At 64.5% G+C, this 57,671-nt stretch carries 51 protein-coding genes and 2 pseudogenes (1 of these 53 cut by a window edge); 16 read left to right on the plus strand and 37 right to left on the minus strand.

The window, feature by feature from the left end:
- Window positions 1–191: 191 nt before the first annotated feature.
- Window positions 192–941, plus strand: a complete 750-nt coding sequence (locus tag QM841_RS31870; protein WP_283335053.1) for an IclR family transcriptional regulator — start codon at window positions 192–194, stop codon at window positions 939–941.
- 420 nt (window positions 942–1,361) lie between these two features.
- On the opposite strand, the gene QM841_RS31875 is transcribed toward QM841_RS31870, so the two are convergent.
- Complete coding sequence (locus tag QM841_RS31875; protein WP_283335054.1) at window positions 1,362–1,796, minus strand: FAD-dependent oxidoreductase; 435 nt, start codon at window positions 1,794–1,796, stop codon at window positions 1,362–1,364.
- Complete coding sequence (locus QM841_RS31880; RefSeq protein WP_283335055.1) at window positions 1,796–2,122, minus strand: 2Fe-2S iron-sulfur cluster-binding protein; 327 nt, start codon at window positions 2,120–2,122, stop codon at window positions 1,796–1,798. Before QM841_RS31880 ends, QM841_RS31875 begins: the two co-directional genes overlap by 1 nt.
- Before the next feature lie 782 nt (window positions 2,123–2,904).
- Between QM841_RS31880 and QM841_RS31885 the strand changes: the two genes are divergently transcribed.
- Both QM841_RS31885 and QM841_RS31890 read left to right on the plus strand, forming a co-directional pair.
- Window positions 2,905–3,219, plus strand: coding sequence for a hypothetical protein (locus tag QM841_RS31885; RefSeq protein WP_283335056.1), 315 nt, complete (start codon window positions 2,905–2,907; stop codon window positions 3,217–3,219).
- Window positions 3,220–3,765: 546 nt separating this feature from the next.
- Complete coding sequence (locus QM841_RS31890) at window positions 3,766–4,533, plus strand: SDR family NAD(P)-dependent oxidoreductase (protein ID WP_283335057.1); 768 nt, start codon at window positions 3,766–3,768, stop codon at window positions 4,531–4,533.
- Window positions 4,534–5,809: 1,276 nt separating this feature from the next.
- Here the strand turns inward: QM841_RS31890 and QM841_RS31895 are convergent.
- From QM841_RS31895 to QM841_RS31940, 10 genes are all read right to left on the minus strand, one after another.
- On the minus strand, window positions 5,810–6,829 hold the full coding sequence (locus QM841_RS31895) for a dihydrodipicolinate synthase family protein (protein ID WP_283335058.1): 1,020 nt from the start codon (window positions 6,827–6,829) through the stop codon (window positions 5,810–5,812).
- 69 nt (window positions 6,830–6,898) lie between these two features.
- Entirely contained in the window at window positions 6,899–8,383 is a 1,485-nt protein-coding gene (locus tag QM841_RS31900) for an NAD-dependent succinate-semialdehyde dehydrogenase (RefSeq protein ID WP_283335059.1), read from the minus strand.
- 10 nt (window positions 8,384–8,393) lie between these two features.
- A complete protein-coding gene (locus QM841_RS31905; RefSeq protein ID WP_283335060.1) occupies window positions 8,394–9,374 on the minus strand; it encodes an ornithine cyclodeaminase family protein in 981 nt (326 codons plus the stop codon).
- 227 nt (window positions 9,375–9,601) lie between these two features.
- Window positions 9,602–10,795 carry a thiolase family protein gene (locus QM841_RS31910; RefSeq protein WP_283335061.1) on the minus strand — a complete coding sequence of 398 codons (1,194 nt, stop codon included), beginning with the start codon at window positions 10,793–10,795 and terminating at the stop codon, window positions 9,602–9,604.
- 174 nt (window positions 10,796–10,969) lie between these two features.
- Window positions 10,970–11,989 (minus strand): fumarylacetoacetate hydrolase family protein, encoded by a 1,020-nt coding sequence (locus QM841_RS31915; RefSeq protein ID WP_095869852.1) that lies wholly within the window; start codon window positions 11,987–11,989, stop codon window positions 10,970–10,972.
- Window positions 11,990–12,059: 70 nt separating this feature from the next.
- A complete protein-coding gene (locus QM841_RS31920; protein ID WP_283335062.1) occupies window positions 12,060–12,701 on the minus strand; it encodes an MFS transporter in 642 nt (213 codons plus the stop codon).
- Complete coding sequence (locus QM841_RS31925; protein ID WP_283335089.1) at window positions 12,629–13,336, minus strand: MFS transporter; 708 nt, start codon at window positions 13,334–13,336, stop codon at window positions 12,629–12,631. Before QM841_RS31925 ends, QM841_RS31920 begins: the two co-directional genes overlap by 73 nt.
- Before the next feature lie 428 nt (window positions 13,337–13,764).
- Window positions 13,765–15,003 carry an NAD(P)/FAD-dependent oxidoreductase gene (locus tag QM841_RS31930; protein WP_283335063.1) on the minus strand — a complete coding sequence of 413 codons (1,239 nt, stop codon included), beginning with the start codon at window positions 15,001–15,003 and terminating at the stop codon, window positions 13,765–13,767.
- Between the two features lies 1 nt (window position 15,004).
- Window positions 15,005–15,331: a 2Fe-2S iron-sulfur cluster-binding protein gene (locus tag QM841_RS31935; RefSeq protein WP_283335064.1), complete on the minus strand. Its 327-nt coding sequence runs from the start codon at window positions 15,329–15,331 to the stop codon at window positions 15,005–15,007.
- A gap of 18 nt (window positions 15,332–15,349) precedes the next feature.
- Window positions 15,350–16,648 carry a cytochrome P450 gene (locus QM841_RS31940; RefSeq protein WP_283335065.1) on the minus strand — a complete coding sequence of 433 codons (1,299 nt, stop codon included), beginning with the start codon at window positions 16,646–16,648 and terminating at the stop codon, window positions 15,350–15,352.
- A gap of 122 nt (window positions 16,649–16,770) precedes the next feature.
- Here QM841_RS31940 and QM841_RS31945 point away from each other — a divergent pair, with 122 nt between their 5' ends.
- Entirely contained in the window at window positions 16,771–17,736 is a 966-nt protein-coding gene (locus QM841_RS31945; RefSeq protein ID WP_283335066.1) for a LysR substrate-binding domain-containing protein, read from the plus strand.
- Window positions 17,737–18,003: 267 nt separating this feature from the next.
- Here QM841_RS31945 and QM841_RS31950 read toward each other — a convergent pair whose 3' ends face one another.
- On the minus strand, window positions 18,004–18,903 hold the full coding sequence (locus QM841_RS31950; RefSeq protein ID WP_283335067.1) for an ABC transporter substrate-binding protein: 900 nt from the start codon (window positions 18,901–18,903) through the stop codon (window positions 18,004–18,006).
- A 130-nt stretch (window positions 18,904–19,033) separates the two neighbouring features.
- Here QM841_RS31950 and QM841_RS31955 point away from each other — a divergent pair, with 130 nt between their 5' ends.
- The 3 genes and pseudogenes from QM841_RS31955 (at window position 19,034) to QM841_RS31965 (ending at window position 23,535) form a co-directional block, all read left to right on the plus strand.
- The gene (locus tag QM841_RS31955) at window positions 19,034–20,551 is read left to right on the plus strand and encodes a bifunctional 3-(3-hydroxy-phenyl)propionate/3-hydroxycinnamic acid hydroxylase (RefSeq protein WP_283335068.1); all 1,518 of its coding nucleotides are present in this window, start codon (window positions 19,034–19,036) and stop codon (window positions 20,549–20,551) included.
- A 48-nt stretch (window positions 20,552–20,599) separates the two neighbouring features.
- Window positions 20,600–21,538, plus strand: a complete 939-nt coding sequence (locus QM841_RS31960; protein ID WP_283335069.1) for a VOC family protein — start codon at window positions 20,600–20,602, stop codon at window positions 21,536–21,538.
- Window positions 21,539–22,544: 1,006 nt separating this feature from the next.
- Window positions 22,545–23,535: pseudogene (locus tag QM841_RS31965) on the plus strand (IS481 family transposase).
- Here the strand turns inward: QM841_RS31965 and QM841_RS31970 are convergent.
- Genes QM841_RS31970 through QM841_RS31985 form a run of 4 tightly spaced genes read right to left on the minus strand, consistent with a single transcriptional unit; the run spans window position 23,532 to window position 27,509 of the window.
- Window positions 23,532–24,485, minus strand: coding sequence for a fumarylacetoacetate hydrolase family protein (locus QM841_RS31970; RefSeq protein ID WP_283335070.1), 954 nt, complete (start codon window positions 24,483–24,485; stop codon window positions 23,532–23,534). The pseudogene QM841_RS31965 and the gene QM841_RS31970 overlap by 4 nt on opposite strands.
- A 2-nt stretch (window positions 24,486–24,487) precedes the next feature.
- On the minus strand, window positions 24,488–24,931 hold the full coding sequence (locus tag QM841_RS31975) for a hotdog fold thioesterase (protein ID WP_167114286.1): 444 nt from the start codon (window positions 24,929–24,931) through the stop codon (window positions 24,488–24,490).
- Window positions 24,928–26,907, minus strand: a complete 1,980-nt coding sequence (locus QM841_RS31980; RefSeq protein ID WP_283335071.1) for an acetoacetate--CoA ligase — start codon at window positions 26,905–26,907, stop codon at window positions 24,928–24,930. Before QM841_RS31980 ends, QM841_RS31975 begins: the two co-directional genes overlap by 4 nt.
- On the minus strand, window positions 26,904–27,509 hold the full coding sequence (locus tag QM841_RS31985) for a cupin domain-containing protein (protein ID WP_283335072.1): 606 nt from the start codon (window positions 27,507–27,509) through the stop codon (window positions 26,904–26,906). The genes QM841_RS31980 and QM841_RS31985 overlap by 4 nt, the downstream gene beginning before the upstream one ends.
- 230 nt (window positions 27,510–27,739) lie before the next feature.
- Here QM841_RS31985 and QM841_RS31990 point away from each other — a divergent pair, with 230 nt between their 5' ends.
- From QM841_RS31990 to QM841_RS32010, 5 genes are all read left to right on the plus strand, one after another.
- Window positions 27,740–28,405 (plus strand): TetR/AcrR family transcriptional regulator, encoded by a 666-nt coding sequence (locus tag QM841_RS31990; protein ID WP_164060999.1) that lies wholly within the window; start codon window positions 27,740–27,742, stop codon window positions 28,403–28,405.
- 176 nt (window positions 28,406–28,581) lie between these two features.
- Complete coding sequence (locus QM841_RS31995) at window positions 28,582–30,900, plus strand: ATP-binding protein (RefSeq protein WP_283335073.1); 2,319 nt, start codon at window positions 28,582–28,584, stop codon at window positions 30,898–30,900.
- Window positions 30,901–31,126: 226 nt separating this feature from the next.
- On the plus strand, window positions 31,127–32,092 hold the full coding sequence (locus tag QM841_RS32000) for a LysR family transcriptional regulator (RefSeq protein ID WP_283335074.1): 966 nt from the start codon (window positions 31,127–31,129) through the stop codon (window positions 32,090–32,092).
- On the plus strand, window positions 32,089–32,742 hold the full coding sequence (locus QM841_RS32005; protein WP_283335075.1) for a hypothetical protein: 654 nt from the start codon (window positions 32,089–32,091) through the stop codon (window positions 32,740–32,742). Before QM841_RS32000 ends, QM841_RS32005 begins: the two co-directional genes overlap by 4 nt.
- 91 nt (window positions 32,743–32,833) lie before the next feature.
- On the plus strand, window positions 32,834–33,736 hold the full coding sequence (locus tag QM841_RS32010) for a LysR family transcriptional regulator (protein ID WP_283335076.1): 903 nt from the start codon (window positions 32,834–32,836) through the stop codon (window positions 33,734–33,736).
- A 9-nt stretch (window positions 33,737–33,745) separates the two neighbouring features.
- On the opposite strand, the gene QM841_RS32015 is transcribed toward QM841_RS32010, so the two are convergent.
- The 8 genes and pseudogenes from QM841_RS32015 to QM841_RS32050 form a co-directional block, all read right to left on the minus strand.
- The gene (locus QM841_RS32015; protein ID WP_167114301.1) at window positions 33,746–34,669 is read right to left on the minus strand and encodes a hydroxyquinol 1,2-dioxygenase; all 924 of its coding nucleotides are present in this window, start codon (window positions 34,667–34,669) and stop codon (window positions 33,746–33,748) included.
- Window positions 34,666–35,739, minus strand: a complete 1,074-nt coding sequence (locus QM841_RS32020; RefSeq protein WP_095869836.1) for a maleylacetate reductase — start codon at window positions 35,737–35,739, stop codon at window positions 34,666–34,668. Before QM841_RS32020 ends, QM841_RS32015 begins: the two co-directional genes overlap by 4 nt.
- Entirely contained in the window at window positions 35,736–36,455 is a 720-nt protein-coding gene (locus QM841_RS32025) for an alpha/beta fold hydrolase (protein ID WP_206031601.1), read from the minus strand. The genes QM841_RS32020 and QM841_RS32025 overlap by 4 nt, the downstream gene beginning before the upstream one ends.
- On the minus strand, window positions 36,452–37,249 hold the full coding sequence (locus QM841_RS32030) for an SDR family NAD(P)-dependent oxidoreductase (protein ID WP_283335077.1): 798 nt from the start codon (window positions 37,247–37,249) through the stop codon (window positions 36,452–36,454). The genes QM841_RS32025 and QM841_RS32030 overlap by 4 nt, the downstream gene beginning before the upstream one ends.
- A gap of 51 nt (window positions 37,250–37,300) precedes the next feature.
- Window positions 37,301–38,506, minus strand: coding sequence for a VOC family protein (locus QM841_RS32035; RefSeq protein WP_095869834.1), 1,206 nt, complete (start codon window positions 38,504–38,506; stop codon window positions 37,301–37,303).
- Window positions 38,507–38,508: 2 nt separating this feature from the next.
- Window positions 38,509–39,528, minus strand: coding sequence for a fumarylacetoacetate hydrolase family protein (locus tag QM841_RS32040; RefSeq protein WP_095869833.1), 1,020 nt, complete (start codon window positions 39,526–39,528; stop codon window positions 38,509–38,511).
- Window positions 39,529–39,595: 67 nt separating this feature from the next.
- Window positions 39,596–40,021 (minus strand): nuclear transport factor 2 family protein, encoded by a 426-nt coding sequence (locus QM841_RS32045; RefSeq protein ID WP_240960383.1) that lies wholly within the window; start codon window positions 40,019–40,021, stop codon window positions 39,596–39,598.
- Window positions 40,013–41,488: pseudogene (locus tag QM841_RS32050) on the minus strand (aldehyde dehydrogenase); the annotation flags it as partial. The pseudogene QM841_RS32050 and the gene QM841_RS32045, both read right to left, overlap by 9 nt.
- A gap of 277 nt (window positions 41,489–41,765) precedes the next feature.
- On the opposite strand from QM841_RS32050, the gene QM841_RS32055 reads away from it, so the two are divergent.
- Complete coding sequence (locus QM841_RS32055; RefSeq protein WP_241031740.1) at window positions 41,766–41,876, plus strand: DUF1059 domain-containing protein; 111 nt, start codon at window positions 41,766–41,768, stop codon at window positions 41,874–41,876.
- A 26-nt stretch (window positions 41,877–41,902) separates the two neighbouring features.
- Here QM841_RS32055 and QM841_RS32060 read toward each other — a convergent pair whose 3' ends face one another.
- Genes QM841_RS32060 through QM841_RS32070 form a run of 3 tightly spaced genes read right to left on the minus strand, consistent with a single transcriptional unit; the run spans window position 41,903 to window position 45,175 of the window.
- Complete coding sequence (locus tag QM841_RS32060; RefSeq protein WP_241031741.1) at window positions 41,903–42,757, minus strand: HpcH/HpaI aldolase/citrate lyase family protein; 855 nt, start codon at window positions 42,755–42,757, stop codon at window positions 41,903–41,905.
- Window positions 42,758–42,759: 2 nt separating this feature from the next.
- Window positions 42,760–43,923, minus strand: coding sequence for a CaiB/BaiF CoA transferase family protein (locus QM841_RS32065; RefSeq protein ID WP_283335078.1), 1,164 nt, complete (start codon window positions 43,921–43,923; stop codon window positions 42,760–42,762).
- 43 nt (window positions 43,924–43,966) lie between these two features.
- Window positions 43,967–45,175: an FAD-dependent oxidoreductase gene (locus QM841_RS32070; protein WP_095869830.1), complete on the minus strand. Its 1,209-nt coding sequence runs from the start codon at window positions 45,173–45,175 to the stop codon at window positions 43,967–43,969.
- Window positions 45,176–45,290: 115 nt separating this feature from the next.
- On the opposite strand from QM841_RS32070, the gene QM841_RS32075 reads away from it, so the two are divergent.
- Window positions 45,291–46,250 carry a LysR family transcriptional regulator gene (locus tag QM841_RS32075; RefSeq protein ID WP_095869829.1) on the plus strand — a complete coding sequence of 320 codons (960 nt, stop codon included), beginning with the start codon at window positions 45,291–45,293 and terminating at the stop codon, window positions 46,248–46,250.
- On the opposite strand, the gene QM841_RS32080 is transcribed toward QM841_RS32075, so the two are convergent.
- From QM841_RS32080 to QM841_RS32115, 8 genes are all read right to left on the minus strand, one after another.
- The gene (locus QM841_RS32080; RefSeq protein WP_133987365.1) at window positions 46,214–47,428 is read right to left on the minus strand and encodes an NAD(P)/FAD-dependent oxidoreductase; all 1,215 of its coding nucleotides are present in this window, start codon (window positions 47,426–47,428) and stop codon (window positions 46,214–46,216) included. The genes QM841_RS32075 and QM841_RS32080 overlap by 37 nt on opposite strands.
- Window positions 47,429–47,433: 5 nt before the next feature.
- Window positions 47,434–48,246, minus strand: coding sequence for an HTD2 family dehydratase (locus tag QM841_RS32085; RefSeq protein WP_283335079.1), 813 nt, complete (start codon window positions 48,244–48,246; stop codon window positions 47,434–47,436).
- The gene (locus QM841_RS32090; protein ID WP_283335080.1) at window positions 48,243–49,634 is read right to left on the minus strand and encodes an MmgE/PrpD family protein; all 1,392 of its coding nucleotides are present in this window, start codon (window positions 49,632–49,634) and stop codon (window positions 48,243–48,245) included. Before QM841_RS32090 ends, QM841_RS32085 begins: the two co-directional genes overlap by 4 nt.
- The gene (locus QM841_RS32095; RefSeq protein WP_095869826.1) at window positions 49,631–50,827 is read right to left on the minus strand and encodes a cytochrome P450; all 1,197 of its coding nucleotides are present in this window, start codon (window positions 50,825–50,827) and stop codon (window positions 49,631–49,633) included. The genes QM841_RS32090 and QM841_RS32095 overlap by 4 nt, the downstream gene beginning before the upstream one ends.
- The gene (locus tag QM841_RS32100; RefSeq protein ID WP_095869825.1) at window positions 50,824–51,015 is read right to left on the minus strand and encodes a ferredoxin; all 192 of its coding nucleotides are present in this window, start codon (window positions 51,013–51,015) and stop codon (window positions 50,824–50,826) included. Before QM841_RS32100 ends, QM841_RS32095 begins: the two co-directional genes overlap by 4 nt.
- A 185-nt stretch (window positions 51,016–51,200) precedes the next feature.
- The gene (locus QM841_RS32105; protein WP_095869824.1) at window positions 51,201–51,485 is read right to left on the minus strand and encodes an antibiotic biosynthesis monooxygenase family protein; all 285 of its coding nucleotides are present in this window, start codon (window positions 51,483–51,485) and stop codon (window positions 51,201–51,203) included.
- Window positions 51,482–51,949, minus strand: coding sequence for a flavin reductase family protein (locus tag QM841_RS32110; protein ID WP_240960373.1), 468 nt, complete (start codon window positions 51,947–51,949; stop codon window positions 51,482–51,484). Before QM841_RS32110 ends, QM841_RS32105 begins: the two co-directional genes overlap by 4 nt.
- Before the next feature lie 70 nt (window positions 51,950–52,019).
- On the minus strand, window positions 52,020–53,219 hold the full coding sequence (locus tag QM841_RS32115) for an acyl-CoA dehydrogenase family protein (RefSeq protein ID WP_283335081.1): 1,200 nt from the start codon (window positions 53,217–53,219) through the stop codon (window positions 52,020–52,022).
- A 288-nt stretch (window positions 53,220–53,507) separates the two neighbouring features.
- Between QM841_RS32115 and QM841_RS32120 the strand changes: the two genes are divergently transcribed.
- Window positions 53,508–54,449, plus strand: coding sequence for an NAD(P)H-binding protein (locus QM841_RS32120; protein WP_095869821.1), 942 nt, complete (start codon window positions 53,508–53,510; stop codon window positions 54,447–54,449).
- A gap of 237 nt (window positions 54,450–54,686) precedes the next feature.
- On the plus strand, window positions 54,687–56,021 hold the full coding sequence (locus tag QM841_RS32125) for an MFS transporter (RefSeq protein ID WP_240960385.1): 1,335 nt from the start codon (window positions 54,687–54,689) through the stop codon (window positions 56,019–56,021).
- A 442-nt stretch (window positions 56,022–56,463) separates the two neighbouring features.
- On the opposite strand, the gene QM841_RS32130 is transcribed toward QM841_RS32125, so the two are convergent.
- Window positions 56,464–57,671, minus strand: partial view of a protein kinase domain-containing protein gene (locus QM841_RS32130; protein ID WP_283335082.1) — the final stretch only. Its footprint extends 2,071 nt past the window's final position; only the last 1,208 of its 3,279 coding nucleotides appear in the window; its start codon lies off the right edge, out of view; it ends in the stop codon at window positions 56,464–56,466.

The raw sequence follows: 57,671 nt of genomic DNA on the forward strand, positions 1-57,671 counted from the left end.
AATTCCTCCGGTTTGTTTTCTGCAGATCGGAAACCTTGACAACGTACAGAAACGCAGTTCGCCGAGTTTTCCCCGAAAATCCCGGTTGGACCGGACCTTCATTTTCCAGTTGATGGAAAGTAGGGTCTCCAACATCCGGGCGTGAGAGCGCCCCCACATTCGGCCGACGGCCTCCACAGGAAGGATTGCTCGTGACCGACTCACGTGCCACGGGAGTGCAGACGGTGACACGGGCACTGACGATGCTCACCTGCTTCGACGGAGGCGAGGAGCTGGGCGTATCGGAAATCGCCAAGCGTCAGGACCTGGCGGTGAGCACAACCCACCGCCTACTCCAATCGTTGGTCGATGCCGGCTTCCTCGACAAGGACAAGACGTCCAACCGCTACCGGCTCGGCAGCGCGCTGGCCGCCTACGGGCAGATCTCGTACCGCCAGCACCGCATCTACCTCTCCGAGCCCTATCTCGAGCAGCTGGCCGCGACGACGGGTGCGTCCGCGTCGCTCGCCATGCGACACGGCCACGACGTCGTCCTCCTCGGGTTCAGCCGCTGGAGAGAGTCAGACGGACACGTACTGCAAGGGGTGCGGCTACCGCTGCACGCCAGCGCACTCGGCAAGGTCTTCCTCGCGTGGTCCGACACCGACGACGAAGACATCGCATCACTGCCCCGAGCGGCGACCACCCCACGCGCCATCACCGACGTGGCCGGCATCCGGGAAGAACTCGTCCGCACCCGCGAACGCGGATACGGTTTCAACGACGAGGAGTTGACTCCCGACTTCCGCACGATCGGACTGCCGATCCGCGACTCCGACGGAGTCGTTCGCTTCGCACTCGGCCTGCGCGGGCCCACCGAACTCATGATCGACGCGCGCATTCCATTCTTCGTCGACCTCGCCCGCGTCACCGCCGACGAGATCGCCGCAGTCCTGCTCTGAGGCGACCGAGCTTAGTGGTGTTCGGACACGAGGCCACCCCGGCGCCCCATGGGTGACCGCCGACACTGCATCTAGGCACGTCGATAGATCCGAGAGCCTCGGATGTATCCGGACTCCTCGCAACACAGTGACCCCGCGCCCCGAAATCACTTAGGTCGGCACGCATCTGCGGCGGCGCCGTCTGCCGCCGATTATCTCTCCGGTGTCTGCCGGGTGTGCGCACTTCCGGATCCGGATCCGGATCGGAGCGGGGGGCTCGGATCGATTGTCAAGTCTTCGGTGTCGATGAAGATCAGTCGCCCGTCGTAAGCGGGACCGCCCACCTGTGCACCGGCGCCCACTGAACTCGGCCATCTCTTCCCGATCACGCGCCGATGGGATCGCGCTCTTCCTCCATGTCGGTAGTTCCTTCGATGAGGTCTATGCCCTTTCAGCGAGTGCGCTGCGTAGCCCTTCCGCCTCATCGAGCCCTCGAAGGGACCACACGCCCGGTAGGTCCGCACCTGGTACCGGCAACGGGCGATTGTGTGCGCCCGTCGCGAGAACGAGGTAGTCGTAACTGGCGCTTGAACCGTCTGAGAGTACGACCTGCTGCTCCGAGGTCCGGAGGTCGCTGACCCGGCTTCCCAGGCGCATGGTGATCGCTCGCTCGCTCGCGGTCTGCGCCGGAAGCAGGCCGAGGGTGTCGCGGCCGACCGAGCCTTTGAGAAACTCCTTGGACAGTGCCGGCCGATCGTACGGTTCTTCCATGTCTTCGCTGATGAGGGTGATATCGCCGGCATACCCGCGGTGCCGCAGCTCGAGAGCGGTCTGGACTCCCGCTACGCCGGCACCGACGATCACGGTTCGTGTCATCAGATCTGGCTCTCCGGGAGGTGCACAACCAGACCATCGAGGTCCTGCTTAGCCAAGACCTGGCACGACAGGCGGCTTTCCTCCCTCACCGGTGCGGACGCCTCCTCGAGCATCTCCTCCTCGACTTCGTCACGCTCACTCAGTCGGCCGGTCCATTCGGGAGCGACATACACGTGACAAGTGGCGCACATCAGGTTCCCGCCACACTCCCCCACGATCCCGTCGACGCCATTGAGTACCGCGGCCTTCATGACGCTGGTCCCGTCCTGGACGTCAAGCGTGGTTGTTGTGCCGCCGTCAGCCCCGACGTAAGTAACTTTGGGCATCTGTCTCACTCTTTCTGTCGCGTTCAAGGGCACCAGGGATCTCCAGCGTGTCCGTAGTTGCCGAACGCTAGGCTTTTGCGGATCGGAGCTGAAGTGCCGGTCGCGTCGATACCGAGGAACCACTTGCTGCGGGATGCAAACCTCGACGTCAAAGTTCAGTGGTTCCTCGATCTGGGGGCTAGTGGTCCACTGCATGCCGGACCGCGTTCGTTATCAAAGGATCGACGAAGCGACGCCGCAAAGCGGGTCAAACCTCAGCAAGAGCATGGTCGTCCCGAATTCACCAGAGGGTCCGAACACACTGGCCGCGACACGCGTCAGAGCGAAGCGGCGTCGCGACGCGTTCAGCAAGGACAATCACTATACTTTCGATCGCCAAGGACATACTCGACACCCAATGTGGTCATGGAACTCACGTGAGTTGGTACGGGCAGGACATCGCGCGCAGCATCAGGGACAAATAGTTGTGAGGAATTCATCCCATCTGCGACTACCCGGTGGGCAGCGCGGAGGTTCGGCTCCTGACCCTATGTCGGATTCAACGGGAAATACCGGTAGCGATGCCCGTGACTGAATTCGTCCCTCCTGACCGACGCTCACTGTCGATGAGGGAGACACGTCGAGATCGCCGAGGTGGACAGCTGATGCAGAAGTGTTGTCCACGTAGGACATAGGACGACGTGCCGGGGTGCTCATACGATGACGTCAGGATCAGCGCTCATAATGTCGCTGCGAAACTCCGTCCCCATCGCCGCGTGCCATTGATACCCCGGAGGAGGATCATGCCTGCCACAATTCCTCGCGAAGTGGACGCCGCCGGTTACTCCGGCTCCGCGCCGCAAGGCCGACCACACTGCTCGCGACTTCCCCGCGCGTCGATAATTATGGGAACCTTGTCAATCGCGTCGTTCTGGATGTCCGGAGTCGGGTTTGTCTTAGGGTTGAGTGCGGTTGCCTATGGCACCCTCGCCACATCACAGTCCGATATAGCCGAGGACGAAGCGGCGTCGCTGTGGGCCCTACTGGGAGTCGTCGCCGGGATCGGAGGCATCATTGCCTCCACGATCTCGCTCGCCCCCTTGCTGGTGGATCTATGAACCACGCACGCGGACCAGCGGACCCGCCCGCGTCGCGCACGAGCAGGTAGATGCAACTACTGGGCGCCCACTTCGGAACGGACTCCGCCGAACTCAAGGTTGCTCTCACCCAACCCAGGGATGTTTCTGAATCGATCAGAATATCGGCCCACCTGGTCTTCGAGGTGGATAAAGGTCTCGCAGCTAGTTTTTGCGGTTCCTGGGGTTTGAGTGGCGATCGAACCCGCACGGACACCGTCGCCACTCCACCTCTCGCGACATACGCCTGATTCTGCTGCGGGACGTTCCCGCCCCTCCTCCAGCACGCGACCGGGCGGCTTCCGTCGCTATTTCCGTTGTGACCCGACTGAGCTCGCGGCACCGGACACCTACTGTCCACCGGTACCGCGCGGCCCGCACGAGTGGATCTGGTCGATCCGCCAATCGTTGTGGATGCTTGCCGGTGTTGAGTGATTCCGGGCGTTGCCATCGCCTGTCATAACACCCAACTTCCATTCCGACTCTATTTGCGAGGCGAAAGTGACCACTGCGTATTCCCCTGAAAAGATGAACCTCCCACCGCTTGGTCCGTTCATTGACCCCCAGAAGGTGGTCGTGATCGGTGCCGCGACCGGCATGGGTTCCGCAACGGTTCGGAAGTTGCTTGAGAGCGGTCGCAGGGTTGCCGGCGTCGATATCAACAAGGTGGTCCTCGATTCACCTGCGGAGTTCAACACAGTGGGTGACGTCACGGACGCCGTGGACATCAAACGCGCGATCGACGAGGCCGCCGAGGCGCTCGACGGTATTGAGGCGATCGTCTGCTGCGTTGGTATCAATGGTCTCGGGACGATCGATGAAACCGAGCCGGAGGAGTGGAACCGACAGTTTGCCGTCAACGCGTTCGGCCCCTACGCATCGGCTCGCGCGGCGCTTCCCCATCTTCGGAAGTCCGGTGGCGGTGCGATCGTGGTCCTTACCTCGCAGGTCGGCATCGTCGCACAGAAGGGGAACGCCGCCTATTGTGCGGCCAAAGCCGCCGCGATCCACCTGGTCCGCTGTATGGCCGCTGACTTCGCGGCAGAGAACATCCGCGTGAATAGCGTCGCGCCGGGGATCACCGGGCCCACCGGGATGTTTAACAGCTGGCTTTCGCTGTTTCCAGACGAGGAATCGCGCGATGCCGAGGCACAGCGCCAGATTGAAACCAGTATGCAGAAGCGGATTGTCCATCCGGACGAGATCGCGTCGGCTGCCGTCTTCGCCGTCTCGAATGCCGCTCCCGGTATCATCGGCCAGACCTTCGTCGTGGATGGCGGCTACAGCCTCGTCTAACCCATAAGTCCCGCGCCTGCCGTCGAGTTCGGCAGCAGGTGCGGGCTCGTCGTCCCAGGGCCACTGGTGGGAACGAGCGACCTGGTGCATGGCAGTCGTACGAGGACGTGGCGTTGGCGCCACCGGCATGGAGCTTTCTTAGGAGACTATTTCTGGACGGCAGCGTGCGACCCGGCAATAAACCGAAGAGGACTCGGCGATAGTCGTTTGTCGACCTCGACGACGATTAGTCCGCGAGGATCGCAGCCGACGCCGGGAACGAGTTCGGAACGCCTACTCCGGCCGCGATCGGGGTTGTCGGCGACGCTAAGCGCCTTCGACCGACGCGATCGGGGCGTCTCATCGACGAAGCAGCGGCGCCGCGACAACGTGACGGGCGCTCGATGGCGCTGTTATCGATCTTCGGACGAAGGTGGCTCGAGAAAGCTATCGGGGCCACCCTCTGACAATCCACACCTGTTGGGAGACTTCGTCAACTTCCCTTCCTGAAAGTTGGGGTGTAGATCCTGTCTGCTCAACTCGGCGATCTGTAGTTGCTGCAACACTTTCCGTCCGTACGCTCGGAGGAGCGGTGCCCGGGCGGCGACGCTGCTATGCCGTTACACACCTCATACTTCTGATTACGCACTTTGTTGAGCCCGCTGGGCTTACCCCCAAACAGAGACTTACGGGGCCGCCACGAGAGGGTCACGCCGTTCGCCTCGGCTAAGCCTGCTCCCAAGTGGAGTGGCAAGAGGGCTCTTGTTGCGCGCTCGCTGCGATGACTAACCACCGCGCATTGGCTCGCGCGATGGCAATACTCGTGAGGATTTGTTTGATCGATGCGGTGCGGCTGACGCATGCAATCGCAGAATGGATGACAAGCAAGAGCATTTCGAAGACCTTCAAGGTCGCGAGTTCCCGATTCGATACGTCGACTACTCCCAGTCACTATGAAGCCTGGAACAACAGTTCTAAGGTCGGGTGAAACCCATTCTGGGCAAATCGGTCTCGACGCTGGGTAGCTGCGGATGTTCGTTTCGAGCATCTTCCAGGGACCTGATGTGCTGCCCGGACCCGAAACGCCTCGTGAACAGTGCGGCTAGCGGTTGGGATGTAACTGATCGGTCGAGTGAACTTGCAGGCGATGAGGTCACCGACCAGGACGGTGACGCCATCGCCGGCCAAAAGGCTGTTCATCCAACCAAGGCGACTAGTCGATCGCCCCGGACTGCGCCGAATTACTACCCACGCTGATCCAGGACTGTCCAGGAGACACTTCCTTTGTTGGTTCCGTTCAGGCTGGGTTGCGGCCGATGAAGAACTCTCGAAACGGATCCATGCTCGGCTCCAGTCCGGCGTCGATCAAACCCTTGCGCAGCGCGGCCATCTGGTGGTCATGGATACGCTGAGTAGGTTGCCGCAGGGGCCCGCCATTGTAGCCCTGCAACCAGCCCTGGAACTTCCACGCCTGGCGGTTGAGGAAAGATCCTCCGTGCATTCCGTTGAACAGTCCCGCCTTGATCTTGCGGGCCGGATGCAACTGCCAGTAAATTTCCGTGGCGTCATCGTATTTGCCGTCGCGCAGCAGCTGCATCACACGCGGAATCACGGGGCCGAAGTATTCGTGATCACTGGTAGCCGAGAGCTGAATGGGGATCACTTGTGAGAGCGGGATCAACTCGCCTTCGATGGGGATCGAGATGACGACCTCCTCACCGAAGAGGCGATGGCATTCGATCGCGCTCTGGATACTCGGGAATCCGCCTTCGGCTTTTACCACAGCGACATTGGGGATCTCGTCGATCATGCGTCGTATGAGACGGGTAGGGATATCGGAGGGGTGAATGCGGCCGCTGAAACCCCAGATCACCATCGGGAACAGGATGATACCCAGGTTCGTCGCGTCCGCGACGGCCTTGGTGTAGTCGAAGATCTCCTGTTCGGTCTCCGGGTAGAAGTTCGGCGGGTAGGACAGCAGGACTAGATCGGCGCCGGCATCCTCTGCGCCCCGGACGGCTTCGATGTTCTGCTCGAGGTCGTTCCAGCTGGCGTGGTGGACGATGTAGAAGTCGTCGCCGGCCTCGTCCTTGGATATCCGCAGGAAGTCCAGGTATTCCGGCAGTGTGATGCTGATTTCCGAGATTCCGAGGCTGCCGATGAATCCGTGTTCTTTGGCGAGGCGGATGTCGTGGCGAATTGCTTTTTCGTTGATGCGGCGGAGGTCGTTCGTGAATGAGGGAATGGTGCAATTGACGGCTCCGACGAGCTTCTCGCGGGCCCATTCCCGGGCTTCGGAGCGTGTGTAAACAGCCATGACGGGCGTTCCTTTCGGTTTTCGATTAGTTGACGTGTTTCGATGTGTTGGCCGGTTGAATGGCTCCGGTCAGTTCGCGCCGCTGCCCGCCCACGCGAGGTACTTCATCTCCATGTACTCGTCGATCCCGTAGATCGACCCTTCCCGTCCCAGGCCGGACTGCTTGATGCCGCCGAAGGGCGCGGTTTCGTTGGAGATCAGGCCGGAGTTGATTCCAACCATGCCAGCCTCGAGAGCTGCCGCGACACGCCAGATTCTCTCGGCGTCTCGGCTGAAAACATAGGCGGCCAAGCCGAATTCGGTGTCGTTTGCCTGCCGGATTGCATCCGCCTCGTGGGTGAACGGTATCAGCGGGGTGATCGGGCCGAAGGTCTCTTCGCGGGTAACCTTCATACCGGCGCCGACATCGGCCAACACCGTCGGCTGGTAGAACTGCCCGCCCCGGTCATGTCGCGCACCACCGCACACCACACGTGCGCCCTGTCCGATGGCGTCGGCCACATGTTCTTCGACTTTGGCGACAGCAGACTGGTCGATCAGCGGGCCCAGCATGACGCCCGGCTCGAAACCGTCACCGACCGGAAGGTCGGCGACCCGGTTGGCCAGCTCCGCGGTGAACCGTTCGTAGATGCCGGATTGCACGTATACCCGGTTGGCGCTGATGCACGCCTGTCCGGTGTTGCGGTATTTCGCGGCGACCACACCCGACACGGCGGTCTCGAGATCCGCGTCGTCGAAGACGAGTACCGCCGCGTTCCCTCCGAGTTCCATCGATGACTTCTTCACCGTCGCCGCGGACTGCTGGAGCAGCAGCCGCCCGACCTCCGTCGAACCGGTGAAGCTCACCTTCCGCACCAGCGGGTTGCCGGTGAGTTCTGCGCCGACTTCGCTCGCCTTCCCGAGCACCACACTGAACACGCCCGCCGGCACCCCGGCACGAGTGGCCAGCTCCGCGAGAGCCAGGGCGGTGAGCGGGGTCTGGCCGGCAGGCTTGACGACCATCGTGCATCCCGCGGCCAGCGCAGGTGCGACCTTGCGGGTGATCATCGCGGCGGGAAAGTTCCACGGTGTGATCGCGGCGCACACCCCGATCGGCTCCTTGAGCACCAGGACGCGGTTCGCGGGATCGGGTGCCGGGAAGACATCGCCGCGCACACGTTTAGCCTCTTCGGCGAACCATTCGATGAACGATGCTGCATATGCGATTTCACCGCGCGCCTCGGTTACCGGCTTGCCCTCCTCGAGGACGATCAACCGCGCCAGATCCTCGGCGTGCTCGTTGACGAGGTCGAACCAGCGCCGGAGGATCTGGGCGCGTTGCTTGGCCGACTTGGCCCGCCAGCCGGGCAGGGCGCGGTGTGCTGCGTCGATGGCCGCGGCGACCTGCGGGCGGCTGAGCGACGGGAGATCGGCCAGCTGTTCACCGGTCGATGGGTTGGCGATAGTGAAACGCCCGGATTCGCCGTTCTCGATCCACTGTCCGTCGATGTACGCCGCGTGGCGGAACAGGGTGTGGTCCGCGACCGTTCGGCTCTCGGTGGCAGCAGTGCTCATGGTGGGTCCTTTACTTGTGAACCGGTGGGATGCGGATGGGCAGTTCGGACCCGAGCCCGGACTTGCGGGCGGCGTCCGCGCACATAGCGGCGACGGCCAAGTCCTGAACGGCGGAGCCAACGGACTTGTACACGACGATCTGTTCGGTGGTCGTGCGCCCAGGGTGCGTTCCGGACACGAGGTCGGACAGCGCGGCAATCCGGTCGGTGACGTCGATGCCCGCCTGCGTCGCGGCGATGAGATCGCCACTGTCGTGCAGTACTTCTTCCAGGACGTCGGCGATGACGACGTCGGCGCGCGCGATCACCTCCGGATCGACCTCGCGCTGCTCCCGCACGGTCGATCCGATCGAGACGACGGTCATTCCCGGTTCGAGCCACGCGCCCAGCAAGATCGGCGACTCGTCATAAGATCGCGCCGCGCAGATCACCACTGACGCGATTGCAACCGCCGCCTGAGGTGACTCGGCGGCGATGATCGACGTGTCCAGATCGGCGAGTTCGTCGGCGAAGCGCGCCCGACTCTCCGCTCGCGGGCTGTACACACGCACGGCTTCGAGCCTGCGCACTGCCGCAAGGGCACGAACATGTTTCTTCGCCTCGAAGCCCGAGCCGATGACGGCAACCGTGACCGGTCCGGGTGCAGCCAGCAGGTCGACCGCCAGCGCCGATGTGGCCGCGGTGCGGTAGCCGGTGATCGAATTGCCGTCGAGCAGCGCCACCAGTTCCGCGGATTCCTGATCGAACAGGGAGATGAGGTAGGAGAACTGGCGCACGCCGATCGCGCCGGCGATGGTCTTTACGCCCATCAAGCCGCCGCTGCCCGGCGCGCCGCTCATCAACCGCAGGAACGAGGTGCCGCCGCGCGCGATGGTCCGGGCCGGGAATCGAGCATCGTCGGGAGCCGCCGCATAGGCGTCGCGCAACGCGGCGATGGCCGGGGCCCAGTCGAAGGCCGATTGCACCGCGGCGTCGTCCAGCAGGAGTGTCAATCTTCTCCCCTTCCTTTCCAGAAGGTTTCGATACTATACGGATCGTATCGGATTGGGTTGCGGGTTTCTAGCCCAGAGCTCGTCCCGGTCCGCTGAACTATGAGAGGCCCGAGACGTCCACCGACCGAGACGTAGCAAGGAGGTACCGGGCTTCGGGGTGGAGTTGTCCGTGGTAGCGCACAGCCCTGTCGAGGATCGGACGGTGCGGGAGTGGTCCCCGGCTCGGCTCAGATGCGTTCGATGATGGTGGTGTTGGCCATGCCCGCGCCCTCGCACATGGTCTGCAGGCCGTAGCGTCCGCCGGTGGCCTCGAGGTTGTTGACCAGGGTGCTCAGCAGGCGGGTGCCCGAGGAGCCGAGTGCGTGCCCGAGCGCGATGGCGCCGCCCCACGGGTTGAGCTTGGCCGGGTCGGCCCCGAACTCGTGCGCCCACGCCAGCGGCACCGGCGCGAACGCCTCGTTGACCTCGTAGGCGTCGATGTCGTCGATGCTCAGCCCCGACTTCGCGAGGATCTTCTTGGTCGCCGGGATCGGCGCGGTGAGCATGAAGACCGGGTCGTCACCGGCAACGGCGAACGAGTGGAACCGTGCCCGCGGGGTCAGCCCCAGCTTCGACGCCATCTCCTCGCTCATGATCAGCGCCGCGGACGCGCCGTCGGTCAGCGGCGACGAGTTGCCCGGGGTGATGTGCCACTGCGCCTCGGGGAACCGGGCCGCGTACTTCTCGGAGTAGAACGACGACTTCAGCCCGGACAGTCCCTCGGCGGTGGTGGAGGCGCGCACGGTCTCGTCGGCGGTGTGGGTCACCGTCTCACCGGCGGCGTTGGTGACCGAGATCGGGACAATTTCCTTGTCGAACAGGCCCTTCGACAGGGCGTCGGCGGCACGCTGATGCGACTGCGCGGAGAACGCGTCGAGGGTGTCGCGGTCGAACTTCCACTTGGCGGCGATCAGTTCGGCGGAGATGCCCTGGTTGACGAGTCCCTCGGGGTAGCGGGCGGCGATGCCCGGGCCGGACGCGTCCTGACCGATGGTCGTCGTGCCCATCGGGACGCGGGACATCGACTCCACACCGCAGGCGATCACGATGTCGTAGGCGCCGGCGATCACGCCCTGCGCGGCGAAGTGCGCCGCCTGCTGGCTCGAGCCGCACTGGCGGTCGACGGTGGTGGCCGGAACCGAATCCGGGAATCCGGCCGACAGCACCGCTGTCCGGGAGATGTTGAGGGCCTGCTCGCCGGCCTGCCCGACGCAGCCGCCGATGACGTCGTCGACCTGTGCGGGGTCGATGCCGTTGCGTTCGACGATGCTGCGGAGCACGTGTGCCAGCAGTTCGACCGGGTGCGTGCCGGACAGCGCACCGCCGGGCTTGCCCTTACCGGAGGCGAGGCGGACGACGTCCACGATGACAGCGTTGGTCATGAAACTTCCTTTCGCGCCGTAATCGTGCGTTGGCGTCGGCATAGATGTCGGCCGGGACATGTGCCCCGATTGGGCGTGGGCCCTGCCGGAGGCCGAGGGCTCGTAAGAGTCTGGCGGAAGGTACCGCGCTCCCTGCCAGCACCCCGGCCTCCGGCTCGGCACCGCGTACGTCGTTTAGTTGACGTCCTGGACCTCGAAGGGATACGGCCGCGGCTCAGGCCACCACGGGGCCTTCTCGCGGGTCTTACTGATCGGTGACCGCAATGTGCCAACGGATTCGAGTTCGAGTTCCACTACGTCACCGGGTGAGAGTGTCTTGCCGAGTTCGAGTCCAGACCCGAATCCCAGAGTGCCGGAACCGATTATGTCGCCGGGCTGGAGGTAGTCGGCGATCGAGACATATGCGACCAATTCGGCGGGGGTGTACACCATGTCCTCGGCGACGCAGGAGGACCATAGTTCGCCGTTGACCCGCACGGATCCCGTCAATCCTTCGATGGACGAGACCTCATCCATGGTGGTGATCCATGGGCCGATGCCGTAGGCGAAGTCCTTACATTTCTGCGGGCCCATGCCGATCGCCATCTCTGCGCCCTGCACGTCTCGCGCGCTGAAATCGTTGAAGATCGTGATGCCGAAGACGTGGTCGAACGCATCGTCCGGCGTCAGATTCCGTCCTCTCCGGCCGACGATGTAGCCGATCTCGAGCTCGTAATCGAACGCGTCCGTGAAGTCCGGGTAGGGAATCTCTTCGTTGTGCCCGTACACCGTCGCGGTCGAGCCCTTGAAGTACCCCGGAATTTTGTAGATGTTCGGATTGGGCAGCGCGTGTGCGACCTTCTCACTGAAGTTGACAATGTGCTGACTGAAGGTCAGCCCATCCCGGATCACCGGGGAATCCACCGCTGCACACCACTGGACCTCGAGTAACGGCAGTGATGCGTCGTCCGCGGCTCCGAGTGCCTCGTGCGCAGCATCCAGAAAGACATCGCCGCCACCGATCGCGGCGGCCATGCTGGACGGAAAGATGGAGCGGGCAATCTTCGACGCGCGCTCCGGCTCCGCACCCGAGCGTTGCAGCGTCAGCGCATATGCCTGCGCCAGGTCGATCACCCTTTCGGTATCGGGCTGCACCGCGACGATTCGTGCGCGCGGACCGTCCGGGGTCGGTCGCACCACCCTGCCTAGCTTCATTGTGGCCTCCTAGTTTGTTCCGTAATTCTATACGATACGTCTCGCACCGCAATAGGTTTGATGACATCATCTACAACTCCGTTTCGGCGGGTTGCGGGATGAGAGAAGCCGGCGAAGTCCGCGGAGTGGGCGTCGGCAGTGTGGCGAAGGCACATGCACACATGGCGGCCAATGCTGCGCACGGGATGAGTGCTGCTGAGTACGTGCCGAGGGCATCGAACAACATCCCGATGAGCAATGGCGAGATGCCTGCCGCGATGACGAAGCCCGTGTACATCCAGGAATATGCTCGGGCGTATCCCGCGAGTGCGAAGTACCGAGCGGTGAAGAAGCCGATCATGTCGATCTCGCCGCCGATGGCCAGCCCCAAGGCAATGGCGGCGAGTGGAGCGAAAGCGACGCCTCCGACGATCAGGAAGCATGTACCGGCAGCACTCAAGGCGCAGACCCCTCCGGCAACCAGTCCCGGGCGGACATGATCGAGCAGAAATCCCACCATGACCCGACTTCCGATGACAGCGAATCCGATCAGGGACGCCAAGGTCGCGGCCTGCGACGGCTCCACATCCATCGACCGCAACATTGGAACGAAATGTGTGAGCAAGCCCGTGAAAGCGAATGACATCACGAAGAACGTGATCAACAATCTCCAGAAGCACCGGTCTCGACGAATCGCGGCGAAAGTCGAGCGGGCACGCACGGGAGCAGGCACATCGAGTTCAGTGCACTCGGCGAGGTCGTCGTCCTCCCCCGAGTGGCCGTTGCCGAGGGCTCTTTCAAAAAGGCGGGCACGGGATCGATACCGCTCGCGGCGATCACAGCGAGCACAAGAAACCCTGCGCGCCAACCATATTCGACAATGACGCCATTGACGACGAGCGGAGCGACGGCCGCGGCGACACCGATCCCAGTCATCGCGAGTCCGAGGGCAAACCCGCGCGACTTGACGAACCACAGGCTTACCGTTCGCGTAAATCCGACCGGGCCGGATGCGCTGGCGAGGAAGCCGAGTGCGAACATGACCGCAAGGAAGACGGGGACGGTGTCGACGATTGTCGCGAGGGCAAGGTATCCGGATGCGAAGGACAGTTGCCCGAAAACAATGACTCTCCTCGTCCCGAAGCGGTCGATCGCGCGCCCCGTGCATACCGTTCCTGCTGCGACCCCCGCGCTGACCAGCAGCAGACCGAGACCGTACGAGGTCTTACTCAGTCCGATGGCGTTTTCGAGGTCGGCCGTGAACAAACCTATTGTGTACAGCAGCAATCCGGAGATGCCGACCGCCGACCCGAAGCCAGCGATGACGATAGTTGGCCATCCGCGCCGGATCTCTTCATTACTGACCATGGGCACACACCTTCGACAGGGAGGGAAATCGAGCATTGGTATTTCGAGACGAGCGGGGATCGCTTCGTGTAATTGGCGTCACATCGCCTGCGGGCTATCTCAACCTATCCCACGGAGTTCGTAAATTTCATGCACCCGTGGAACTTCCACGGTTGAACGGTAGAAGCTGCCCGCAAGGGATGGCGGAGGACCACGCCGAACCAGCGGCGCCGTTCGTTGTCGCTCCGTGGGCGGTCCGCGTGCCGCTGAGAGCTACCGAAGGTTCAGGTGCCGATCCGTCGAAGGCTCCGGTGCGGCGCGCTCGGCTCTCTCGAACCGCAGTTGAGAGCTGTTGTGGCAGCGGGTTTGCGAAACGCCGGGAGCGCAGGACTGTGCGCGGGTGCGACACGCGGGTGTGTCGTAGTTGGGCGGGGTGGTGCAGGGACTGTTCAGCCTGCGGAGATCGCGGCGGATCGCGCGGAGAGCGATTTGAGATCGAAGCCGGCCCGGGTCAGGTCGGTCAGGCTCGGCCGCCGCGGTGCGGACAGTACTTTGCGGGCGGCGAGGTGCACGGCGGGCTGGTTCACCGATTCGACGGCGACGAGGACGTCGTCGCGGAAGCGGAAAGTGGAGAACTTTCCGGTGGTGGGGTCGGTGGGGACAACGGTGCGATCGGTGGGACCGCCGACGCCGGCGATCTGGATCTTGCAGCTGCCTTGGTGGCTCCAGAACCACGGGAGGTCCTGGTAGCCGGTGGGGGTCCCGGTGAGTGTGGCCGCCAGGGCCCGGGCCTGGTCGACCGCGTTCTGCACCGATTCCCGCCGAACCCTGGTCCCGGCGTGTGTGCAGGGAAAGCTGACGCAGTCGCCGATCGCCCAGATGTGCTCGTCGCTGGTGCGTAGGAATTCGTCGACGTGGATGCCGTTGTCGATTCGCAGGTTTGCGGAGGCGGCCAGATCGGTCTGAGGGTCGGCGCCGATACCGATGACCACGAGGTCGGCGGGGAAGCGGCGGCCGTCGTGTACGACGACGGCGGAGACACGTCCGTGGGCGTGTTCGATCGCCGACACCTGCACGTCGAATTGAAAGTCGATACCCGCGGCGCGGTGAGTGACGGTCAGCTGGTCGGTGGTGGCATAGGTCAGGGCGCGGGCGAGTGGCCGGGGACCGTATTCGACGACGGTGACGTCGATGCCGCGCCGGGCCGCCGCGGCGGCGAATTCGAGTCCGATGAAACCGGCGCCGATGACGACGGCGGCCGTCGCGCGGTCGAGGTCGTCGTGCAGGAGGGCGGCGTCGGCGGCTGTCCGCAGGTAGTGCACCCCGGGTCCCTGTGCGCTGGGAAGGGTGAGGCGTCGGTTGCGGGAGCCGGCGGCCAAAACAAGTTCGTCGTAGTGCATCCGGGTGCCGTCTGCGCACCCGATGGTGCGGGTGCGCGGGTCGATTCCGGTGACAGCGGCGCCGCGCCGCAGGTCGATCTCGTGATCGTGATAGAACTCGGCGCCACGCAGCGGCAACGGTTGCGGATCACCTTCGGCGAGGTAGTCCTTCGACAGTGGGGGGCGTTGGTAGGGCAGTTCCGATTCGGCGCTGAGCACCGTGATCGGGCGATCGTGGCCGCGGGTTCGCAGGGAGTCGGCGAGCTGGATCCCGGCATGGCCCGCGCCGATGATTACCGTCGCGCTCATGTCAGATCTGGCTTTCCGGGAGATCGACCTCGAGACCGTCGAGGGTGGTGGTGACGAGGATCTGGCAACCCAGACGCGACCGCTGCGGGTCGCGGGCGGTGGCGGTGCAGTCGAGCATCTCGTCCTCGTCCTCGCCGACGTCGGGTAGATCCGTCAGATGCGCGGAGCGGATGTAGACGTGGCAGGTGGCGCACATGGCCTGTCCGCCGCATTCGCCGACGATGCCGGGGATCGAGTTGGTGACCGCGGCGCGCATCAGGGACGTGCCGTCGGGGACGTCGAGGACGTCGCTGCGCCCGTCGGGCTGGTGGAAGGTGATTTTTGGCATGGTGGTCTCTCTCTTTTCTCAGTTGTTCCAGGTGACCGGGAGATCGGTCAGTCCTCGGAACACCCATCCGTCCCATCGGGTTTCGCGGGTGGTATCGACGCGCAGGGTGGGGAAGCGCTCGTAGAGCAGGGGCACCGCGATCTCTCCGACGGCGCTCTTGGCCGCCCAGTGGCCAGCACACAGATGTACCCCGCTGCCGAACGCCAGGTGCGGGCGGCGTGGGCGGGAAATGTCGAACACCGCCGGATCGGCGTCGAAGTAGCGTTCGTCGCGATTGGCGGAGCCGACCACCACACCGATGGCAGCACCGGCGGGCAGGCGCACTCCCCCGAGCACCACCGGGCGGGTGGTCTGGCGGGGGTACATGCCGATCGGCGACAGCCAGCGCGCGGTCTCGTCGAACACCGCCGGCCACAGCGACCGGTCCACGGACACCCGCCGCTGCTGGTCCGGATGCCTCGACAGCGCCCACACCATGTTGGTGATCATGTGCTGTGGCTCGTTCATTCCCCCGGTGATGGTCAGCTTGACGTTCGCGGCCACCGCCTGCCGAGGCAGTCCGCTGCCGACCAGTGCCGAGGTCATCGACTCATTGGGATGCTTGTCGTAGAAGGGAATCAGGGCATCGAGTAGGGCGTCGACCTCGGTGCGGGCCTGCTCGCAGCGGACCCAGATGTCCGGATCGTCGAGCAGGTTGCCGGTGCCGGCGATGAAGGCATGAGACCACCGCCGCATGTCTTCGACATCGACATCCGGCAGCCCCAGCAGATCGATCAGGTTCTGTGATGCGACCGGTGCTGCGTAGTCCCGGTTCAGTTCGGCAGCCCCGGGACCGGCATCGGCAAGGACGTCCAGATAGGTACGCGCGTTGCGGGTGAACACCTCGGACCATACGGACTTGACCATCTTCGGACGCAGGGTGGGATTGATCGTCGATCGTTCGGACGCATGGTCGGGATCGTCCTTGCGCAGCATCGGATGCCCACCCAGCGCGCGCAGCATGGTCGCGCCGCTGCCCCCGACATCGGCGGTGTAGGTCTGCTGGTCGCACTCGATCTCGTGGCATTCGTGGTAGCTGGTGACCAGGTACTTGTTCACGGCCGGGACCCACGCCACCGACGCCTCGTGGCGAAGACGCCGGTACGTCGGGTACGGGTCGGTGGCAAGTTCACCCGGCGCCACCCAGTCGACTTCGGGTGCCCCGGGAAATTCAGCCGGGTCGACGGTGCCTCTTTGCGGAAGTGCGCTCTCGCCGGCGGAGGCCGGGGCGTGGGTCACCGGACAGGACATTGGCCGCGTGGCTGCCGTGTCGGTCATGTCGTTCTCCATCTTGTGCGTGTTGTGCACCACATTGGGTTTGACACTTAGTTCACATCACCGAGTAATTCTCGTAAAGTGAATAAAAATGGCAAATATCTTCAGTTGAATGGAAGTTTTACATGGGTCAGCTCACCGTCCGCCAGCTCGAGTTGTTTTCCGCCCTCCCGCGATATGGGACGTTGTCGGAGGCTGCGGCTGCGTTGCACATATCCGAATCAGGTCTGTCACAGGCGGTTTCGGAGGTAGAGCGAATCGTCGGGCAGCAACTGTGCGTGCGCCGCAAGGCGAAGGGTTTGCAGCTGACGCCGGCGGGGCAGTACTTCGCCCATCGTGCGCGTCATCTTGTCGACGAAGTGTCCTCCCTCGTCGGTGATCTCGCTGCCACGCGTGGGGAGATCACCGGCCCCATTCGGGTTGGCTGCTATGTAGGGTTCGCCGCCACGGTGCTGCCGCCGGTGCTCGCGCACTTCGCAGGCGCACATCCGAAGGCCAAGGTCGGGGTCCGGGTCGGTGGGGACGACGAGTTGCTGCCGTCACTGGCCGACGGCACCTTGGACTTCGCGGTTCTGTACGACATGTTTCTACCCTCGGACCTCAACAAGCGGGTGGTGTACGAGACCGAGGTCATGGCCGTGCTGCCGGCCGACCATCGACTCGCCGACCGGATCAGCGTGGCCTTGCACGAGCTCGCCGAGGAACCTCTCGTTCTGCTCGACTCGGCGCCGAGCACAGCCAACACCCATCGGATCTTCGCCGAGCAGGGGGTGCAACCCACTGTCGGCACCGCCGTTCCCACAATCGATCTCGTCCGGGCTCTGGTGGGGCGAGGAGTCGGATACGGCCTGCTCATGTCCCGTCCCAACTCTCCCGACACCACCTCCGAAGGTCGACCCCTGGTGACGCGCCCGCTCACCCCTCGTGCCGGCCGCACCAGCGTGGTCGCGACCTGGCCCCGGCACATGACCCTCAGCCCGCGGGCACAGGTCTTCCTCGATCATCTCGTGCACAGCTTGTCCCGGGCCGGGGAGCCATCGCATCAACACTCTGATGCGCCCGACCCGACGTCGGCGAAAGCCACTCCGTGAACCCGTCTCTCGTATACCCACTCCCCCGTCAGACGTGCTGCGCAGACCGCCGACATCTCTCGGACACGTGGACGCGGGTTCGCGCCAGTTTCGGTTCGGTGGCACCTGTAGGTAGCGTTCCCGGTGCGCCCCGGTGAATCGCAGAGTGCCACTGGCGCGCGCCGACCCAGCGCACACACGCCGCCGCGATCTGCACTCGAGGTCACGCCGGCCATTTTCTGCTTGCCTCGGCGGCGCCCATTCGACCGGTGTCCCGGATTCGGACCGTCAGAGCGGTTCGCAGCCGTCCTCGCGGTTGTGTATCGGCACGAGCCCGGCGGCCTGCAGCGGGCGGAGGTCGATCAGATCACCGGCCTCCGGTGCACCCTGGACGATCATGCCGAGGTCATCGCGCAGCTGGGCGAGCGCCCGAATGCCGATACCGGAGGGGGCCAGGGTCTGCGGCACCGCGGCGAGAGCAGAGGCGACCGCAGCCTGTCCGAGCCCCGTGGCGAGCAGTTCTTGCTCGACCTCGGATGCCGCCGCCTGTTGCATCCACCGGTGGGCCGCGGCCAATGCTCGGAGATACCGAGCAATTTCGTCCATTTTTCCCGAGAGGACCTTTTGGGTGGACACGATTCCGAGGCCGGGGTAGGACGGCACCAGTTCCGCTATCCGCATGGCAACGGTCATCCCCTGATCGCGGCCGATCTCGTCCAGCGGTGGCGCCAGGAGAGTCACGTCCGCCGTGTTGTCGATCAGTGACTCGAACCGTTCGCGCACGCCACCCACCTCGACGATCTCGTACTGGTCTTTCGTCCGGCCGAGCCGCGCCATCATCGAGTACGCGACGATGGCGAAGCCGTTCGTAGGGGCGTCGACCGCCAGACGAATCACGTCGAGACCATCGGTCGATGGCAATTTGGGCCGAAGCGTCAAGGCAAGATCGGTGGTCGTTTCGATCTGGGCTATCACCGCGATGTCCGAACCCGTTGCATTCCAGGCGAATAGGTTGTCTGTCGCGGTGATGCCGACATCCGCTCGGCATTCGTCGAGTTCCCGGCGCTGTTCGTGGGAGGACCCCACCAATTTTGTCTCCACCTCGACGCCTGCTGCGGCGAACAGACCCCGATGCTGCGCCACCGCCACGACCGGGGGGACGACGAACACCGACTGCTGCACCGTCATCGACTGTGCCTCTGTGTGAGTTGTTTCGACGCCTTCGTCCATGTCGCTACAGAAAGTGATTGTGATCCACATCGCATGGGGTTAGAGTACGGAAATCGATACGATACGTCTAGTACAACAAGGAGCTCACGTGTCTTGGGATTACGAAGTGGTGGTCGTCGGCGGCGGCCCCGTTGGCGTGGCAGCCCTCGCTCTTCTCGGCCAGGCCGGGATCTCAGCGATCGGGATCGAACGCGAAAGCAGCGTGTGGCCACAGGCTCGCGCGGTGCACTTCGACGGAGAGACCATTCGCGCATTTCAAGCCCTTGGCCTAGGCGAACAGGCTATGGCGCGATGTAAGCCGATGGCGGACTTCCGCATGGAGAACGAAGCACGCGAGACGCTGTTCTCACATCCAACCGGCCAACTCGGAACACAGGCATGGCATGACGACGTCATGTTCCACCAGCCCGACATGGAGGCGCTGCTGCGCAGCGAGGTGGACCGCCAGACCAGCGTGTCACTTCGCTCGGGAACCACCCTGACCGCTCTCGAGCACATTCCAGACGGGGTTCGCTGCGTGGTCACCGACGCCGAGGGCGCCACAGAGACCCTCACCACACGGTGGGTCATCGCGGCTGATGGGGCCACCTCCACGGTGCGGCGACTGCTCGATGTCCGGACCGAAAGCCTCGGCAGCGATGATCCGTGGCTGGTCGTCGACGGATTACTGGACGGGGAGCCCGACATCAGCGGCGACATGGTGTTCCTCGGTCACTACAGTCGGCCGGCACTGTGGGTCCGCCTTCCCGGCAAGCGGGTCCGGATGGAATTCAAGGTCATGCCGGACGATGACCCCCAGGAGATCACCACCCCGGCCGCCATCGAGCGCATCAGCCACGGCGTTCTGCCGACGAACCGATTCACGCCGGACCGGGCCGCGATCTATACATTCCGCGCACGGGTCGCCGAGCGATGGCGAGTGGGCAATGTGTTCCTCGCCGGGGACGCCGCCCATCAGGCTCCGCCACTGTTCGGCCAGGGACTGTGCGCCGGTATGCGCGATGTCGCCAACCTGATCTGGAAGCTGAGTCTGGTCTCGCGGGGTCTCGCCGACTCGGACCTGCTCGACACCTACGAGAGCGAGCGGCGCCCGCACGCCCATTACTGGGTGGAGCAGGCTGCGACGATGGCAGGCATTCTGCAGACCACCGACCGCAAGACCGCCGAACATCGCGACGCCTACGTGCGCGCGAACCCCGAAACATCCGTACCCCCGTCGCCGGCGCTCGGTCCCGGCTTGCATACCGCCCACCTCAACGACAGTGCGGGCCGACTTTCCCTGCAGCCCCGGCTGTCCGACGGAACACGCCTCGACGATCTGGTCGGAGTCCGGTTCCTCGTGGCAGCACCCGAGGACATGATCGCCGGGTTGTCACCACAGCTTCAGGAGGCGCTCACCAGTGATGGCGAGACCGTGGTGCTCACCGACCCGGAGACGTTCTCCGACCTGCTCACTTCGGTGAACGGCAAAGCCGTGGTCCTGCGACCGGACCGGTACGTCCTCGGTGTCGCCGACACGCGTAAGGAGCTCGGAGCGCTGCTCGAGCTCGTCCCCACTCTCAAAGCCGCGCTCACACCCGCCGAGGCCGCACCCCTGCCACAGTGACGAGCCCTTGCCCGTCACTGCCCTGAACTGGTACCCGAAGGAGATTCCGTGTCATTCAGTCCGATCACCCACCTACGTCACGTCGACATAGCCGTCCCCGAATACGACAAGCAGGTCGCGTTCTACGGCAACAACTGGGGCCTGACCGATGTCGGCGGCGAAAGCAATTTGACGTACTTCGCAGCCGAAGGCTCGCCTGAGCAGTACATCGTGCGTGTCAGACGCGCCGACGAGAAGCGACTCGATCTCGTGTCGTTCGGCGCAGCAGACCCCAAATCCGTCGATCAGCTCGCCGACCGCCTCGCCGGTGCGAACGTCACGCTGATCAGCGAACCCGACGTCCTGCAGACGCCCGGCGGAGGCTACGGATTCCGGTTCTTCGACCTCGAAGGTCGCGTCCTCGAAGTTTCCGCCGACGTCGAGACCCGCACACACCGCAAGATCGAGGAACGTGAAGCCATTCCCGTGCGACTGTCGCACGTGGTACTCAACTCGCCTGAGCCCGAGAAGATGTTGGCCTGGTACGTGAAGCACCTCGGCTTCCGTCTCTCCGACACCCTCGTCCATCCCCACATGGGTGGGCTCATGTGGTTCCTGCGCTGTGGACCGCAGCACCACAGTATGGCGATCGCCCGGTGCCCCCATACCGCGCTCAATCACGTGTCGTTCGAGATGCGTGGGCTCGACGAATACATGCGCGGTAGCGGACGGCTTATTCGAGCCGAGGTTCCGAAGATCTGGGGACCGGGCCGACACCGCGCCGGCGACAACACCTTCACCTACTTCCACGATCCCAACGGCAACACGATGGAGTACACCACTGAACTCGAACTTCTCGACGAGGACACCTGGCACCCGAGCCTGTACGACACCAGCGAACCGGAGACCTCCGATGAGTGGGGCACCGCCGATTCCATGAACGAATGGATCAGCAAGCAGATGTTCAACGATCCGGACAAGGGCCTGTTCCAGGCACCCCCGGCATAGGGGCCTCGCGTACCGACACCGCAGCCCGGGCTACCCGGGCACCCGCAAGGAGCCCTCCGGTCGCGTTCGCACCCCGCGGTGACGACAGATGCGACCGGAGGGCCTCCGTCGGATTTCAGGCCCACCGATGCGGCGTACACACCGATCGCTCCGAAATTCGTCGCACCGAAGAGAACATCAGCTGATTCTCGCCGCAAGCCCGAAGGACGTTCACATGACCGAGGACCGCCTCCCGCCGGGAATCTACATCCCCGGCGGGAGGCGGGGCAGTCGGCGACGTATCCTGCTGTTCCTCAGCAGCACAACCGATCCGCAGATGGGTGCCGACGCGATCGCGTCCGGCCACCGAGATGCTCTGATGCTTGCCCGGCAACTCCTCGCCGATCCCGAGCATGCCAACAAGGTGCGCGATGGAAGAATCGACGAGATCGTCATGGTGCGACCACCAAAACTCCTGCCTGCGGCGACTGATCCTCAACGTTCGGGGGTGCTGCCACCAGAACCTCCGCATGGGTCGGGAAGGGCGAGAGCCGAGTGCGCGGCCCCGCTCCCCCGCATCGTGAAACGCCCCGCGGAAGACGCTCTGATGCGGTTCACCGATTCAGAGCGGGTCATGGCTTGGCGAGCAAGCTCGCCTCCAAGAGATGAGTCCGCGGGGTCCACGGTGGGATTCACACCTCCCTCCCTCCACCGTCGGTGAGTGAGATCGTATGTACGAGAATGGGTGCGGAATCGCTCGCCGAGCGAGCCCGCACCTATTTGCATACGTCCACCCGCAGCGGTGAGGCGATCCACAGCGTGGCGTACATAAAAAAATGGCCGTCCGGGCGCGTTCGCACTCGAGGTGACGAACATCCCCTGAGGGCCTCCTCCAATGGGCAGCTTCCCCGGCGACTAGGTGTACTGAACCACGGACGTTGGTGACGGCGTGTCGAGGTGACACAGAGAAGACCTCCGAGTGAAGTGCGAGCTGTCTAGGAACGCATCACTCACTCAGGAGGTCTTCGTGGTCCACCGTAATGCCCCGTTGTCCGAAACGGGTCGCCTGCGCCTTGCTCAATGTGTCATTGATGATGGGTGGCCGCTGCGGCGGGCTGCTGAACGGTTCCAGGTCGCGGTCACCACCGCAGCACGCTGGAGCGCTCGCTACCGCGCCGAGGGGCCGGCCGGGATGGCCGATCGCAGCTCACGGCCACATCGCAGCCCGAACCAGACCCCGACGCGCACCGAGCGGCGCATCATCAAAGTCCGCGTCATCCGCCGCTGGGGTCCGGCCCGGATCGCGTATCTGCTGGGTCTGAACGTTTCGACAGTGCACAAGGTCCTGAGCCGGTACGGGTTGGCTCGACTGCGGTGGCTCGACCGCCCGACCGGACGGGCGATCCGTCGCATGCACTCACCGCACTGCGGCGATCTCGTTCACGTCGATGTCAAGAAACTGGGCAAGATCCCCGCCGGCGGCGGATGGCGGAAGGTCGGTCGCTCGGCAGGCAGCCGCAATGCCCAAGCCGACAAAAGCAGCGGCGAGGTCGACAAGTACTACCGTCCGGTCCGCGGCTACCACTTCCTGCACACCGCGATCGACGCACACTCACGGTTGGCCTACTCCGAACTGTTGGGCGACGAACGCAAAGCCACCGCCGCCGCGTTCTGGCTACGCGCCAACGCATGGTTCACCGAGCACCGCGTCACGGTCGAAAAAGTGTTGACCGACAACGGTTCCTGCTACCGATCACACGCGGCCCGAGACGCACTCGGCGAGATCAAGCATCGCCGAACCCGCCCCTACCGACCCCAAACCAACGGCAAAGTCGAACGCTTCCACCGCACCCCGGCACGACGAATGGGCCTACGCCCGCCTCTACACCAGCGACCGCGAACGCTGCGACGAGTTCCCGCGATGGCTGCACACCTACAGTCACCACCGCGGCCACACCGGACTCGGCGGCCAACCACCCGCCACCCGCGGACCTAACCTCGCAGGTCAGTACCGCTAGGCGTCGATACAGCGGGTGCGTTGCATGCCCAGACCATCGATCTCGCATTCGAGGACGTCCCCCTGGCGGAGGTACCGGCCCCAGTGCGAGCCGTTGCCGGGCGGGGATCCGGTGATCACCATGTCTCCGGGCTCGAGCTCGACGAAGCGCGAGATGTAGGAAATCAGTTCCGCGGGGCCGAAGACCATGTCGCCCGTGGTGCTGTCCTGCATGGTGTCACCGTTGAGGCGAAGCCGGATACCCAGGTTCAGTGGGTCTGGCACGAAAGCTGCCGGAACGAGCCACGGGCCGGTCGGGTAGAACGTCGGGAAGTTCTTCGCCCGCATCCAGTCCGTTCCCATCATCGCAATATCCCTGCGCGGAACCAGGCTTCGTGTGGTGAGGTCGTTGCAGATCGTGTAGCCGGCGACGTAGTCGAGTGCGTCGGAAACCCTGACGTTGCGAGCACGACGACCGATGACCACGCCGAGCTCGAGTTCCCAGTCGTGGTCGGACCATCCGGTGGGAAGAAGAATGTCGTCGTAGGCGCCGCTGATCGCCGAGGGGACACCGGTCCACACATACGGTTCGCCGTGCGCTTTGCGCTCGTCGATGTCGTGGCCGGCCTCCTCGGCGAGCTCCTCGTCCGTCAGTCCGGCGGTGCCCAGCTTGTGCGCTACCGCCATCTGGATGATGTGCTCGCGATAGTTCGCTCCGGCCCCGTAGATCTGGCCCGGCCGGGTCACCGGCGGCAGCGTTCGCAGTTCCGATGCGGGTGTTCCGGGCGTAGTGGGTGAGACCGCGGCCTCGGCCAGTGTCTTGAACGCGGAGTCCCAGTCCTCGAGTAGCGCGGCGGTCGAGTCGTAGGCTGTGAATGCACTGATGTCGTACACGTCGTCGTCGACTACCAGTCCGGGGAATGGGCCGTTGCCGGCGTCGAAGGTCCCCAGTGTGAATCGTTTCTGGTCCATCCTCATCTCTCTTCCGATTGGTCGGCGGTTCGGTTGCCGACCGCACTGTCCGGGCGGCGCAGGACTGCCCCCCGGCCGCGGTATTCCGCGACGACACGGGGGCCGCTGCGGACGGTGACGTCGACCAGGGAGTGCCGACCGGTGTGGTGCCGGACGATTGCCTCGGCCACCAATTCCTCTCCGACGTGTGCCGGGGTGTAGTACTCGATCGACGCACCGGCGGTGGCTGTTCCGGGTGTGCGGCTGTTGGCGGCACACGCGAAGGCGCTGTCGGCGAGGACATAGATCACCCCGCCGTGGGCGATGCGGTGGCCGTTCGCCACGGACTCATCGATCACCATGTGCAGTACCGCCCGCCCCTCCCCCGCCGAGAGCACCTTGATTCCGAATTCGGCCAGGCTCGAATCCTGCGCCAGCAGCCTGCGGACCGGCTCGGTGATCGTCATGGCACGCTCACCTGTCGCTGTCGTATCGTGCGGTCACGGATCTCGATCAGCACCTGCGCATCGTCGACCGAACCCGGGTCGACCACCTGGTCCACGGAGTGCCCGAGCAGAATCCGCTTGACCGGAACCTCGAGCTTCTTGCCCGTGCGGGTGTGCGGAATCCGCGAGACAGCAATTATGTCGTCGGGGACGTACCGTGGTGACAGCGCCGCACGAATCGCGTTGCGGATGGCCGTGATCGCGGCTTCGGGATCGGTTCCGGTGTGCAACTGCACGAACAGCGGCATGTAGTAGCCGTCGGTCTCCTCGACACCCACCACGAGTGCCTCCTCGACCTCCGGCAACGCCTCGACCACCTGGTACAGGTCCGCTGGGCCCATCCGGATGCCGTTGCGGTTCAGTGTCGAATCCGATCGTCCGACGATGACCGAGCTGCGGTCGGTGTCGAATTCGACCAGGTCTCCGTGGCGCCACACACCGGCGTACGTCGAGAAGTAACTCTCGCGGTAGCGCGAGCCGTCGGGGTCGTTCCAGAAGTACAGCGGCATCGACGGCATCGGGCTGGTGATCACCAGCTCGCCGGGTTGGCCGACCACCGGGTGGCCGGCGGTGTCCCATGCTGCGGCGGCAACCCCGAGCGCAGGCGGCTGGAGGCGTCCCAGACGCACCGGTTCGGTCGGCGCGCCGCCGAGGAAGATTCCGGCGATGTCGGTGCCCCCGCTGACCGATGCCAGCCACACCGGCCCGACGGCGTCGTAGACCCACCGGAATGCGTCCGGTGCCAGGGGGGAGCCGGTGACCTGGATCATTCGGAGCGCGGAGAGGTCGTGGTCGGTTCCTGGGCGCAGCTGAGCGCGCATGCTGGCGTGTGTGTAGGCAGCGCCGAGGCCGAGCATCGTCACCTTGTTCTCGGCAGCGACTCGCCAGACCCGGTCGATGTCGGGATGGGCGGGGTTGCCGTCGAGGAGAACGATGGTGGCCCCGCGCAGAAGCCCAGAGACGAGCATGTTCCACACCACCCAACTGGTGGTGCCGACGACGAACAGCTTGTCTCCGGGGCGAAGGTCGGCGTGCAGGGTCAGTGTCTTGAGGTGCTCGAGGACGACGCCGCCGTGTCCATGGACGATCCCCTTCGGGATGCCAGTGGTGCCCGAGGAGAACAGCACCCACAGGGGATGGTCGAACGGTAGTTGGTCGGCTTCCCATTCGTGCTCGGCGGCCACGACGTCCTGCCAGGAGTGCGTACGCATCGACGTGGCGGGAACACCCGCAGCGGTATCGACCCAGACGATTTCGCGCAGGCTCGGCAGTTGAGCGACGATGTCGGCAAGGACGTCACTGCGATCGAGACGGCGGCCACCGTAGGTGTAACCGCTCGCCGCGATCAGCACGACGGGTTCGAGTTGCTGCAGCCGCGAAACGATGGCGCCGACGCCGAACTCGGGCGCGACGATCGACCACACCGCCCCGACCGAGGCTGCGGCGAGGAACCCGACCACCGCTTCGGTGCGGTTGGGCAGGATTGCAACCACGCGGTCGCCGTGCTGGACCCCGGATTGTCGCAGGAACGCGGCGAGGGCGCCGACTTGCCGGCGGAGCTCGTGCCATGTGGTCGTCGTTGTCGTACCGTCCTCGTCGATGGCCACAATGGCCTCGTCGGCGTTGTCGTGGTCGGCGAGCGCATATGAAGCGTAGTTGACCGTCGTTCCCGGGAACCATCGCCCGCCGGGCATCGTGTCGGGCACGACAGGTTCGCCGTCCGGGGTGTCGACGACGATGCCGATGTAGTCGGCGAACGCGCGCCAGAACGCATTCGGGTCGGTGACCGACCAGTGCCACAGTGCGTGGTAGTCGTCGATCGTGCCCGGCGTCACGAGACCCGATGTGGTCAGCCAGGTGACGAATCTGGTGAATTCACTGTCCTCTGTGCGGGCCTGATCGGGGCACCACAGAACCTCCCCCGGTGTTTCTGTCACGACGACTGCCCCGCCAATTCGCTCTGGGTGTCGTCGGTCGATACCGGCAAGGCGCCGAATAGAAGGAACGCCACCCGGCAGTTCTCGTCGGTTCGGTTGGACCAGGCATGCGCGGTGCCGCGCTGGACGATCACGTCACCGGCCTCGAGCCGGCACTCGCCCTCATCGAGAAGTAGCCAGATCTCGCCCTCGATTACGACGGCGAAGTCGATCGAGTCGGTCTTGTGGAACCAGAAGTGGCGGTTGCCGCTGTGGGTCGCTTCCTCTCGCGCGTGGTCGCCGCCGATGTCGGAGAATAGCTGGTCCTTCCCGGCCTTTTCGTACACGCTGTCGGGTGGGAAGTCGGCGACGCGGAAGATCGTGCCACCCAGTTCCGGGTACATCGGGATCTCGGCGTCGGCGGAAGCTGGGTCGAGGCGGCCGTCGTTGGACACCGGTCCCGGTTCGGTGGCCCACACCTGCGCGGCGCCGAATCCGGGAACCGTCGGTGACCTGAAAATGTTGGGGGCCTTGCCGTCGGCAAGGACGTATGACCGGCCCTGCTCGTCGACCGCCGTCACCACCCGACGAATAGAGGCGGTTCGCGCCTGGGGCTGATTCATTGTGTGCTGCCTTTCTGAAATCAGTTCACTGCCTGAGTGGCGAATGGGTACGGCTTTTCCTCGGGAGCCACGACGCGACCTCCCGTTCTCCGATGGGGTACGCAGGATTCGATTCCGTCGAGTTGCGTCCCGGCTCGCGTCGACGATCGAGCTCGAGACCGACCGTTTCCGTGGGTTCCGGTTCAACCACTCCTTCCAATTCAATTCGATACGTACCGTACAGCACTGTGGTGTCCATCACCAGCGCCAGTGCAAACCACCACCACGAGGCCAGGGCCCGGGTAGTTGCGATCCGAGACGGACCGGATAGCATTTCGGGCATGGCCGTACGGAGTGAAGCAAGCCGCAAGGCGGTCCTGCAGGCAACCATGGAGTTGCTCAACGACACCCCACCTGGGCCGGTGTCGCTGCAGAAGCTGTCCATCGAAGGCATCGCCAAGCATGCCGGTGTCAGCAAGATGACGATCTATCGGTGGTGGCCCAGCAAGACGGCTGTAGTCATCGATTCCTTCCTCGACAACCACGTGGCGCAGACCCCGATCCACGACGAGGGCCCAGCTATCGATGCACTGCGGGCACATCTGGCGTCACTCGCACGCGTCTACAGTGGGCCGGAGGGGCGACTGATCGCGCAGCTCATCGCAGAGTGCCAGCATGATCCGGCAACCCTCGAGGAGTTCAAGCAACGGTTCTGGAAAGGACGCGCCGACGCCGCAAGGCTTTTGATCGAGCGCGCCGTCGCCGAAGGTGCCGTGCGGGATGACATCGACCCTGATGTCGTCGCCGAAATGCTCTACGCTCCAATTTACTTCCGACTTCTGTTCCAGACCGGGGACCTGGACGAGGAGGCCACCGATGCCATGGTCGACGCCGCCCTGAAAGGCATCGGCAGGTAGGAGGAGGCGCAAACATTCCGTGGCCTCGTTCTTTGGCGAAACCGTGTAGTAGCAGGACGACGTTCGGCACCCAATGCGGCACCCGCTTGCAGGCCTGAAGGCCACCGATCTGGCGCTGTCCGCGCTCGACTACGCCCTGCTCACTGCGCTGTCGGCGCTGGAGTAAAATGCCCGAGATGGGTAGGCAAGTCTCGCGGGCTCGAGCACTGACGCCACCAGCGGCGGAATTGTTCGGGCGCCAGCGCGAGCTGGCGAGCGCACGTGAACTTTTTACCGCTACCCGCCTCGTGACACTCACCGGACCCGGGGGCGTGGGCAAGACCGCACTGTCTGCGGCGTTGTCCGCCAAGCTCGACCGGGCCTTCCGAGACGGCGTATGGTTCGTCGAGCTGGGCGCGCAACGCAGTTCAGACACTGTAGCCGAAGCCGTGGTGACACAAATCGGCCTGAGCGCACCGGCCAGCGTGGATGCCGAAGAACAGCTCCGGCGGCATGTGGCCGATCGCTCAATGCTGTTGATACTGGACAATTGCGAGCACGTCCTTCCCGGATGCCGGCGATTGGTGTCCGGGCTCCTCGCCGCCTCCACCGAGCTGCGAGTATTGGCTACCAGCAGAGAGCCATTAGGAATCCGAGGCGAGCGTGTAGTCGCCGTTCGCCCGCTGGAAATCCCCCCGAATCATCGCGTCCTCACCGCCGACGAACTTTGCGAGTATCCGGCCCCGGCCATGCTGAAAGCCCGGGCCGAGGCGGTCAACGATCAATTCGAGATCACCGACCGCACTGCGGCGGAGATCGCACAGCTGTGCACCTATCTGGACGGAATGCCGCTGGCTATCGAGCTCGCTGCCATGCGGCTGCGATCGCTGTCGGTGCACGAGCTGCTGACTCACATCGACGACCGATTCGCACTGTTGACCTCGGGTGACCCCACCGTCGTACCGCACCACCGGTCTTTGGATGCCCTTGTGCGGTGGAGCTATGACCTATGCTCCTCCACCGAACAGCTGCTCTGGGAGAGAATGGCCGTGTTCAGCGGCAGCGTCGATCTTCCCACGATCCGCGCCGTGTGCGGGCTTCCACCACTGCAAGGAACCAAACTGCTCGACGCGCTCGATGGCTTGGTATCCAAGTCGATCGTCCTCACCGAGACGACACACGGCGACATGCGCTATCGGTTCTTGGAAACCCTGCGCGAGTTCGGGCGGGCCCAAGCCGGGACCGGCGAAGACTACGGTCGCGTCCGGCGTGCCCACACGGAGTATTACCGAACGTGGGCGACCAGAGCCGCCGAGAACTTCTTCGGCCCGCGCCAACCCGGTATGGTCCAGCGGTGGGAGTCTGACCTCACCGACCTCGAGCTAGCCTTTGACCATCTCCTCCACGCGGCTCCCGGCTCTCATGGCGCCTTGGAGCTCGCCGCGGACCTCCGCTTCTTCTGGATGAATGGCCATCTCCGTGAGGGTCGCCGCTGGCTGGAGCGTGCCCTTGCCAACGATATGACCGTCTGCGCCGAGCGTGGCAATGCCCTGTGGGCAGCGGGGTGGATTGAGGCGCTGCACGGCGAAACGCATACTGCCCGGGAGCTTCTTGACGAAGCGGAAACGATCGCCCGGAAGATCGGTGATCCGCGCATTGCAGCGCGCGCCGCGACGTGGACAGGATTGGCCGCGTTGATCACCGGAGATTTCGAGGTTAGCCGCTCATCTCTGGAAATGGCCTACACCGCCCACCTCGAGCACGCGGATGCCGAGGGTCTGCTGATGACCTTGTTCCTACTCGGATTCGTCAGGAGCATATCCGGAGATCATGTAGGTGCCACCGACGCCGGCCGGGAAGCCGTCGAACGAAGCGAACGTCTGGGCGATACGTGGGGCCGCTCCTATTCGCTGTGGATGTTGGGATTCGACGCGTGGACGCGTCAGGACCTCGATGTCGCCGAGGAGTACGCCGAGCAGAGCCTCACATTGCGATGGGACTATCACGATGACTTCGGCAGTGCAGTCGTCCTCGATCTGATGGCAGGCATCGCGCTGGACGACGGCGACCCCAAGAAGGCGGCGAAGCTGTTGGGGGTCGTCGCTGAACTGCTGGCCATTGTCGATACTGAAGTACCGGGCATGCTGGGCTCGCGCTATCAGGCGATCAAATCCGCCGTCCAGGATCGGCTCGGGGACGACCTGTTCGCCCGCCATCACGACATCGGCCGGCGACTGGACCGCGGCCAGCGGATGCGCTTGGCGCTAGGGTCGGTCGCCGCCGTCCCATCGGACCCGACGGACACGGTGGCTGCGGCCGGCTTGCTGACGCCGCGGGAAACGGAGGTAGCGGCGCTGTTGGCGGAGGGTCTCAGCAATCGTGCCATAGCCGGCAAGCTGGTGCTCTCTCCGCGCACAGTCGAGGTTCATGTCGAGCACATTTTGGCGAAGCTTAGCGTCAAATCACGCACTGAGGCCGGTCTGTGGGCAGCCGCCGCCCTCGGCAAGAAGGCGTGACGCGCGTCCCCGAATCGGTGTCCCACGTCACAGGGTACGTAGATGCCCAATTACGTAGCTTCTAAGTGTTCCCACGCTGTCGCGGACGTTCCGCGCGGGGGAAGGTGGACTTCCCATCCCGAGGACCCAGGTGCGAGGGATGGTCCTAATTGTCGACTGGAACCCCAGCGCTGGACCACCGGAAGGTATCCGCCAGCGACGGCGTTCTCCCCTAGGCAGGTTCACCATGCAATTGCGCGAGCTTCAGTGGTTCACAACGCTGGCCGAAACCGAGCACATCACGGAGGCTTCGATAAGGTTGAATATCAGCCAGCCGACCCTGTCGCGGGCGTTGGCCCGAATCGAGCGCAAGCTTGGAGTGCAGCTTTTCGACCGCCACCAGAACCGGCTGCGACTGAACAGATACGGCAAGCTCTACCAGGCCCACGCGTTACGAGCACTGAATGAGATCGACCGTGCGGAACAACGGATCGCCACCCTGGTCGATCCGGATCGAGGCTCGGTGTCTCTTGGGTTTGCGCATTCCTTCGGTGGGTGGCTGATACCGGATCTACTCAAGCGATATCGCGGTGTCGCGTCTAGCACGTCCTTCGAATTACACGGGGGCGCTAGCGATTCCGTGGTAGACAGCGTGCGGCAGGGAAAAATTGACATCGGCTTCGTAGCTCCCGAGCCGGCCGCGGACGATCTCGTGTGGATACCGCTCGGGCATGAGGCCCTGTGTTTGAGGGTTCCCGCGGGCCATGCGTTCGAGGGCCATGACCATATCGCGATCGCCGATGTCGCGGGCGAGCCGATGGTCGCACTGAAGGCTGGACACGGCTTGCGCCAGGCCACGGACCGTCTATGCCGGGACGCGGGGTTCGGCCCTCGCATCGAGCTCGAAGTCACCGAACTCCCCACACTGCATGCCCTGGTCGCGGCCGGACTGGGCGTGGCGGTCGTGCCCGCCGCCCCATCGGGGCACCCGTCCGCGACTGGCACCGTCCCGCTCAGCGACCCGACTGCGTTCCGGTGCTACGGGGCGGTCATCCGCAGGCATGGCCCGAGTAGCCAGGCCGCACGGCGTTTCCTGAAATTCGTCGCCGGTGTCTCGCCGTTTCCGGCGCGACCGGACCGCGCGCCGTCCGAAGGAGATCCGAGACGTGCGCTGCCGACAACAGTACCTGCCGCCTGGCCGGTGTCGGCTTGAGTACCGAATACGTGTCGTGCCCGAATGAGGCACCGCTCGGGGAGCAACTCCCCGCCGCGGCGCGCGGCTTAGGGCACCTCTCCGCCGTGGGATCGGCGACGTTCCGCGAGCGGCACGTTCACGTCGCACTCGATCTCGTCGACGGTGGCCATCATCCTGCCTTTGCCGTCGGATACGAACGCAGCCGGACCGATCCGGACGCCTCACCCCGAACTGCGCCACCCGGTGACGAAGGGACGGAACGAATCCGTGCCCGCGATCTGCAACTGGCCACGGACGCGTACACAAGGAGGCTGGTCGACCACGCGCAGGCATCCGCAAATCGGCCCTTCGTGCTGCTCGACGTCGAAATTCTGCTCGCTTCGACTGCGCGGAAGGCGCGGCTGGCACTTCGAGAACTCGAATTGGCGACCCCCTCTGGCCCGACAACCTTGCGATTCGTGGGAACAGCGAGTGGTCTCGCATGTTTGGCCGCGGATATCCGCACAGCGGGAGTCGCAGATGGGGTCACACTTCTCCCTCTCTCGAACGCCGGCACCGTGGAACTTCTTGCCCAGGTGACGGTTCCGGAACTTCACCGTGCAGGCTTCGTCAACTTTGACACCGCGAGCGCGCTCGTTGCGACCTTGGGCGGAACCACCTTGGGGTAGGCGCTGTCCGACCCGAGTGGACACGCGGTTCGTCTGCGGGTCGTGGACACCGATACGCCTTTGGCGCTATGAGAGGAAGTGCTTTACAAGCATGGAACTACGTGAGCTGGAATGGTTTGTCATCCTGGCGCGAACCGAGAACGTGACCAACGCCGCCACACATCTCCACATCAGCCAGCCGACTATGTCGCGTGCACTGGCGAGAATCGAACGTCAATTGGGCGTCAAGTTATTCGACAGGAATCAGAACCGGATCCGGCTGAACAAATACGGTGAGATCTACCGGGCCCACGCGGTCAGAGCAATGCAGGAGCTCACCCAGGGCGAAGAACGGATCCGAACTCTGGTGGATCCCGAGCGCGGAGTGGTGTCCCTCGGATTCCTCCATTCCTTCGGATCCTGGCTCGTCCCCTCCCTGTTGGACCAATACCACCTGGTTGCACCGCTGACCACGTTCGAACTCGAGGGAGGCGCCGCGGACGCCATAGTTGATGCCGTGCGAAACGGCCGGATCGACGTCGGCTTCGTCGCACCTCGACCAAACGCGGAAGATCTGGCCTGGGTGCCGCTGGGCCGAGAACTTCTCTGTCTCGAGGTCCCGCCCGGGGACGAATTCGCCGATCGCGAGTCCATCACCATTGCCGAAATTGCTGCGCGGCCAATGATCGCTCTCGGCCCGAGCTACGGGCTGCGCCACGTCGTCGATCGTCTCTTCGACGAAGCCGGCCTTACTCCCACCATCGGTATCGAAGCCACCGAATTGTCCACGCTGCGCGCACTGGTCCGGCATGGCCGCGGCATCGCCATCGTGCCGGTTCCCCAGGCCGATCAGCAGTCACCGACGGTCACGATTCCGATCAGCGACGCCAACGCATTTCGCTTCTACGGCGCGATCACCCGGAATTACGGGCCGACGGGAACCCCAGCGAGAGCATTTCTCGAATTCGTGACGGGCCACTTCGCCAGCTCGGATATCGACCGAGAGGACGAGTGACCCTTACCATCAGGTCCCGGGGGCGAGGACGATGTCGAAGGTGACGTCGCTCCACGAGCCGTTCACCACGCGCCCGTCGGGAGTGGGTCCCGACGGGTGACGCTCGAACGCCTTGATCAACGACTCCTTCACGCCGAACACGGCATCCTTCCAGCCGATCTCGTCACCGTCGACGAAGATGTGAGTCACCAAACGCCGTAAGCCAGGCGCAGTCACCATGAAATGCAGGTGACTCGCGCGCATGGGGGAACGACCTACGGCCGAAAGCATCCGCCCCACCGGACCGTCGTGCGGAATCGGATAGGGAGTTGGAGTCATACCCCAGAATCGAAACTCCCCGCTGTCGTCGGCGAAAAGGTGCGCACGTGCCGCGACGCGGTCGTCGCCGTACTGCACGTCGTACTGCCCGTCCTCATCCGCCTCCCACACCTCGATACGCGCGCGGGGAACGGGTTTACCGTGAACGTCGCGGACACTGCCGGTCACCCAGCACGGCTCCCCCTTCGCGCCGAACGACATGTCCTGTCCAAGTTCGATTCGGGGTGAACCTTCCACGAAGAACGGGCCGAACACCGTCGCCTCGGTGGCGTTCGCGACCGATGGATTGTTCATTCCGATCACCTGCATGGACAGTCCGAGTACGTCGGACAGCAGAATGAACTCCTGCCGGGTGTCCGTACACGTCTGGCCCGTTTCGGTGAGGAACGCGATCATCGTGTTCCATTCGGCTTCGGTGAGCCTGACCTCGCGGGCTGCGGCATGCACGTGCCGAACCACCGCCTTCATGACTTCTTTCAATCGGGCGTTCGGCGATTCGCCGAACGAGCCGAGGACGGTGTCGACCAGTGCCTGCTCACGCGCGGCCTGCTCACGCGCGGCCTGCTCGGTCGACGGGTTCAGCTCGGCGTTCGCTCGCTCCTGCTCGATCGTCATACTCGCTCCTGCTCATCGATCGGGTCGCCCGCCCACGCGGCGGCGAGAAGAGTGCGCAGATCGGCCAGCGCGACCGGGCGCGGGTTAGAGGCAGGAACCGCCGCGATGATGCGCTCGGCGGCGGTGTCGATGCCGTCCTCCGGCATACCCAACTGTGAGAGAGAGTCGACGACACCCAGGTCCCGGCGGAGGTCGTAGAGCCCGCGTGCAGCCGACGAGCCACCGAGGGCGTCCGACACTCGGCGCGCTGCATCGGGCGCGGCGGGGCCGTTGAAGTCCATCACGTAGGGCAGCACCACGGCATGCGTGTCGGCGTGTGACAGCCCGAATGCACCACCCAGAACGTGGCAGATCTTGTGATGCAGCGCGCTGCCCGCCGAGGCGAACGCCACGGCCGCGAGGTAGGCCCCGTAGAGCGTGGCCTCTCGCGCGTCAAGATTGTCAGGGTTTTCGGACATAGCCCGCAAGCCGGGAACGAGCGCACGGAGGCCCTCGGTGCCAAGTGCCGTGTCGATCGGGTCGGCACGCGGCGCCCAGAAAGCGTCCACCGCATGGGCGACGGCGTTGAGCCCCGACGCCACCGCCAGTCGGGCGGGCAGCGAGGCGAAGAGAGCCGCGTCATAGACCACGACTCGGGGCAGAACTTTCGGATCGGATCCGGTGGTCTTGCGATCCCCGTCCGTCTGTCCCCACACGTCGGTGGCTTCGGAGCCGGCGAACGTGGTCGGGACGGCAACGATCGGGATCCCAGTGTCGCGGGCAACGAACTTGGCGAGCCCCGTCGACGAGCCGCCGCCGATGCACACGACCGCGTCGACAGCCTCTAAACGCGCGAGGTCGACAGCAGCGCGACCGTTCGCGACCGGCACGTGCTGGACGACATCGTCGATCCGAGCCACGACCGGTACCCGGTGAGCCATCTCGTCCGCGAGGCTCGTCACGAACGAATCAGCGACGAGCAGCACGCGCGACGCGGACAGGTCCCCCACGGCCGAGACGATGTTGTCGACCGCTTGCCCGCGGGCGAACAGCACCCGTTGCCCGAGTGTGGTGTGGTCGAACTCGATCACAGCCCCGTCCTCGCGGAAGTGACCTGGCGCGACAGCCAGGACAGCAGGTGCGAAGCCACGGCGTCCGGCGCTTCGAGAGTCGAGAGGTGGCCGACCCCGGGGAGGACGACCAGTTCCGCATGCGGGACCGAGTCGACGACTTCGGAACCGAGCGCGAGCGGGGTGATCGCGTCGTGTTCACCCACGATCACGAGTGTGGGCACGTCGAGCGTGGCGATTTCGGAGCGCCGGTCGCGTCGGTTCGACACGGCCGTCTGCTGTGCGATGAACACCTCGTCACCGAGATCTCGCGCCATCGTGGCCGCGGCTTCGGCGACGTCCGGCCGCTGCGGGGCGACAGCGCTCGAAATCATTGTCACCGCTTCGTCGAATTCCCCTGCTAGAACTTTCTCGACGAGGCGCTGGGAATTCGCGCGCCGATCGGAATCGGCAGCGATTGCGGACGAGTTGAGCAGTACCAGGCCTCGCACGCGACCCGTTCTCCGGAGCGCGATCTCCAGTGAGACGTACCCACCCATGGAGTTTCCCACGAGGAAGAATTCCTGCGGGCTCTGCTCGAGTACGCGGTCGGCCATGTACTCGATCGAACTGCCGTGACCGCGCACCACGACGCTGGTTACCTTGTCGCCGAGGATGTCGGCTACCGGCCGCCACGAGCGAGCGTCCGATCCCAGCGCCGGAACGAATACCAGGGGCACGTCGAGCACGTCGCTCATGATGCAGCTCCGTCGACCGCGAGGATGCATCCCGACGTGAAACCGGCATGTTCGGACACGAGGTATCCGACTGCGGCCGCGATCTCCGTACCGGTTCCTGTGCGGCCCAGTGGAATAGCTGCGCGTGTCGCGTCCTGCGTCTCGTCGGACAGCGCCTCGAAGATGGTCCGCACCCGGCCGGCGGTCGGTAGAACCAGACCGGGCGAGACCGCGTTCACGGTGATGCCCGTTGCGCCGAGGTCTTTAGCCAGCTGCTTCGTGAAGCCGTTGATCGCAGCCTTCGATGCGGCGTACGGCAGCCGGGCACCTACGGTGCCCGAGGGACCTGCCAGGCCGTTGGCGACCGCGGACGAGAAGTTCACGATCCGGCCGTAGCCGTGTCGCAGCATGAGTGGCACTGCCTGTCGGCTGCAGAGAAAGGCGCTGGTTACGTTGTTGTCGAGCACCCGCCGCCAGACGTCGACGCCGAGGTCGTCGAGCGAGCGCACCGGATCCGTTCCGCTGCCTCCGGCGGTGTTGACCAGTGCGTCGAGACGGTCGAACCGCTGGTCGATCTTCTCGAACGCAGCGACAACGGCTACCTCGTCGGTTAGATCGACCGCTAGCGTGAGCACCTCGACGCCGGACACGATGGTCTCGATCTGCTTCTTCGATGTCTCGAGCCCGTCCTCCTGGATGTCCAGGAGGACGACGGAGAATCCGTCTTCGGCGAGTTGCTGCGCGATTTCGGCGCCGAGTCCTTGCGCTGCACCGGTGACCGCCGCGACTCGCCTCTCAGCGTTGTGCTCAGGCACGTACTTTCCTCACTTCGTGATGACGATGAATGGTGATGGTCGGATGCGTGGTCACCCGAGCGGACCCCAGAACGTTTCGCCGCCATAGGTATCGGACATGGGTTCGAGCGTCTCGGGCCAGACTCCGGGTTCGACGCGGCGTCGGCTCTCAGGTGAGCGCACTGTGCCGTCCCACCCGACCTGCTCCATGTAGTAGTAGAGCTGCATCACGTGACCGTCCGGCGCGACCGCGTGGATGGCGTAGTCGATGCCCGGGTGAATCTCCTGCGGCAGATCGATCAGCTTGACGCCGCGTTCTTCGAGGAAGGTCTTCGCGTCCCGCAACTGCTCGTAGGAACCGAGCTGGACGCCGAAGGACAGCAGGGTCGTGTTGTCGCTCAATCCCAGTGCACTCCGGACCTCGAGCGGGAAGAGTGCGATGCTGTGGTGTTCGGTGTTGGCGCGCAGAAAGAGCACGCGGTGACCCTCGACGGTCGACTCCTCGCTCTTCACCAGTCCGAGCGTTTCGGTATAGAAGTGTTCCGCCGCATCGAGATCGGCAACGAAGATGCTGACCGGACCGATGCGGACCGGTTTGAAGGGACGGGCGAGCAACACTCCGCCGACGTCGTAGGTCTTGGGTAGCGTGTCGATCCAGCGGTGCCCCGAGGTGAGGTCGATGCCCTTTTCCTCGGCTTCCTCGAGCTCGCTCGCCTCCGACTTCGTGGGAAGCGCGGGATGTTCGTTGGCCCAGGGCCACATCACTTCCGGCTTGCTGACGCCGTCCCAGCCCACCTGCTCGATGCCGTACTCGAGTTCGTTGGTGTGACCGGTGGGGTCTGGGAAGTAGGTGTGCCAGTTGGAACCGGGGTCGCGGCCGTACCGCTCGATCGTGGAGCCCTGCTCCTCGAGCCACAACCTAGCCTGCACCACCTCACGCAACGATCCTGCCTGCCAGGTGATCTGGTTGACCGTGATGTCGTCCCGAGCAGGGTTGTCGTTCTTGTCCACCCACGAACGGGGCATGAGCACCAGGGTGTGGTGGTCGCTGTTGTGCCGCAGGAAGTAGATCTTGGTGTCGGACAGGCCGTCCAACCACACACCGGGATCGTACTTCTGCAGATCGAGCATGTCTGCGACCACGAAGCCGAGGACATCACGGTAGAAGCCGACGGCTGTTCCGGTGTCAGTGACGCTGATGCCGAAATGGTTGAGACGACGAATTTTGAATGGTCGGTCGTACGAGACACCACCGACCGAGTATTTCTTCGCGGCCATGACTACTTCTTCCCGCCGCGCGATCCGGAGATCGTGTTGGTGATGGAGCCCAGTGCGGTGGAGCTGACCTCCACAACATCACCCGGGTTCAGGAAGAGCGAATCGTCCGCGAACTTTCCCTCGGCGTCGCGGGTGCTGGAATCGACGGCCGTCCCCTTGGGCGTCCCCCCACTGATCAGATCCCCGGGGAACAGCGTCGAATCCCTGGACAGGTACTCCCCGAGCGAGGCGAAGCTATGGATCATCGACTTGGTGTTCCCGCTCTGCCGAACCTCGCCGTTGATGCGTGCTTCCACCGGGATGTCCTGCGGATCCAGGCTCTCGTCGACGACGATCCAGGGACCAACCGTTGCGGCGCCATCGAAGTTCTTCGAGTACTGGAAGTCCGGTCCGAACGAGACGTTATCCCTGATGGACCAGTCGTTGACCAGCGTGTAACCCCAGATGTACGAACCGAAGTCGTTGGCCGCGATGTCCTTGGCACGCTTACCGATCACGACGGCCACTTCCGCCTCGTAGTCGAGCAGGTTGGTCCGGCGCGGGTAGGCCAGGTCGTCACCGTCGGCCGAGACGACTCGCGGGTCCTTGATGAAGTACTTCGGACCACCGGACACCAGCCGGTCGAGGGTTGCCTTGTCACTCCCGTTAGAGGTGTTGTCGGCAGCGGCCTGCATGTGGTCGGCGAAGTTGGCCAGTGCGGCGAAGATTCGCGACTGCCCTTCGATCGGCGCGTGCAGCGTGACTGCGTTCAGGGGGAACACGAGCTGTTCGCCGTCGACGCCCGTCTTGTCGCTGTCCTCCGACAGGAAGTCGAGCGCCGTGTTTGCACCGGCGAGTGCGTCGTCCCCCTGCTCGATGAAGGAATTCAGCTCGGCTGGCACCTCGTGCGCCGCTCGCGCCGCCGGACGCACGCTGTCCGTGCGCTCGGTCAGATATTTGGCGTACGCACCGTTGACGTCGACGACGTCATCGCCCACGACAACGCCGACTCGTCGATTCGGACCGAAGACTGCGATCTTCATTATGCTCCCTGTGATCGTTTGATGCTTGGTGTGGTGGTGCTGACAGACCCGGGGTCACTGCCACCGATTACGGCGTGCGGCTGGACGGATCGACACCCACGTCGTTGAGCAGGCGCCCGCCGTCCGGGGTCAGACTGTAGATCGCGAGCCGAGTGATCTTGCCGTCTCGAACGGTGAAGAAATCTCCCAGTACGATCTGCGAGCCGTTGGCGTTCAGGTCGATCTCCACTGACACGTTCTCCCCGTCGACGACGGGTGTCCTGGGCGAGGGGATCATCTTCCCTGCCTTCAAGCCACCTTCGTACATGCGTCCGATAGCTTCCGCGCCGGAGAGGGTGCCCGCTGCGTTATGCAACAGGGCATCCGGGGCGAACAGGTCCGCCACCGCGGCGGCGTCGCCGGCGGCGACACCGGCGAAGTACGCGGCGACGACCTCGGCGGGGCTGGATGCCGTTGCGTTCCGGGCAGCTCCGGCCGACGTGGTCGACTCCAGGTACCGCGTCGAGGCGTACACGGACTGGTACTCGAGGTAGGGATCGAGGCCCTCGGGGCCGAGTTCTCGTCCGAGGCCGGAGTCCTTGAATCCTCCGAAGGGTGCGCCGAGATCAAGGGTGTAGTAGTTCAGGCCGATCGTGCCCGTGCGGACCTGACGAGCCACTCCGAGGGCGCGATCCTCGTCAACGCTCCATACGGATCCACCGAGGCCGTAGTTGCTGTCGTTCGCCATTCGGACCGCTTCGTCGTCTCCTTCGAACGGGATCAGAGCCATGACCGGACCGAATACCTCTTCGCGCGCCAGACGGTCGGAGTTGTCGACATCGGCGAATACCGTGGGCTGGACGAACCATCCTTGATCGAGACCGTCGGGCCGACCACCGCCCGTCACCAGGCGTGCGTTCGAGTTCTTCGCGATGTCTATGTAGCCGAGCACCTTGTCTCGGTGGGTGGGGGTCGCCATGGGTCCCATGGTTACCGACGGGTCCAGCGGGTCGCCCAGTGTGTACGAGTCGGCGAAGTTCGCGACGGCATCCACCACTTCGTCGTAGCGCGAGCGTGCGATGAGGATGCGTGACTGCGTCGTGCAGGTCTGGCTGTTGTTCAGGAACGATGCGTTATCCAAGCCCGCGAGGAAGGTCTCGAGGTTGGCGTCCTCGAGGACGATGGCCGCGGACTTTCCGCCCAGTTCCAGAGTGGAACGGCGAAGCAGCCGACCGCACTCCTGACCGATGATGCGCCCTGCTTCGGTCGAGCCGGTGAACGCGATTTTGTCGACCAGAGGGTGTGAGACGAGCGCCGCGCCGGCGTCGCGGTCGCCGAGGACGATGTTGAGGACACCGGGCGGCAGGCCCGCCTCCTGCGCTGCATCGGCGAATACATATGAGTCCAGCGCAGTCTCGGGGGACGGTTTGAGAACAACGGTGCACCCGGCGGCCAGCGCCGGCGCAATCTTGAACATCGCCAGGGCCTGCGGGAAGTTCCACGGAGCGATCGCACCGACGACGCCCACTGGCACGCGGCGGACGATGGTCGATCCCGCCTGGCTCGGGCGGACCGATTCGAGCGGCAGGTTCTCGACGATGTCCGCGTACATGCGCAGCAGAGCCCCCGGGGCTCCGCCGTTCAGTGCCTGCGACAGCCCGAGAATCATCCCGTTTTCGCGGCTGACGAGCGTTGCCGTGTCAACCGCTCGGGCGTCGAGGGCGTCAGCGAAAGCACGAAGCACGGTGGCGCGCTCGGCAGCCGTGGTTCGGCCCCATGGGCCCTCGTCCAGGGCCCGACGGGCGGCGCGAACGGCTGCGTCGATGTCGGCCTCGCTCCCGAGCGCGGCCACCCCGATGCGCTCGCCGGTGGCAGCCTCGATCTGGTCCCGGAGTTCTGTGCGCACCGGGTCGATCCAGGTGCCGTCGATGAAGAAGCGGGTGCGGTCGAGGCTGCTCGGCCGGTCGACGGTGACGGACATAAGTTCTCCTTGCTGCGAGGTCGCGTGATCCCGAACTTCGGTGTCGGCGGGCGCATACGGCCGGCTTGTCGCCTGCACCGGCGAGATCCCGATCACTGTCGATCCTGTGCTGACGTGCCCGTCATCGCAATGCCAGGATGTTCCCCGTCCTCATACTCTGGACGCATTGTCGCTGGTTGAGCGATATGGGAGGACACACCGAGACCTGACCGCCGGTTATTGTCGAGACATGACGGGTGAGAGAAGACGCTACGTGCAATGTCCGTGCGGGGAGCTCATGGAAGGGCGCACCGACGACCTTCTGGTCGACGAGGTTCAGCACCATCTGCGCGAGCAGCATCCGCATCTCCGGTACGACCGCGACCAAATCCTGTCTATGTCGTACTGACCGGCGTCGTACCGACCAGCATCGTCTCAGTCGACGTGGGGGGTCGGGGCGCCCGCAGCGCGCAGAACCGCGTGGGCGCGGGCCAACACCGGCGCGTCGACCATGAAGCCGTCCACACGCACCGCCGCACCCGACGCAGCGGCGTCGACGATCTTCCGTGCGTGAGCGACGGCGATGTCGCTGGGGTGGAAAGCCGTACGGCTCGGCTCTACTTGCGACGGGTGGATCAGCAGCTTGCCGGCCATGCCCAGTTCGATGGCATAGCGGACGTCGTCGGCGAGAACCGCACCGTCGTTCAGTGCCGTCGTCACCCCGTCCACCGGTCCCGGCTTGTTCGCCACTCGTGACGCGAGCACCAGCTGTGACCGAGCGTGGAGCATCGCGATACGCGTTGGTTCCGCGCCGAGATCCACGGCGTAGTCCAGATGGCCGAACGCCAGCCGTGCAACGCCCGGGTCGGCGGCAATCACTCCCGACCGGTCCACACCGACCGCGGATTCGATCAGCGCGATGACGGGGCACCGGAGTCGCTGGCGGAGATCGAGATACCGGACGGAATCGTCCGCCTTGGGGACCATGACAGCGGTGAGTCCCGGCAGATCCGACAGTGCATCCACGTCGCCGATGTGCTCGGGGTCGCCCACCGAGTTCACGCGCACGCATGCGCGTCCGCCCTCGGACAACCACCGCACGACCTCGGTTCGCGCTGTGGCCTTGTCTCCTCGTGCCACCGAGTCCTCGAGATCGAGGACTATGACGTCCGCCCCGGTGGCGAGCGCCTTGTCGAACCGGTCGCTGCGGTTCCCGGGAACGAACAGAAACGTCGTGGCCTCCTGCACTCGCGCCGTGGTCTCCGCGAGCGCGGAGACACTTGTCGACACGGTCAGAACCCCGCCGGAACCGTGGATTCGGGTGCGATCCCGAACTCCGCCAGAATCGCCTCGGTGTGCTGCCCAACGTCCGGGATCGGACCCATGACGGGGGTCGAATCGGACATGGTGACGGGTGGAATCAGGGCGCGCAACTCCCCGACCGGCGACTGGTAGGTGCGCCACCTGCCCCGCGCTTCGAGCTGCGGATGCTCCGCGAGACCGTCCATGGTGCGCAGCAGAGCGTTGGCGATACCCGACACTTCCAGTAGCTCGGCCACCCGCTCGGCCGTGAAGGCTTGGAAGACCCCCTCGATAACGGCGCGCAACTCCGCGTTGTGCTCGACACGCAGGGAGTTGCGCACGAAGCGCTCGTCTCGCGCCAGCTCCGGCGATCCGAGGAAGGTGCAGAACGTCGCCCATTCCCGTTCGTTCTGGATGCCGAGGAAGACCTGGTTGCCGTCGCCGCACGTGAAGGGACCGTATGGAGCAATCGCCGCGTGCCGGGCTCCGGTGCGGGAGGGGGACGCGCCCCCGTATATCGCGTAGTTCAGCGGAAAGCCCATCCACTCCGACAACGCTTCGAGCATCGACACCTCGATCGTGGCGCCCTCGCCGGTGCGCTCCCGTTTAATCACGGCGGTGAGCACACCCGAATACGCGTACATTCCCGACGCGATGTCGGCGATGGAGATACCGACCTTGGACGGTTCGTCCTCGGTACCGGTGATGGATACCAGGCCAGCTTCGCACTGGACGAGCAGGTCGTACGCCTTCTTCGACGAGTACGGCCCACCCGTTCCGTAACCCGAAATGGACACGTGGATCAACCGCGGATTCCGAGCACGGAGCTCCTCGGCGCCCAACCCCAGCCGATCCGCCGCCCCGGGGGCGAGGTTCTGAACAAGAACGTCGGCCCGGTCGACCAAAGCCTGCACCGCTTCTCGGCCCTCCGCACTCTTCAGATCCAGGGCCACGGACTCTTTGGACCGGTTCAACCACACGAAATGACTGGCGAGGCCGTTGACGGTCTCGTCGTAGCCTCGCGCGAAATCACCGACGACCGGTCGTTCGATTTTGATGACGCGCGCGCCGAGGTCGGCCAATTGTCGTGTGGCGAAGGGAGCGGCGACGGCCTGCTCCAACGACACGATCGTGAGTCCATCAAGAGGATTCATGTTGCAGTTCTTTCGTTTCGAGTGGCGTCCGAGGCGGCGCGTCCTACACGGACGAGAGCAGAGACGGACTTTCGAGGGTCTTGGTGAAGTACAGAACTTCTGCGGCGAATTCTGGGTCGCGAGACATGCGCCGGAACATCTCGAGGTCCTGGTCGCGCGTGACGGGATCCGACGAGTGGAAGAGCAGCTTCTTGTTCGACGATGCGCGCGGACTCGCCTTGTCCACGAACGCGGCCCGACGCTGGTCCGCGTACGCGGTCAACACCTCGTCGTCGGCGCGGTGCTGCGCCACTGCCCCGAGGCCCTCGATGAGCGCGTAGGAATCGAACAAGCCCATGGTCAGCCCCAGTCCGCCTGTGGGATTGGTCGCATGCGCGGCGTCGCCGGCAAGAAGCACCCTGCCGGCTCGAAACGACGACGCGGAACGCTGGTGCATCCGATACGGCGATGCCGCGACCACCTCGGTCCGGGCGGCCACTTCGGGTCCGAACACGGCGGACAGGAACCGCGGCATGCGTTCGTCGATGGAATCGGCCGGAAGCGAGGCATCCTCCATATAGGTGTAGCGCCACATCCCGTGATCGCCGGACTCGTCGATCTTCGCGATGATTGCCCCGTAGACATCGTCGACGTAGAACGTCGACTGGGCCCAGCCGTCGCGGTCGTCCGGGAAGCGGACGTTCGTCGCCACGAAGCGCTCCGGCCACGTCATACCTTCGAAGCCCAGGTCTAACGTGCGTCGAACGGCCGAGCTCGCACCGTCCGCTCCGACCAGCCACTGCGACCGGAGAACCGTGTCGCCGTCCACGCCGCGCACGGAGACGGTCACGCCCGACTCGTCCTGATCGATGCCGGTGACCTCGTGGTCCCACAGCACCCGCGCGTTGGCGAACGTGTCGAGCTCCTCGAGGATGACTTTGGCGAGCGCACCCTGCCCCAGATGCAGGTTGTACGGTCGTTCGACCTTGCCGTTCAGGGCAGCAAGCCCGTAGGAGATGATCTCCCCGGTGTCTCGAACCCGATATGCATAGTCCTGCTTGAGGAAGCCCGCCCCACATGCCTTCTCCAACAGGCCGAGCCGTGACAGACCGTCCAGCGTCGACCAGTGGTAGACGATCGCTCGCGGTGTGTCCTGCAACGCGGGCGCACGCTCGACCACCGATACACTGATTCCGTGCTGGGCCAAACCCAGCGCGGTCAGCAAACCGGTCGGCCCGGCTCCGACGATTGTTACCTGCTGGTCTTCTTGCACGATTCCTCCGTACTGCGTTCACGACAACTCTGGGCTGTCGCTCCGATGTTCACGATCCTTTACTCGGCCCCGTAAGGCCAATACCATTGCAGCACCGTTGCCATACACTTGGCGCATGGACATCCGGAGCGTCAAATACTTTCTGGCCGTCGCGGATGCGGGGTCCATCACCGAGGCGGCGCGCATTCTGCACCTCTCGCAACCGCCTCTCAGCAGCGCGATGACGAAGCTGGAGGCCGAGCTCGACGTTCGCCTGCTGGACCGGCACCCTCGCGGTATCGCCCTGACCGATGCGGGCCGCTATCTGCAAAGCGCCGGCCGGCGGCTCGTCGCCGAAGAACAGAGAATCACCTCCGCGCTTCGGTCAATGGGGCAGGGCCTCGAGGGCGATCTTCGGATCGGCGCGGAGCCGATCGGGATGTGGCGGGTCGTCAGTGCCGCAGTTGCGGTCTTCCTCGCCGAACACCCGCGCATCACACTGGAGCTCACCGATGCCAATCCCCAAGTGCTGCTGGAGAACCTGGCTACCGGGTATCTCGACCTCGCTGTCGTGCCCGTTCTCGCCGAGGAGCCGCTGCCGACGATCAACGATGTCGCGTTCTCCATGACGATCATCGCCCACTCGTCGCTGACTCTCGTCGTGCCGCGCTCATCGTGGCTCGCGACGCAGGACCGAGTGCACCTGTCCGACCTCCGACACGAACGGTGGGTCCTTCCGTCGCGGTTACCGGGCGCACGGAGCTTGTCCCGGCTGCTGGACGACCGGTTCGCAACAGCAGGAGGCAGCCCGGCGTCGGTGATATCCGTGCCTACCGTCGAAACGGCCGCCAGTCTCGTTACTGCCGGTGTCGGGGTGTCCGTTCTGAGTCGCGAGCTGGCCGAACAGCATCCCGGCGTGGCGAAAGTTGCCGTCGAAGAGGGATGGCCGGACCTTCCGCTCGGCGTGGTGAGCCGCCGAGACGGCGTCATCACCCCCGTCGCCGAACGGTTCGGCGACATTATCCGGAACCTCGATAACCACGACCCCACCAGCCCGGATCAGACGAGCGAGGACCCGACGGGTAGCATTCCCTGAACTGTGTCCCAGCGGGTTTCGCGTCGCAGCATCGCCCGAATCCTGACGAATTCCGCGCGACGTTCGAATGCCAACACTCCGGTCACGGTGTCGCCGAGCTTGTACACGAACAGCGAACCGCCCGGTTCCTTACTCTCGACGATCTCCTCGGCACCGGTCAGAAACCCTGAGAACTGGATGCGGACACCGTGTTGATCCGACCAGAAGTACGGAACGGTGACGCATTCCACGGGCGGCAGCCCGGACACCGTATTGGCAGCATTCGTTCCCGCGACACGCCCCTGCTCCGCAGCGTTGGTCCAGTGCTCGACGCGCATCGAGGTACCGAACCGACCGTTCGGCCAGCGCACGAGGTCACCGGCCGCGTACACACGATCCGCTGCGCGCAAGTGCGCGTCGCACTCCACACCGTTGTTCAGGGTTATTCCGGAATTCTCCAGCCATTCGGTCGACGGGCGCACGCCGATACCGACGAGGATGACGTCCGCGGGTACGGTGTCACCCCCGGCGAGACGGAGCACGCGGCCATCCGAACTGTCCTCGACGCCGACGACCGCGTCACCTAGGCGCAGTGTCACTCCCGACTCACGGTGCAGGGCTGCATAAGCCGCCGCAACCTGGTCGCCGAAGCGCCCGAGGGGTTTCTCCGCGAGGTCGACGATCGTGACATCGCGGCCGTCCTTGACCAACGTCGCCGCGAACTCGCCGCCGATGAATCCGGCTCCGATCACAGCGACTGACTTGGTGTGATCGGACACCGCGGCACGCAAAGCTTGTGCATCCTGGAATCGCCTGAGCGCGAACACGTCCGGCAGCCCGCGGAACATCTCCGGGAAGATGGGATCGCACCCGGTGGTGATGACGACGGCTCCATACTCGACCTCGCCGTTCGACGTGACGACGCGGCGACCCGCCACGTCCAGTGCGGTGGCACGGGTGTTCAGAGCGAACTCGACCCCCCGTGCGCGCAGATCCGCCACGGACGGATACGTCAACGCCGCGAGATCCAGGTCGTCGCCGAGCCCGATCTTCGAGAGCGGAGGACGCTCGTATGGGGGATGCGCTTCGTCGCTGACGATGGTGACGCCGAGGTCGGGCGCATGCCGGGTAACGGTCTCGGCCGCGCGGATAGCGGCGACCGATCCTCCGACGATGAGGACGTCCGTTGTGGTGGACATAGCGATCAGCTCCCCGTCACCGTACTGGTGGCGCACACGACACCGGCGGCGCTGTGTGCTTCGGCACCGCGTTCCAGTCCGTCGACGTGCGGAACCACGGTGAAGGTCTGCGGGCGGGTCATCGGCGACACCAAACGGTATCCGAATGTTTTGCCCTGCAACGAGATGTCCTGTCGACGCATGTGATCGGCCATCATGAAGGCTAGCAACGGCCCATGGATCACCAGGCCGTCGTATCCCTCTCGGCGGCACCAATCGAGATCGTAGTGAATGCGGTGCGTGTTGTAAGTCAGTGCCGAGAAACGGAACAACAGTTTCTCGTCGACAGCGAGGGACAGCGTGGGGCCGTTCACCTGGGCCGACGACGGAGCAGGCGTGGGAAGCGGGGTCGACCCTCCCTCGCGGTAGACGATGTCCTGCTCCTCGCGGATGATCAGTTCACCGCCCTGCGTGATCTCCTGCAGAACCGTGACGAGCGTCAGGGCGCCGGTGCGTCCCACCTTGTCCACGGACTTGGCAATGGACGTCACCTTCGTGGCGGGCTCGCCGATACGTAGACTGCCGAAGGCGGTGACGCGGCCACCACCGAACATCCGGCGGCGTCCACCGCCGGGAGGCGCGGGGATACCGACAACGGGGTGGCCATCCTCACCGAGGTCGCTCTCAGCGTCGCGGGGAAGCAGGTGGAGCCAATGCCAGATCGGTGGCACCGTGTCACCGATCGCATGAGGAACATCGATGTCCAGCAGCGCAGCCATCGCCTCAACCGGTTCGGCCGAGATGACCTCCGTGCGTGCGATCTTGTCTGGGGAAGTCATGGGGTCGGCACCCTTTCGGCGGCGAGAACGGACAGCAGTTCGGACAGGTTGGGTGCGTCGTCGAGTGCCTCGACGGCGGCCACCAACCGGGAGGCGATGTCGCCTCCGAGAGGTTCGAGCAAGAGCGTTGCCTTCGCGACGACCTCGTCGTGTGTCATCGGGTTCTGAGCGGACCCACGTGCATACGTCGGGTTCCCGGCCTCGACGACGAGGGTTTCGCCGTTGGTCAACTCGATGTCCAACCGGGGTCCGTCCTCGATCTCGATGGCGTCGTCGACGCGCATGGAGACCTTGGCGAAAGTCGCGGCGATCCGCGGATCGTTCAGCCGTGGTGGGTCGTAGTCATCGAGTCCCAGGGCGCTTGCGCACAGCGCGAGGCTCACCGCGTAGGGAAGGCTGAATTGGGCGTCGAACACGGTGTCGATCGGGTACACCGACAGCATGTTCACCGCGGTCGTACCTGCAGTGATCACTATGGAGCGAACGTTTTCCGGCGTCAGGCCCCGATTCGTCACGAGGTCCTTCATCACGTCGACGGCCGAATGGCAACCGCGGCAGCACGCGTAGGGCTTGAGGTACGACGAGGCGACGTTGAAGTCCGTCCCCAGTCCAGTCAGCGCCCGATCGGTATGGCCGGTGCCGCCGGCGATAACAGCGTAGAGGCCGCCCCACTTCGCTTCGAATATTCGCCGGGGGCCGGTGATTCCCCCGGTCGCCAGCACGGCGGCGTCGACACCCGTCTCACCCGCTTTGCCCGGGTGCAGACGCTTGGTCAAGGCACCGTCGTCGATGAATGCCCACACCCCACCGGTGAACGATCCGGCGATTCCCAGTGCATCGGCGAAGGCATTCTTATCCGCGTCGAGGCATTTCGCTGCCGCTGCCGCCGCGGCGAAGCTGCCCATCGTACCGCTCGAATGCCATCCTCGGTCTGTGTGTGCTGCGAATCCGCCGACCGCTTGCAGGGTTCGATACCCGATGTCGTAACCGGCGACCGTGGCGGCGATGACCTGCCGACCGGTACTCCCTGCTTTTTCGGCCACCGCGAGCGCCGCGGGCAGTACGGTCGACCCCGCGTGACCGGGCCCGCCTCCGTCGTCGAAATCTCTGGCGTGCGCGGAAGTTCCATTGACCAGGGCTGCGTGCGCCGGGGTGAGGCGTGTGGCGGTCCCCCACACCAGGCTGCCGGCATCGCCGGCCGAGAAGCGTGACAGCGCGTCGACGACACCGCTCACTTCGGGAGTTGTCGTGCCGACCAGGGCGACGGCCAAGGTATCGAGGATGTGGTCCTTGATTCCGTCGACGACGTCTTTCGGCAGATCGTCGTAGCCTGTTCGAGCCCAGAACGTCGCGAGCCGCTCGGTCAGCGACGGGGAGTCGCTCGTCACGATGTCGTCGCCGTCGTTGAGGGATTGAGGTCCACGGCCAGAGATCCGACCAGCCACCTGCCGCCGGCGTGTCCGATGTCGGTTCCGTTCTCCACGACTCTGGCATGGGGGTAGTGGTTCAAAAGGTAGCGCACCACTTCTTCCATCTCGACCTTCGCCAGGCTCTGACCCAGGCATCCGTGCAGACCGGTGCTGAACGTCAACGGCTGGTTTCGCTCTCGATCGAGGTCGAACGCGTTGGGCTGCGCGAAACGCTCTGGATCGCGGTTCGCCGACCAGACGGCGACGTGCACGTCGGACCCGGCGGGAATGACCGTGCCGTCGAGCTCGATGTCGACCGACGCGATCTTGCTGACGATGCCGGGGCGGGGGTACAACCTGCAGGCCTCGACGACGGCGGCCGGGATCAGCGACTGATCCTCGACGAGCCTGGCCCATGCCGCCCTGTCACGGAGCAGCGTCCATACCACGAGACCGGTCTGGTGTGCCGTGTTCACGGAGCTGGCTTCGAGCATCGCCGTCGCTTCGCTGAGCAGTTCCTCGGAGGTCAGTTTTCCTTCGGCCTCCTGACGAATGAGGAAAGACAGCATGTCGTCACCGAGTCCGGCCTGCCGCTTGCGCGCGATCAGGTCGCCAAGGTAATCGAACAATTCGTCGTAGGCCTTGAGTATTGACTCGGTAAGACTCGGATCCCTTTGCAGTAGAGCAAGTGTCCGCGCAGACAGACTGGCCACGACAGGGGCGTCCTCGGCCGGCGCGCCCGCCAAGTGGCAGTACACCCTCGCGGGGATCTTCTGGTCGACGGCCGCGTGGAAATCGACAGGTCCGGCGGCGTCCTTTCCCGGATCGATGTCTTCGAGGATGCCGCGCAGGACCGCGCGGATGTCTTCGACCGTGGTGGGACCCATGAAGCGCGCCAACGGGGTTCGGAGCCGCATGTGTCGGGGGCCTTCGGCCATGATCAGACTCTTGGCACGGAAGTCATGGACGGGCCCGTCGGTGATGCCGAACTGTTCCATCAACGTCAGGGCGGCATTGATGAAACGGGTGTCCCGAAGAACCTTGGTCGCGAGGTCGAAGTCGAGAACGGCGTATCCGTAGTCGCCCTGTACGAGCGACGCGCCGTCCGCGGAACCACCGGTGTGGCTGGGCGAGTCGGGTGCAAACGGGTCGAAAGCGTGAAGTGTGCTCATGCGCGCGAGATCGCCCCCATCGGGCAGCAGAGGATAACTTCGTCGAGATCCTGGTCCCGGTCGGCCGGCACGGTCGTCGCGACCTGCTCGAGTAGGCCGTTGTCGGCGATCTGGAACACATCGGGCATGAGGGCGGCACAGGTGCCGTTCGCGTCACACCGCGCGAAATCTACTTTGACCTCGATCATCGCGAGAATCCTTCGTGATTGGGATGGCTGCGACCGTTGCGCCTGAGCTGCAGGAGCGGTCGGTATGTCGTACACCACATTCTTGACCCGGATGAGCTATCCGACAAATATCAATATGGCGGACCGGTCATAGCTTTTGCGTATGCCAGGGCGCCACGCGAGACCGCCCCGACGGCGCGGCGGAGTCAGTGCTCGTAGTGCGTGACCCGTGGTACGGCAGCGCACAGCGGCTGAATCAACTCGCGGACGCGCGTTCCGGCAGCGGACGCGGCGAACAACTCGGTGTGATCCTCCACGCGGTTCCACAAAGCGCGAAGGAGATACGTCTCGTCCCGATCCACGCTCCGAGACAAGGTTGCCTCCGAGCATCCCGGCGCTGCCAGAAGCAGCGACCGGATCTCGTCGAAAGCTGCCTCGAGATCGCCGCCGGCTCCCGGACGGAGCTGGATCTCGAGGTGCTCGGAGATCACGCCTCCACCGACCGGCCGGCAATTGCCGACATGTCGACGAAACCGCCCCGCAGGAAAATCAACGGCTCGTCGATTCCCTGCTGAATGAGATCCTCGACTTCACCCACTACCTGCAGGTGGTCACCGATGCGGTCGACGCGGTGCGGCGAGCACTCCACGGTGACGATCGCGTCCTCAAGGAGGGGCACTCCCCGATCTGAGGGCTGCCACACCACACCGGCGAAGCGATCCTGCCCACGTCGCGAGAACGCCCGACACACATCTCCGCATCCCGACCTCAAGATGTTGATTCCGAAGTACTCGGCTTCAGCCAGCACCGGCCAGGTCGTGGAACCCTGGTCCACGTAGAACGCGACCAACGGCGGGTCGAGCGAGACGGAGGTGAAGGTACCCACCGTCATTCCGGTGGGTCCCGCGTCGGTCATCGCGGTGATGATCGAGACGCTGGTTGGGACGTGACTCATGACCCGTCTGTAATCGGCTGGGCTCAGCACATCGGACACCTTCCCTTCGACGGCGGAGGTCATCGTCATCTCACAATCCGATGGTCGGATCATCGTTTCCGAGGAGCTGACGTCCGTACGCTTCGCGCCCGATCTCGGGTGTCACGAGTGCGTGCCGGGCCGCGGTCTCGCTGTCGCGCCACACCCGTCCGAGCACGTTGACGTCGGCGAACGAGCCGGCACCGTTCGCGGTGAGGAGGTAGTCGATCTCTTCTTTGATCAGCTCCGCCACCACGCCTGTGTCGTTGCGGATGCGCGCGAGCACCTCCAAGTTGGGCAGCTGGTGGCTTTCGGCGGCGGTGTCGATGTCAGAGCACATGCCAGCCATCAACATCTCGGCAAGGCGCAGCTTGGTGGCCGCCTTCGCGACACCGATCTGGTGGGTAGGCGACTCCTTGGCTTGGCGGTAGGCCGTGTACGCGACCGGCTTCAGCGGAAGCTTCGCGCGTGTCAACTCGAGGGCGTGACGTCCCAGTCCGATCTGCGGCGCAACCAGAATGCCGGCGGCAACGGCGTTGAAGGGCATCGATGCCGTCCGCTCCTCGGTGAACGGAGAGCGGAAGTTCGACGCGAACATGTCTTTCACTCGCTGCACGCGGTACTCCGGGACAAAGTGGTCCTTGACCACAACGGTGTCGCTACCCGTTTTCTGCATGCCGGCGACGAACCACGTCGGTTCGATGGTGAAGGCTTCTGCGGGGACGAGCGCCATTCCCTGCTCACCATCCTCCAGCGTGATCGTCAGGCTGGCCCACTGGGCGGCGAAGGAGCCCGAGGCGTAGGGCCAGCGGCCGCTCATCAGGTAGCCCCCTTCGACGGGCTCGCTGCGGTCACCCGGGGAGAAGATCCCGCAGATCCTCGCGTTCGGGTTCACCCCGAACACATCTTCCTGCGCCTGCATGGAGAACGTGCTAGCGAAGCCGGTCGCCACCATCATGAGTGCGGTGACCCAACCGGTCGAGCCGTCACCGCGGGCGATTTCGGCGGTCACGTCGACCGCAGTCTTGAACGACGCTCCCTGGCCTCCCCAGCGCGTGGGAACCATGAGATGGAACAAGCCCGCCTCCGAGATTGCGTCGATCACCTCGGGTGCGATGTGGCGGTCCTTGGTTCCCTGTTCCGCGTACTCGCGGATGAGCGGGACGAGGGCCGCAGCCCGGGCGACGAGGTCGGCATCCGAGACCTGGATCTTGTCGCGATCCGGCAGTTCCGTGCTGGCGAGCTGTGCCATGTTATGTCTCTCTTCACTCGGTAGGACGCGATCAGGCTGCTGCTAGTGACTGCGATCACGTCGGACCACACCAGCATGTGATGCCGACCGCCTCGTCGCAATGGCACAAAGTTTGCGGACCTCATACGCCAAACACATCGGCTGCGGTCGATACTCACCGCGCATGACAACGACGACAATTTTGGATGTGGACCCACGCCACAGACGGTGGTCCGATGTAGCTTGCATCACAACCAGTTTGAGCGAAGGCGGCCCAGCGGATCAGGGCCGTGCATACGAGGAGTGCACATGAGTCGAATTATCATCAGCGGAGCATCGGGTGACCTAGGCCGGAGGGTAACGGGCCTATTGCTCGCAGCCGATCCGCACCGGGAGCTGATCCTCACCACCCGCACACCGGAGAAACTGGCTGGCCTCGCTTCCGACACTGTGCAGATCCGGCATAGCGACTACCAGCACCCAGCCTCTGTCCAGGAAGCCTACGTAGGCGGCGACACACTCTTCCTCATCAGCGGCCTCAACCTCGGACGTCGAATTTCCGAGCATCGCGGCGCGATCGAAGCAGCTCAAAAGGCAGGCGTCGGTCACATCGTCTATACCTCGGTCGGCGGTGTGCAGCCGGGCAATCCTGCGCTGTCCGCTATCGACCACCATCAGACGGAGTTGGATCTCCGCGCGTCGGGGCTCAAGTACACCATTCTGCGGAACGCCCTCTACGCGGAGATCGTCAGCAACATCCTGGTGGCACCCGCCGTGCCGTCAGGAATCTTGGCCCAGGCAACCGGGGATGGGCTTCTGGCTCCCGTTGCGAAGGGCGACGTCGCGCGTAGCGCTGCCGCCTGTCTCATGGACCCCGCCCGCCACGTCGGCGCGGTCTACGAAATCACAGGCCCGGAATTGCTGGACTTTCATCAGATCGCAGCCCTCGGCGCGCAGATCCACTCGACACCGATCGAGTATCAACCGATCACCGAACGCGACCGGCTGGCATTCTTCGACTCGATCGGGATTCCCCGCACCTACGATCCGAACATGCCCCCTAGCCCGGACGGGCACCTATGGGCCAGCGACGAACTTGTCTCCGCCGAAGTGGCTGTCGCACAGGGCTACCAGGCTCTTCTGAGCCATCACGTAAAGCAAATCACCGGGCGTGCCCCAGAGCCGCTCCGTTCCGTAATGGAGCGGGTGCGTGAGGTCCGCTACGACAAGATCGACGCCGCCATCTCCTGAAAACACGGGTCTCGGCACCACTTTCTCTCACCAGATGTCCGTCACCTTCGGCTCGCCCGGCGGCAGCATCCGAGCCGGGCGGGGGCGGCCGGCGCACCGCGGCCCGCGACTGTCTCCCGCCGCCGTTGCCTCCGGTTCGAGCGATCACTACGCAGCAGCGCGCGCCCTCGAACTCCCCACAAGGAAGGCACCATGAGCTCACCCGTCGATCCGACCCCACTACGACCAACTCCCAGCATGGACCCGCCGCTCGTCACCGACGCCGACACGAAGAAGAAGGAGATTCGACGAGTGGTGCTGTCGAGTTACCTCGGCAGCACCATCGAGTACTACGACTTCCTGCTTTACGCGACTGCTGCGGCGATCGTGTTCGCGCCCGTCTTCTTCTCCGATCTCACGCCTGTAGCCGGCACCATCGCATCCCTGGGGACGTTCGCCGCCGGATACCTCGCGCGCCCGCTCGGCGGCATAATTTTCGGTCACTTCGGGGACCGATATGGCCGAAAGTCCATGTTGCTCGTCTCGATGACGGTGATGGGCAGCGCGTCGTTCCTGATCGGGCTCGTTCCTCCTGCGTCAGCCATCGGCTCTTGGGCCGCGATCATTCTCGTCCTGCTACGCGTGAGCCAAGGCATCGCCATCGGAGGCGAGTGGGGCGGCGCCACACTGATGTCGCTGGAACACGTCGGTGGACGCGGACGCGGATTCGCCGCGGCATTCACCAACGCGGGAGCACCCACCGGTTCCTTGCTGGGCACCATCGCACTCGCGATCGTGGCCGTGCTGCCCGAGGAGGACTTCCTGCTGTGGGGCTGGCGCATCCCGTTCCTACTCTCCGCTGTCCTCCTCGCGCTCGGTCTCTTCATCAGAAGTCGAGTTTCGGAGAGCCCAGTCTTCAAAGAGGCTTTGGCGCGGCGCACAGAGCGCGATTCCGCCACTGTCCCGGTCACGCCGCCGCCGCTCATGAGCATCCTGCGCCGTCCGAAGAACGTCGTCCTCGTGGCCGGGGGATGCATGGCCAGCGTCGCGATACAGATCATGTTCGCGACATTCGCCATCGGCTATGCCACGAGGTCGGGTGCTACACGGTCGGACGTCCTCATCGGTTTCGCGATCTGCCAATTCATCGCCATCTTCGCACTGCTGGGATTCGCGCGCCTCTCGGACAGAATCGGCCGTCGGCCGGTCATGTTGGCCGGCCTCGCCGGGTTCGCGGTGTTCGTCGTCCCCATCCTGTCCATGCTGTCCTCCGGGAACGTGGTACTGGTAGCACTCGCTTTCGTGTTGGGCTTCAGCGTGTTCCAGTCGGCGACTTTCGGGCCGATGGCTGCGTACATCGCCGAACAGTTCGGCACATCCGCTCGGTACACGGGTGCCTCTCTCGGCTACCAGGCAGCCACGCTCCTCGGCGCGGGTTTCACCCCCGTAATCCTCGTGTCGTTGCAGGCTGCTACGGACGGCAGCACAGGCCTGGTGGCGGCTTACATGATCGCGCTCGCCGTGGTCAGTTCAGTGTTCATTGTCCTGACGAAGGAGAGCAAGGACCGAGACCTGGCGACATACCAGCACTGACCTACGCGACACATACGGACGAAGGGCAGGCACTCCGCGGTCGGCCGAGAGCGTGCCCTTCGCGTTGTCTGGCGCTACCCGGTCCCGCGAGCACTATCGCAGTCACGTGCCGCTCCTCCTCATACGAGCGTGGAAGTGGGAACCGGAGGCCGCGATTCGAATGCGCGTATCCCCATGTCACCACATGCCCGAGCACGACCAACAATCCAGGACCAGACTCTAGCCCGTACGTTATGTGCTCGGTGCCGAGAGAGCCAGTGAGGTAATTGGTGCCACCAACCCCAATGACACCGCGGATTCCGATCTAGGGGCTTGACACAGGAGGACGTGCGGTGTTGTAGCCGATTCATCTGCGCTACGCGACAAGCGCGTTCGACCGCGGCATCGTCGATCTTGTCTGTACGCCAGGCCGGCATTCAGCAGTCCAGTGTCGGTCGGTGGTTCAGGAGGGCCTATTGTGCGATTCGACGACCCATGCCGCGATCTGTGCGCGTGAGCCGAATCCCAGCTTGGTCAGGATGTGTTCGACATGCCCCTGCGCGGTGCGTGGCGAGATGACAAGGCGAGCAGCGATTTCCTTGTTGGTCAACCCTTCGGCGACCAATTCGGCGACCTCATGTTCCCGCTTCGTCAGTTTCGTCGAGCTAGGAGCGGATATCGATGTCGGCGGAACCTGCTCGCCCAGCGCGTAGGCGACGGCAGCGTCGAAACCGAGTGCCCCACCGCGCTCGTGGGCCGTGGCGAACGCCTGCCCGCTCATCGCCTGGCGGGTCTGCTTTTCGCACTCCTCCTGGTAGACCACCAGGGCGGATACCACCACTGTTGGACTTCCCACCGATCGGCTCAGCTGCTCTGCGGCTCCCAACAATACGGCCGCACGGCGGGGGTTGTGTTCCTCGGCTGCGATCCATGCCAGCGCTTGCAGACACCAGCTGGTGCTCAACCAGTCTTTAACTTTCCGACCGAGTTGCAGTGCCTGCTCGAGTAGCCGTACCGCTCGCGCGCGGTCATTGTGCCGCCAAACCGCAACAGCCAACGCCCACATTGCATACGACCGATACACGAATTCTCCCCGCGACTCGGTGATCGCGAGGAGGCGCTCGTAGCATTCGATGGCCCGCTCCGTATCGCCCAGTAGTGCGTAAGTCGTTCCAAGGGGGCCGAGAGCAATGACTTGGAAGGTGAGGTCTCCCTGTGTGGCTTCCGCCTCGATGGCATTCTCGAAATGCGAGCGTGCGCCGGGAAGATCCCCACTGAACAGTGCTAAGGCCCCCGCGGCCAGATCGAGGTGAGCGTGTAGCATCGGGTTGGTCGTCTGGCTGGCGAGAGTGCGACACTCCTCTACCAAGGCGGCCTGGGCGCGAAGATCGCCCTGCACGCCGGCCAGGAGGCTGCACGCAAAGAACGCCTTGGCCCTGTCTCGGGTAAGTGCGCCGGTCTGACAGGCGAGGAGGCGCTCGAGCCAGCGCCGCCCCTCGCTGAACAACCCCCGGGTATACCAGTAGTGGTAGAGCGCGGCTGCGATGCGAATTCCGGCTTCGGGACTATCGGACGCCGAAAATTCAAGCGCCTCTCGCAGATTCGGCTGCTCCAGCGCGAGTCTGTTGATCCACGCGAGTTGTCGGGGACTGATCCAGTCACCTTCAGCTT

It is taken from the genome of Rhodococcus sp. IEGM 1307, from assembly GCF_030056915.1.
Lineage (GTDB): Bacteria > Actinomycetota > Actinomycetes > Mycobacteriales > Mycobacteriaceae > Rhodococcus_F > Rhodococcus_F opacus_D.

Bases quoted from the DNA above. Each gene is read 5' to 3' on its own strand.
- QM841_RS31875 (WP_283335054.1), bottom strand. From the start codon at position 1,796: ATGACACGAACCGTGATCGTCGGTGCCGGCGTAGCGGGAGTCCAGACC.
- QM841_RS31880 (WP_283335055.1), bottom strand. From the start codon at position 2,122: ATGCCCAAAGTTACTTACGTCGGGGCTGACGGCGGCACAACAACCACG.
- QM841_RS31885 (WP_283335056.1), top strand. From the start codon at position 2,905: ATGCCTGCCACAATTCCTCGCGAAGTGGACGCCGCCGGTTACTCCGGC.
- QM841_RS31890 (WP_283335057.1), top strand. From the start codon at position 3,766: ATGAACCTCCCACCGCTTGGTCCGTTCATTGACCCCCAGAAGGTGGTC.
- QM841_RS31895 (WP_283335058.1), bottom strand. From the start codon at position 6,829: ATGGCTGTTTACACACGCTCCGAAGCCCGGGAATGGGCCCGCGAGAAG.
- QM841_RS31900 (WP_283335059.1), bottom strand. From the start codon at position 8,383: ATGAGCACTGCTGCCACCGAGAGCCGAACGGTCGCGGACCACACCCTG.
- QM841_RS31910 (WP_283335061.1), bottom strand. From the start codon at position 10,795: ATGACCAACGCTGTCATCGTGGACGTCGTCCGCCTCGCCTCCGGTAAG.
- QM841_RS31915 (WP_095869852.1), bottom strand. From the start codon at position 11,989: ATGAAGCTAGGCAGGGTGGTGCGACCGACCCCGGACGGTCCGCGCGCA.
- QM841_RS31925 (WP_283335089.1), bottom strand. From the start codon at position 13,336: ATGGTCAGTAATGAAGAGATCCGGCGCGGATGGCCAACTATCGTCATC.
- QM841_RS31930 (WP_283335063.1), bottom strand. From the start codon at position 15,003: ATGAGCGCGACGGTAATCATCGGCGCGGGCCATGCCGGGATCCAGCTC.
- QM841_RS31935 (WP_283335064.1), bottom strand. From the start codon at position 15,331: ATGCCAAAAATCACCTTCCACCAGCCCGACGGGCGCAGCGACGTCCTC.
- QM841_RS31940 (WP_283335065.1), bottom strand. From the start codon at position 16,648: ATGACCGACACGGCAGCCACGCGGCCAATGTCCTGTCCGGTGACCCAC.
- QM841_RS31945 (WP_283335066.1), top strand. From the start codon at position 16,771: ATGGGTCAGCTCACCGTCCGCCAGCTCGAGTTGTTTTCCGCCCTCCCG.
- QM841_RS31950 (WP_283335067.1), bottom strand. From the start codon at position 18,903: ATGACGGTGCAGCAGTCGGTGTTCGTCGTCCCCCCGGTCGTGGCGGTG.
- QM841_RS31970 (WP_283335070.1), bottom strand. From the start codon at position 24,485: ATGGACCAGAAACGATTCACACTGGGGACCTTCGACGCCGGCAACGGC.
- QM841_RS31975 (WP_167114286.1), bottom strand. From the start codon at position 24,931: ATGACGATCACCGAGCCGGTCCGCAGGCTGCTGGCGCAGGATTCGAGC.
- QM841_RS31985 (WP_283335072.1), bottom strand. From the start codon at position 27,509: ATGAATCAGCCCCAGGCGCGAACCGCCTCTATTCGTCGGGTGGTGACG.
- QM841_RS31995 (WP_283335073.1), top strand. From the start codon at position 28,582: ATGGGTAGGCAAGTCTCGCGGGCTCGAGCACTGACGCCACCAGCGGCG.
- QM841_RS32000 (WP_283335074.1), top strand. From the start codon at position 31,127: ATGCAATTGCGCGAGCTTCAGTGGTTCACAACGCTGGCCGAAACCGAG.
- QM841_RS32010 (WP_283335076.1), top strand. From the start codon at position 32,834: ATGGAACTACGTGAGCTGGAATGGTTTGTCATCCTGGCGCGAACCGAG.
- QM841_RS32015 (WP_167114301.1), bottom strand. From the start codon at position 34,669: ATGACGATCGAGCAGGAGCGAGCGAACGCCGAGCTGAACCCGTCGACC.
- QM841_RS32025 (WP_206031601.1), bottom strand. From the start codon at position 36,455: ATGAGCGACGTGCTCGACGTGCCCCTGGTATTCGTTCCGGCGCTGGGA.
- QM841_RS32035 (WP_095869834.1), bottom strand. From the start codon at position 38,506: ATGGCCGCGAAGAAATACTCGGTCGGTGGTGTCTCGTACGACCGACCA.
- QM841_RS32040 (WP_095869833.1), bottom strand. From the start codon at position 39,528: ATGAAGATCGCAGTCTTCGGTCCGAATCGACGAGTCGGCGTTGTCGTG.
- QM841_RS32055 (WP_241031740.1), top strand. From the start codon at position 41,766: ATGGAAGGGCGCACCGACGACCTTCTGGTCGACGAGGTTCAGCACCAT.
- QM841_RS32065 (WP_283335078.1), bottom strand. From the start codon at position 43,923: ATGAATCCTCTTGATGGACTCACGATCGTGTCGTTGGAGCAGGCCGTC.
- QM841_RS32075 (WP_095869829.1), top strand. From the start codon at position 45,291: ATGGACATCCGGAGCGTCAAATACTTTCTGGCCGTCGCGGATGCGGGG.
- QM841_RS32080 (WP_133987365.1), bottom strand. From the start codon at position 47,428: ATGTCCACCACAACGGACGTCCTCATCGTCGGAGGATCGGTCGCCGCT.
- QM841_RS32085 (WP_283335079.1), bottom strand. From the start codon at position 48,246: ATGACTTCCCCAGACAAGATCGCACGCACGGAGGTCATCTCGGCCGAA.
- QM841_RS32095 (WP_095869826.1), bottom strand. From the start codon at position 50,827: ATGAGCACACTTCACGCTTTCGACCCGTTTGCACCCGACTCGCCCAGC.
- QM841_RS32100 (WP_095869825.1), bottom strand. From the start codon at position 51,015: ATGATCGAGGTCAAAGTAGATTTCGCGCGGTGTGACGCGAACGGCACC.
- QM841_RS32110 (WP_240960373.1), bottom strand. From the start codon at position 51,949: ATGAGTCACGTCCCAACCAGCGTCTCGATCATCACCGCGATGACCGAC.
- QM841_RS32115 (WP_283335081.1), bottom strand. From the start codon at position 53,219: ATGGCACAGCTCGCCAGCACGGAACTGCCGGATCGCGACAAGATCCAG.
- QM841_RS32120 (WP_095869821.1), top strand. From the start codon at position 53,508: ATGAGTCGAATTATCATCAGCGGAGCATCGGGTGACCTAGGCCGGAGG.
- QM841_RS32125 (WP_240960385.1), top strand. From the start codon at position 54,687: ATGGACCCGCCGCTCGTCACCGACGCCGACACGAAGAAGAAGGAGATT.